Here is a 54805-nt window from a genome sequence, read left to right as displayed (position 1 = left end):
GGACGTCCAGAAGGTCGAGCAGATCCACCCGCGCGGCGCGCTCACCATCGCGGGGTCGGTCTCGGCCGCCCAGAACCTCATCCAGACGCTGAAGGCCGAGACGAACCTCTACGAGGCCCGCCGCGGCAAGGAGATGAGCATGCGCGCGCTCTCGACCCTGACGGGCAACCTGCTCCGCTCGGGCGCCTTCTACATCGTCCAGCCAATCCTCGGCGGCGTCGACGAGGAGGGTCCGCACGTCTTCTCCATCGACCCGGCCGGCGGCATGACCGAGGAGGAGTACACCGTCACCGGCTCCGGTTCCCAGTACGCGCTCGGCGTGCTCGAACAGGAGTACGACGAGGACCTCACGGTCGGGGACGCGAAGACCGTCGCCGCACGCGCTATCAAGTCCGCCGTGGAGCGCGACCTGGCCTCCGGTAACGGCATCAACGTCGCCGTCGTCACCGAGGAGGGGGTCGACATCACGCGCCACAAGGACATCGACGAGCTGCTCGGCGCCGAAGCGTAGAAGCCAAATCAGCACCCCAACGCGACGCGGTCGTCCCGCCGCTTCCCCGCCGAACGCGGAACTCCTTCGAACTCAGAAGTCCCCGAGCATCGCCTGTCCCTTCCGGAGCGCCGTCGCCTCGAACCCACGCCTGGTCAGCTCGATCGCCAGCTCGTCGGTGAACCCGTGGGTCGTGTACACCCGGTCGGGGTTCGCCGCCTCGACGAGTTCGCACAGCTCCCGGAAGTCGCAGTGGTCCGTGAGCGGGAACGTCGCGTCGTAGTCGCCGCGGTAGCGGAACGACTCGTCCACCGCCCAGCCCGAGAACCCGGCCGTGACGGCGTCGCGCTCGTCCCGCAGTCGCGCGACGAGGTCGCGGGTTCCCCGCCCCCTGGGGAGCACGAGCGCGTCGCCCGGGCCGAGGTCGACGTCCGGCCCGAACGTCGCGGAGCCGAAGGTGGCGTCGACGTGGGGCTCCACCGCCGCGTTCACCCCGGCGACGCCGTCCGTCACGAACACCCGGTCGCGGCCGGCCGCCTCGGCGAGTACCTGGAGCTTCTGGGCGCGGCCGAGCGAGTAGCCGAACAGCAGGACTGGGCAGTCCATCGTCTCGTCGAGCCAGTCGTTTATCTCCCCCTCCACCTCGGCCTGCGATGGGAGGACGTACTCCGGGCGCCCGTAGGTCGACTCGACGACGAGCACGTCGACGTCCGGCGGGTCGAAACCGTCGAGGTAGAGCCTGTCGCGCGTCGAGACGTCGCCGGTGTAGCAGTAGCGCGTGCCGTCGGGGTCGGTGACGACGGCGGCGGTGGAGCCGGCGACGTGGCCGGCGCTCACCAGTTCGACCCGCGGATCCGTGCCCGGTTCGACGATGGCGTTTGTCCGGCGATGGCGCGCGATGTCGGCGGTGGCCGGGGAGCAGACGACGGGGCCAGGGCTGGCGCGGAAGAGGTGGTCGCCGTGGGCGTGGGTAAGGACGTTCACGTCGCCGCTCGGCGAGGACGCGTCGGCCACGACGCGCGTCCCGTCGGAGAGGTCGATGTGGATGCCGTCCCGTAGCGAGACGCCGGTATCGGTCACGGATTGGCTAGGCGCTCGGGAAGCAAGACGCTTTCCACCGGCGAACGGCGGAGTCGGATGGAAGACCCAGGGGACGTAACTCGAGCGGTTACCGACCGGCTACCAGTCGGCGAAGCACCCGTCGAGCAGGGTGTCCGTCTGGCGCGCGATGTACTCGCGTTGCATCCCCGTGACCGCCTCGTCGAAGTCGTCGCCGTCCGCGAGTCGGTCGCGGACCTCCGCACGCTTCCAGCCGGCCGGCGTCACCCCGGTCTCGACGCGGTGCCGCAACGGTGCGAGGTGGCGCTTCGCCGTCTCCTCGTCGCACCCCGCGTCCTCGAGGCCGGCCTCGGCGTGCGCGAGCAGGTCCTCGAACACGGCCTCGCGAGAGGTCGTCTCCGCGCCGTCCGTCGTGACCCACGTCAGATCGGCGTCGATGCCGTCCTCGACTGCGGCGGAGAAGTTCGCCTCGGCGGTCGCCCAGTCCTGGTCGGCGACCGGATGGCGCCGGCGGGAGAGGCTCTCCATCAGGCCGGCGAACGCGGCCAGGAAGGCGACGGAGTCCCGGACCGTGGGCTGGGCGGGCAGGGGGCGGAACTCGATGCGGGCGTTCGCGTCCGAACGCGTCGCCCCGTCGAACACCGGCCGGACCCACCGCCAGTAGGTCCCGTGCTTGCGCCGGAGGGTCGCGAAGGCGTCGTCGAACCGGTCCCCGCCGCCGACGGGCATCGGGACGATCGTCGCGTCCGCGGCGATGCGGTCGACCGCATCCGCCACGGTGTCGAGGTCGTCCGGGAACCGGACCTTCTCGCCCGCGTCGCCGCCGTTCATCACGGACTCGAAGACGGGGATGCGGTTCTCGTGCCACCCGTCGTCCAGGATCTCCTCCGGCGACGCGTCGTCGGCGTACAGGTCCGGCGGGAAGAACGGGGAGTTGACGGCGAGCGCGAGCAGCGGTCCGGCCACCCTGAGCGCGATGTTGTGGTACGTCGGGACGTCCTCGGCGTTGGGCACCTGGTAGTGGGGCTGGATGGACGTGATGAGGCTCTCTGGCATCACGGTGTCGGCCTCCAGTTCCACGTGGGGGGCCTCGATGGCGAACGTCTCCGCGGTCGCCGGGCCGTTCGCCATCGCGTGGTACCTGACGGAGTCGCTCATGTTGGTCGCCACCCGGACGCCGTCGTCGACGACGGAGTCGGCGAGGTAGCCGCGCGCCGTCTCACCGGCCGGCGGGATCGTCCACATCCCGTCGCTCACGAGTCGCATCCCCTCCGCGGCCGTCGTCTCCTGGGCGGCCGAGAGCCGCGCGCGCACCTCGGCACCCTGCGCCCGGAGGCCGTGATCGTTCAGCGGCTGCGGGCTGGTCGTCATCTCCGCGTTGTGCAGTCCCAGTTCCTTCTCGAACCCGATGAGGTCGAGCAGGCGCCGGGGGACCCGCGTGAGCGAGTACGCCTCCACGGGCCCCTCGTCGCCGCGCCACCGCCCCTCGGAGACGGCGTAGAACTCGTACTCGAGCCCGACGATCGACTGGTGGTTGTCGAACGCCCCCTCCCGGAGCAGCGCCTTCACGGTCTCCGCGTCGACGGCGGCCTGGTGGCCGAACTCCTCGAGGTCCACGTCCAGCACGTCTTCCACCCGCCCGGCGAGACCGACGTCACCCTCTTCCATGCCCCCGATTCCGCTCCCGTCCCCCTTGAACGCGTTGGGTGATATGGCGGGCTGAGCAGGAACGCGATCGACGACCGTACTGGAAACTCGAGGACGTGAGCGGGACGCCGGGCGCGTGGCTGGTGTGGGAAGCGTTAAATCCCGCGACGGGCGAGATGGGGGGAATGCCGACGCTCGGACTCGTCCAGGCCGGTTCGGACGCGCCACGCGAGCCGACCCCCGCCGGGACGGCGTACGACACGGAGTTCTTCCGCCTGAAGCGCGAGTTCGCCCGGATCAGTTACGACGAGTGGCTCGTCGTATCGGGACCACACGGGCTGGTGGAGCCCGACGAGACGGTCGAGTGCGAGGGGGTCCGCTTCGCCGACATGGAGCCGGCCGGGCGCGCCCGGTGGGCGATGGGCGTCGTGACCGACCTCGCGGCGAGGGTCCGCCGGAACGAGTACGACGAGGTCGCCGTGCTCGCCGACCGCGACGTCCGCGAAACGCTGATCGAACGCGGCGGCCTCCGCACGCGTATCGGCGCCGCGGGGGCGACGACGGTCGAACCGCTCGCCGGCCTCGGCGGGGAGGAGCGGCAGCGAACCTGGCTCGCGGAGCAGCTGGCGATCCGGCGGCAGCGAGGGGAGTAGCCGGCCGGAGTCGGCGGGTTTATTCGCGACGGCCGGCGAACGACGGTATGGATTTCGCGGCCTTCGCCGACCGCGCGGACGCGCTCGAGGCCGAGGAGGCCGACCTCGCGACCGTCGGCCTCGCGGCGGCCGCGCTCGCGGACGCGGACGACGACCTCGCGGTCGTCGCACGGTTCCTCCAGGGGAAGGTGTTCCCGGGCTGGGACACCCGCAAGCTCGCCGTCGGCCCGTCGCTGTGTCACGAGGCGATCGCCCGCGCCGCCGGCACGAACGTCACCGCGGACGACGTCGAGGATCGGCTCGCCGAGACCGGCGAGATCGGCGCCGTCGCCGCGAGCTACGACTTCGGCGGGCAGACGGGGCTCGCCGCCTTCGGCAGCGACGCCGGCGGTGGCCCGGACGACGGCGGTTCGGGCGGCGACCTCACCGTCCGCGAGGTGTTCGAGGCGTTCGAGCGCGTCGCCGCCGCCGAGGGCGACGGGAGCGAGGACACCCGGCGGGACACCCTGTTCGGGCTGTTCAACCGCGCCTCGCCGGCCGAGGCGAAGTACCTCGCCCGGCTCGTCCTCGGGGAGATGCGGATCGGCGTCGGGGGCGGGACCGTCCGCGACGCGATCGCCGAGGCATTCCTCGGGGCGAACGTCACGACCCCGGTCGAGGAGCGCGACGAGGACGACGACACCGAGGAGCTGGTCGCCGCCGTCGAGGGAGCACTCCAGGTGACGAACGACTACGGCCGGGTCGCCGAACTCGCCCGCGACGAGGGGGTGTCGGGCCTCCGCGACGTCTCGCTGGCGGTCGGCCGCCCCGTCCGTGCGATGCTCGCGCAGGCCGGCGGCGTGACGGATGCGCTGGAGGAGTGGGACGCGGTGGCCGTCGAGACGAAGTACGACGGCGCCCGCGTCCAGCTGCACTACGACGGCGAGGAGACGAGCGTCTACTCGCGGAACATGGAGGACGTGACCGACGCCCTCCCGGAACTCGTCGAGCACGCGGACGAGCACCTCGCCGCGCCGGCCATCGTCGACGGCGAGGCGGTCGCGGTGGACGAGGACGGCGAGCCGCTGCCGTTCCAGGAGATCCTCCGCCGGTTCCGTCGGAAGTACGAGGTCGACCGACTGCGCGAGGAGGTGACGGTCGAACTCCGCGCGTTCGACTGCCTGCACGCGGACGGCGAGGACCTCCTCGACGCCCCCCTCACCGAACGGTACGCGCGGCTCTCGGACGTGCTCGCCGTGGGCGTCTCGGAGCTGCTCGTCACGGAGGACCCCGAGCGGATCGAGACGGTGGAGGCGAAGTCGCTGGCGGCGGGTCACGAGGGGATCATGCTGAAGAACCCGGACTCGACGTACTCGCCGGGCAAGCGCGGGCGGAACTGGCTCAAGCGCAAGCCCGACGTGGAGACGCTCGACCTGGTCGTCACCGGCGCGGAGTGGGGCGAGGGCCGCCGCGCGAACCTGCTCGGGACGTTCCTGCTGTCCGCGCGGGACGGCGACGGGTTCGAGACGATCGGCAAGGTAGCGACGGGCATCACCGACGAGGAGCTGGTCGAACTGACCGACCGCCTCGAACCCCACGTCGTGCGCGAGCGAGGGACGGACGTGGAGATCCGCCCGGCGATCGTCTTCGAGGTCGGCTACGAGGAGATCCAGCGATCCCCGACGTACTCCTCCGGCTACGCCCTCCGTTTCCCGCGGTTCGTCGAGGTGCGCGAGGACAAGGACCCCGACGACGCCGACTCGCTGGAGCGCGTGGAGCGACTCGCGGACGCGCAGTGAGCTGTTCTCCCGGTACGACTGCCCGAACAACCGCGGGCGACGTTGGCGACGATCGCTACGGGTGGGACTGAAAGGGGCCGCGGGGCTTTCGCGGTCGGGTCAACCCAGTACTCCGTACGGATGCCAAAAGGATCGAACGCGACAGAGACGGTAAGACACTTCAGCCGACCACGCACACAGCCATCATGAGCATCCGCGGCGTCGTCGCCGACAACCCGATGCCGGTGCTGTTCTCGGTCGCGTTCGTCGCCGTGCTGGTCGCCACCGTCGCCTCGGCCCTGACGACCGACGACGTCGTGACGACGCTCCGACTCGGCGCGCTCGCCGCCGTCCTGCTGTTCTTCGCGGCGGGGTTCTGGGCCGGCCCGGTCGGCGAACGGTACCTGTAAATCTCGCGGCCGAACACCCACACGCATGACCATCCGCCACGACTCGCTGTCGGTCGAGTGGCGCGGCTACGCCACGGTCCGCATCGAGACGACGTCCGGGTTCGTCGTCTACCTCGACCCCGGCCGGTACGGCGTGCTCGACGATTACCCGAAGGACGGCGACCTGGTCTGCGTCACGCACGACCACCACTACGACAGCGACGGAATCGAGCGCGTCGCCGCGCGGGACGCGACCGTCGTCGTCTACGAGGGGGTCGACGCCGACCGGATCGATCGCGACGTGGTCCCGGTCGCGAACCTCGACCGGGCGGTCGAGCGCGTCGGCGAGGAGGACCGCATCTCGGTCGGCGCCGTCGACGTCTGGACCGTCCCGGCGTACAACGACCCGGACGGCCCGCACGCCCGCGCGGACGGGACCGTCCCGCACCCGCTCGGCCTCGGCGTCGGCTATCGGCTGTCGATCGACGGCGTCTCCGTCTTCTGGCCCGGGGACGGCGACGCGCTCGACGCCTACGCTGAACTCGACGTCTCGCTGTTCCTCGCCAACATCGGCGGCGGGTCGGTCCCGGACCGGCACGAGAGCGCCGACCTCGCCGAGCGCATGGACCCGGACCTCGTGCTCCCGGTCCACTACGGGACGTCGGAGTCGCTGGCGGCCGACTCGGCCGCGTTCGCGGCCGACGTGGCCGGTCGCGGCGTTCCGGTCGTCCTCGACGAGCGCGGCGTCGAACTGTCGGAGGTGGACGCCCCCGCGTAAGGTTCTTCGCCCCCGGTGTCCGAGTCCAACGTAGCGTGCCCTCCGGCGATCGCTACTGCTCGGCCTGCGGCGCACGACTCACACCCGGTGACCGGTTCTGCTCGCAGTGCGGCAACGGGGTCGATACCGGCGGCTCCGCCGGCGGTTCGGCGAGTTCCGGGTCGTCCCTCGACGCCGACCGGGCGTGGCTCCGCCGCCGCGTCGAGGACTATCGGGTGCGCGGCTGGACGCTCGAACACGACCACGGCGACCGCGTGGTGCTCGTCGACAGGGGGTTCGGGTCGCTCCCGGTCCACTTCGTCCTGCTGCTGCTCACGGGCGGCGTCGGGAACGTCCTCTACGCATGGTACCGCCACACCTCCGGAGCGCCCCGCCGGGAGATCCGCGCCGACGGCTCCGAGCGCTCGTACCCCGACGACGCCCGCCTGGGCGTGGACCCCTGGATGGCCGCCGGCGCCGTACTCGGCTTCCTGTTCGTCGTCACCGCCGCACTCACGTTCGCGGCCGGCGCCGCCTCCGCCGCGTCCGGGCCGCTCGTGCTGGTCACCGGCGTGCTGTTCCTCGCGATCGCCCTCGGGGTGACCTACTTCCCGCTCGCCGCGCGGCAGGGCAACGTCCCGCTCTCGACGGTCGGGCGGAAACGGACGGTCTCGACCGACCGCGTCCGCAACCCTCCGGAGCCGTGTGCGGCCTGCGGCGACCGGGTCCGATCGGGGGTGCGTCGCGCCTACGCGGACCGGTGGTACCTCGCGGGGCTACCGCTCCGAACGTACGAGTCGGGCGAGAACGTGTACTGTCGCGAGTGTTTCGAGGGTGAGAGCGACACCGACGGTCCGGACGTGGAAGCCGAACTCGACGAGTCGACCGAGACCGAGCGCGCCTAGAGGACGCCCATCTCCTTCAGCCGGTCGGGGAGGTACGTGTCGGTCACGAAGTCGAGGCCGCGCGAGGCGAGCGCCTGCTGCTCGGACTTCTTCCCGATGTCGAGCTGGAGCTCGATCTGCTCCTCCCAGAAGTCGGTCTGGAAGCGCGGGTCGTCGAGTTCCGACTCGAGCGCGTTGACGTCCGAGTCCGACAGCGGGTCGGTCGGGAGGTCGTACTCCACGATGTCCTGCGGGCGGATGCCGACGTACTGGGCCTCGGGCGTCGCGAGGTACTCCGAGAGGTGCGCGGACTTGATGGAGCCGTACGCGACCGAGCCGAAGATGCGGTAGGACCACGGGTCACCGTCTGTGAACACCAGCACCGGGAGGTCGAGTTCGTCGTGGAGGCGCTTGGTGATGCGCCGGGTCGCTCGGGCTGGCTGGCCCTTCAGGTGGACGACGAGGCAGTTGTAGTCGTCGTCGAACCCGTTCTCGACGAGCCGGTCGCGCATCCCGCCGGTCTCGACGCACATGACGAAGTCGATGTCGTGGTCGAGGAACTCGATGGTGTCCGGGTTGTTGGGGATCTGGTAGCCCCCCTCGCCAACGTCCTCCTGGCAGTGGATCTCGCGCTCGCCGCGTCGGGTCTGCTCCCTGAGGAGGAGCGGCCCCATCAGCGTCGCGCCGGACTCCTCCGGGCGCATGTGGAAGTCCTCGCGGGTGACCTCGGAGACGATCTCGAGGTCCTCCACGAGCTGGTTCGACTCGTCCTGGTCGCTGAACTGGGCGTCCTCGGAGTCCCACGACTCGCTGAGGTAGTACAGCTCACGCAGGGTGGACGAGCGGTCCTCCTCCAGTTGCTGGGCGAGGAAGTCGACCGTGTAGATCGCCTTCAGGAGCTTCCGCGCCCCGCGGACGGAGTTGGCCGTCCGTGAGGAGGTGCGGTCGCCGTACACCCAGACGTCGCTGTCCTCGTCGAAGACGATGTTGCTCTTCGTCCGGGTCGGGAGCGTCATCCGCGGGACGTCTCCCTGGTCGAACTGGTCGTAGAACTCGGCGGCGAGCTCCACGAGCTGTTCGCGGGCCCGCTCCTCGTTCAGCTGTGCGTCCGTCTCTCCGTTCGAATCAGTGCTCATGTTACGCGTTCACCGTGAGTTTCTCCGCCTCGACGCCGTCGACGTTCACGTCGAACTCGGCGTCCTCGTCCACCGCGTACTCCAGGGTCGCCTCCTCCCCGCCGGGGATGCTCGGCGACCACTTCACGAACCACTCGCCGTCGAGGTCGACGACCGTCGCGTCGTCGGGGAGGTCGCTCGGCTCCGCCGACACGATGTCGGTCACGTCGGGCTCCTCGGTCCGGTCGGAGTGGTTCTCGATCACGAGTCGGACGAGGTCGCCGTCCCGCTCGCGCTCGATGCTGACGTTGTTCATGATGCGCGCCATCGCGCCGTCGATGTTCGGCCGGTCGCGGCCGGTGACCTCGGCGACCTTGTCGGCCATCTCGGGGAGGATGCGCCCGAGCACGTCCTGCTTCTGGCGGCGCTTCTGGAGCGACCGCCGCTTGTTGAGGTACGACTTCAGCTCGCGGGCGGCCTCCCGGACCGCGAGTTCGATCTCGTCCTCGATCGCCGGGATGTTCGCGAGCGCGTCCTTCGACTCGCTCGTGAACGGGACGTTCGTGGAGGCGACGTGGATCATGATCACGGCCGGCCCGTTCGGCATCCCCGAGCCGCCGGGCTGGTCGAGCCCGTAGTTCCGCCAGCCGATGGACTTCACCACGTCGGTCGTCGCGCAGGCGCCGCGCTGGTACACAAGCGGGACGCGGTTCGCGAACCGGAGTAGCTCGACCTGTCCCTCCGACCCCAGTTCGCCGCCGTAGGCGATGCCGGCCTCGACGATGAACGGGTCGCCGCCGTGGACGTCGGCGTCGCGGGTCGCCGCGGCGTAGAAGTCCGCGTCGAACTCCTTCTTCAGCCCGGCCTCGACGAGTTCGTCGGTGATGGGCGCGAGACAGTCGGTCGGCGGGGCGAGGATGTCCGTCTCGCGCATCCCCTCCAGCAGCGCGGAGGCCGAGTCCCGGTCGGCGGCGACCTCCCGCACCTTCGGGAGGTCGTCCGGGACGGTCCGCATCCGGGACCAGAGCACGTCGACGACGTTCTCACGTGCGGTCTCCCCGAACGTCGCGTCGTCGTACTCCTCGGTGTCGGCCGCGGCCTCGTCGACCCACGCCCGGAGGGTCCGTTGCGTCGCGCGGTGCCGCTCGTCGCCGGCGGCGACGCGGCGGGCCAGCCGTTCGGCGACCCCGTGCTTCGTCGCGTCGTCCTTCCGCGTGGACGTGGCCTCGTCGACGACGGCGTACAGATCCGACGAGAGCCGGTCGAGCTCCTCGTCGGGGTCGAAGCCGGTCAGCTCCGCCCAGGCGGCCTCCACCGCGTTCTCCCGGACGGTGGTGCCGAACGTCACGCCGTACTCGTCCTCGGTCGCGTCGGCGACGTTGTCGACGACCTCGACGAGTTCGTGGTGGGCCGTGAGGTCGCGTTCGGCGAGCGTCCCCGTCACCTCCTCGGCGAAAAAGCCCGTCGCGTCGGCGCCCTTGTTCGACACCGCCTCGGTGAGCGCCGCCTCGAGGTCGGCGTCGGGGCCGGCGCTCCAGCCCATCGCGCGCCCGAAGTGGCGGTCACGGAAGCCGGCACACACCTTGTCGGCCGTCTTCTTGCCGACGCGGGTGAACTCCTCCTGGAGGAACCCCGAGACGCTGTAGGACTCGGTCGCCTCGAGCATCTTGATGAGCGTGCCGAGCTCCACGCCGTGGGGGTGGGGTCGGATCTCCTCGGTCTCGGCCGGGAGCTGGTCGGTGCCGCGCTCGAACTTCAGCGGCTCGTCGCTTCCGGGCTCGCGGAGTTCGAGCCGCGCGTGGGGGTTGACGACCGCGGTGTGCTTGATGTAGTCGTGGAGCTGCGCCCTGGCGCGCATGTTCGCCTCCATCTCGATCTCGATACGCGTGCCGTGCGATCGGTCCCAGGAGGTCGGCTCGTCGGCCTTGATCTCGGGCTCGTTCGTGTCGGTGTCGATGATGAGCTCGAAGTACTGCGCCTGGGCGTCGCCCTTCGGCCGGCTGGTGATCTTCGCGGGCTTCCCGGAGGTGAGCTGGGAGTAGAGGACGGCCGCGGAGATGCCGATCCCCTGCTGACCCCGGGACTGTTCGCGGGCGTGGAAGCGGGACCCGTACAGCAGCTTCCCGAACACCTTCGGGAGCTGTTCCTTCGTGATGCCCGGCCCGTTGTCCTCGACGACGAGGCGGTAGTAGTCGCCTACCTCCCGGATCTCGACGTAGATGTCCGGCCGGATGCCGGCCTCCTCGCAGGCGTCGAGGGCGTTGTCGACCGCCTCCTTGACGGCGGTGACGAGCCCCCGGGCTCCCGAGTCGAAGCCGAGCATGTGCTTGTTCTTCTCGAAGAACTCGGCGATGGAGATCTCGCGCTGGCCCTCCGCCAACTCGTCGGCGATCCCCTCCTCCTCGCCGAGCTGCGACTGGAACGATGACATTCTCGTGGACACCCCTACCGGGCGGGGGCTTAAAACGGCTTCTCCAGCGGAGTGTAAGTGAAACCGCCGGGCGAAACGGCCGTGTTCGCCGCCTTCCGGTCGGCAGGTTAGCCCGGAACCTACCGGCGAGTCGGCGATCCGGAGCACCCGCGGTCGGCGGTGGCTAGAACTCGTCCGATCCGGGGATAGTTCGGCATTCTGCTCCCCGACCGGTCAGTCCCACCGACTGTTTTCTTCGCTCTCACGCGCGCGTGCGAGAACTTTAAGAGACGGGGCACACTACACCGGGTAAGGTTCCTATGTCAGGTTCAGGGGATAGTGAGTACGGCGCCGGGCAGATCCAGGTCCTGGAGGGGCTCCAGGCCGTTCGGAAGCGTCCGGCGATGTACATCGGCTCTACCGACGCTCGTGGCCTCCATCACCTCGTCTACGAGGTCGTCGACAACTCGATCGACGAGGCGCTCGCGGGCCACTGTAACGAGATCGAGGTAACGGTCCACGACGACGACTCCGTCTCGGTGCGCGACGACGGCCGGGGCATCCCGGTCGACGTCCACGAGAAGTACGACCGCCCCGCCCTGGAGGTCATCATGACCGTCCTCCACGCCGGCGGGAAGTTCGACAACAAGTCCTACCAGGTGTCGGGCGGCCTGCACGGCGTCGGCGTCTCCGTGGTGAACGCCCTCAGTTCGAAGCTCACCGTCGAGGTGAAACGCGACGGCGCGGTCTGGCGCCACGAGTTCGACCGCGGCGAACCCGACCAGAACGCCTTCGAGCGCGTCCGCGACATGGACGCCGACGAGGGGACGGGCACGCACATCCGGTTCTGGCCGGACGACGAGATCTTCGAGACGCGCGAGTTCAGCTTCGACACGCTGGGGAACCGCCTCCGCGAACTGGCGTTCCTGAACTCGGGCGTCCGGATCACGCTGACGGACGAGCGCGACGGGACCGCGGAGACGTTCCACTACGAGGGCGGCATCCGCGAGTTCGTCGGCTACCTCAACGAGACGCGCACGCCGCTCCACCCCGACGTCATCTACTTCGACGCCGAGGAGGTCGTCGAGGACGGGCCGGTGCAGGTCGAGGTGGCGATGCAGGCCACCGACGAGCTCCAGGGCTCGGTCCACGCGTTCGCCAACAACATCAACACCCGCGAGGGCGGGACCCACCTCACCGGGTTCAAGACCGCGCTCACCCGGGTCGTCAACGACTACGCGAACGAGAACGGACTCATCGGCGACATCGACGGCAACCTGAAGGGGGAGGACGTCCGCGAGGGGCTCACCGCCGTCATCTCCGTCAAGCACCCCGACCCGCAGTTCGAGGGGCAGACGAAGACGAAGCTCGGCAACTCGGAGGTCCGCGGCGTCGTCGAGTCCTCGGTCCACGAGCACCTCGGGACGTTCTTCGAGGAGCACCCCGACGTCGCCGAGGCGGTCGTCAGCAAGGCGGCAGAGGCCGCTCGCGCCCGCCAGGCGGCGAAGAAGGCCGAGGAGCTCACCCGCCGGAAGTCGGCGCTCGAGTCGACCGCGCTGCCCGGCAAACTCGCCGACTGCCAGTCGCGCGACCCGAGCGAGGCCGAACTGTTCATCGTGGAGGGCGACTCCGCGGGCGGGTCGACCAAGCAGGCCCGCAACCCGGACAACCAGGCTGTGCTCCCCATCCGCGGGAAGGTGCTGAACGTCGAGAAGCACCGCCTCGACCGCGTGCTGGAGAACGACCAGATCCGCAACATCGTCACCGCCGTCGGCACCGGCATCGGCGACGAGTTCGACATCGACGACGCGCGGTACCACAAGATCATCATGGCGACCGACGCAGACGTGGACGGCGCGCACATCCGGACGCTGCTGCTCACGTTCTTCTACCGCCACATGCGCCCGCTGCTCGAGGCCGGCTACCTGTACGCGACGAAGCCGCCGCTCTACCGCATCCGCTACCGCGGGAACACGTACGACGCCATGACCGAGGCGGACAGGGAGCGCATCATCGAGGAGAAGTGCGACGGCAACCCGACCCAGATCCAGCGGTTCAAGGGGCTCGGCGAGATGAACCCCGAACAGCTCTGGGACACGACGATGGACCCGGAGAAGCGCATCCTGAAGCAGATCACCGTCGACGACGCCGCCGCGGCGGACCGGATGTTCAACGTCCTGATGGGGGACGCCGTCGAACCGCGGAAGCAGTTCATCAAGGACCACGCTCCCGAGGCGGAGTGGGTCGACATCTGAGATGGGATCGACGATGATTCGCGTTCCATGGGAGCGACGATTCCGGGACGACCGCGGTGACGGGCGAACACCCACCGGCCCTCGGGTCGGGCGGGATTCCGTGACCGGTACCGGCAGTTCCGGTAGCGACGAATCGACGGACGGCCGAGTTTACGACGACGAAACCAGACACGAATGAGCTCAGAACCACCAGTCGACCCGGGCGACGTCAGAGCCGCGCAGGTCGAACACGTCCGTATCGAGGACGAGATGGAACAGTCGTACATCGACTACGCGATGTCCGTCATCGCCGGCCGGGCGCTCCCGGACGTGCGTGACGGCCTGAAGCCGGTCCACCGGCGCATCCTCTACGCGATGCACGAGATGGGCCTCAGCTCCAACACGGGCCACCGGAAGTCCTCCTCCATCGTCGGCGAGACGATGGGCGATTACCACCCGCACGGGGACGCGGCCATCTACGACACGCTCGTCGGAATGGCCCAGGACTTCTCCATGCGCTACCCGCTCATCGACGGGCAGGGGAACTTCGGCTCGATGGACGGCGACCCCGCCGCGGCGCCCCGGTACACGGAGGCCCGGATGGCCCCCATCGCCGAGGAGCTGCTCGAGGACATCGAGCGCGACACCGTCGACTTCTCCTCCAACTACGACGACCGCCTCCAGGAGCCCGACGTGCTCCCCGCGGCGTACCCGAACCTGCTCGTCAACGGCTCGACCGGCATCGCGGTCGGGATGTCGACGAAGGTCCCGCCGCACAACCTCGGCGAGGTGATCGACGCGACGATCGAACTCATCGACGACCCGGACGCGGGGCTCGCGGACCTGATGCAGCACGTCAAGGGTCCGGACTTCCCGACCGGCGCGAACATCGTCGGGCGCAACGCGGTCCAGAAGGCGTACGCGACCGGACGCGGCCGGGTCCGCGTCCGCGCCGAGTTCGAGACGGAGGAGTTCGACGGCGACCGCAAGCGCATCGTCGTCACGGAGATTCCCTACCAGGAGAACAAGGCGCGACTCGTCGAGCGCATCGCCGAGGACGTGAACGAGGGCGTCATCGAGGGCATCTCAGACCTCCGCGACGAGTCCGACCGCGACGGCGTCCGCGTCGTCGTCGAGCTGAAGCGCGGCGCCAACGTCGAGGTGGTGAAGAACCAGCTCGTCGAGCACCACCTCGAGACGACGTTCGGCGTCATCAACCTCGCGCTGGTCGACGGCCAGCCGCGCGTGCTCACCCTGAAGGAGACGCTCGAGGAGTACATCAAGCACCGCAAGGAGGTCGTCACCCGCCGGACCGAGCACGAACTCGGGGAGGCGGAGGACCGCGCCCACATCCTCGAGGGGCGGCTCAAGGCACTCGACAACGTCGAGGACGTCGTCGAGACGATCCGCGAGAGCGAGGACCGCGACGCCGCGAAGGCGGCGCTGCGCGAGACCTTCGACTTCTCGCAGGCGCAGGCGGAGCACATCGTCCGGATGCAGCTCGGCTCGCTCACCTCGCTCGAGGCGGCCGAGATCGAGGAGGAGTACGAGGAGGTGACCGCCCGCATCGAGCGGCTGGAGGAGATCCTCGGCTCCGAGTCCGAGCTCATGTCGGTCATCAAGACCGAGCTCCGCGAGATCAGGGAGGAGTACGACGACGACCGCCGGACGGGCTTCGTCGAGGACACCGGCTCGGTCACCCACGAGGACCTCATCCCCGAGGAGGAGTCCGTCGTCGTCGTCAGCGAGGACGACTACATCAAGCGGATGCCCGCGGCCGACTTCCGCGCGCAGAACCGCGGCGGCAAGGGCATCATCGGCGCGGACCTGAAGGAGGGCGACCGCGTCTCCTCGGTGTTCCTCGCCTCCACGCACGACTACCTGCTCTGTTTCACTACCCACGGACAGGTGTACCAGCTGAAGACGTACGAGGTGCCGGAGATGGGCCGCACCGCCCGCGGGAAGTCGGCGGTCAACGTCCTCGACCTCGACGACGGCGAGGAGATCACCGCCGTCGTCAACTGCGACGACCTGGGAGACGAGGAGGAGTACCTCACCATGGTCACCCGCGACGGCTACGTGAAACGGACCGCCGGCGGGGACTTCGGGAACATCCTCTCGACGGGCATCCGCGCCATCAGGCTCGAGGACGGCGACGAGCTCGCCGACGTCGAGGTCACGGACGGCACCCGCGACCTCGTCATCGGCACCCGCGGCGGGATGGCCATCCGGTTCGACGAGTCCGAGGTGCGCGCGATGGGTCGGTCGGCCCGCGGGGTCTGGGGCATCGACCTGGCCGAGGACGACGCCGTCGCCGGGCTGGCGGCCTTCGACCCGGACCAGCACGACTGGGTGCTCACGGTCACGAAGAACGGCTACGGCAAGCGGACCGACCTCGCCGAGTACCGCAGGCAGAGCCGGAACGGGAAGGGGCTCATCGACATCAAGACGAACGACCGCAACGGCCCCTCGTGTGCGGTTGAGGCGGTCTCGGCCGGCGACCACCTGTTCGCGCTGAGCGAGGGCGGACAGATCATGCGCACCCGCGTCGAGGACATCTCGACGATCGGGCGCAACACGATGGGCGTGAAGGTGATGGACCTCGACCCGGAGGACAAGGTCGCCGCGGTCGACGTGCTACCGTCGGCCCGCGTCGAGGTCGGATCGTCCGACGACTCGTAGCGGGCCCGTCGGGTCGCCCCGTTTTCTCTCAGGAGTCGCGTGCGGTCGCGTGTCGCTTCCGTCGTTCCGGTGCCGATCGCTCGGAACTGCCCCCGTCCGACATCCTGAACGAGATCTCGACGGACCAGTCTGGGACGTGCGGAGACGGGAACTCGAGGCGCCAGACGCCGACCGGGTCGGCCAGTTCGTCCTCGGCGTAGGCCGTGAGCAGTAGGTCCTGGAGCGCGGTCTCGAACGCCTCGAGTCGCCGTGCGGCCGCCTCGGACCCGTCGTGGGTACGGTCGTGCGCCTCGGGGTCGTCCGACCTGATGTCGACGGCGATGTCCGGAACCCCGGGGTCCTGATGCGTGAGGACGTGCAGCCCGACGACGGGTACGTCGTGGGCGAACGCCTCCAGTACTATCAGTCCCAGGTCGCCGCGGACGTCCTCGTCGTACATCGATTCAGACCTGCTGGGTAGACTCCGCGTCCGCGAGCGCCAGGAAGGGCTCCACGCTCCCGATACGGTCGGTCGGTTCGACGACGGATCGACTCCGTTCGAACGTGACGACGCCGAGATCCGCGAGCACAGGGAGATCGCTGTGGACGAGGCCCACGTACCGCTTCTGTACGGCCTCCTCCGAGGGATCCTCCCGGACGAGCGCCCGGGCGAGTTCATCGACGTCCGTCGGTTCGTCGCGTCGTCCGAGCAGGTACCGGAGCACCCGCCACCGGCGTCTGGTTCCGAGCGCGTCGAACAGCTCCTCGGTCGGGACGGGCTCCTCCGTCGGCGCCGTCCGAACCCCGTCGGAGTCAAGTTCGATCACCGCCCCGAACCGGGACCGTATCGCGGCGAGTGCTCTCACGTCCGGGGAGACGCGGAAGACGCCGACCCCGCCGTGTGCCGAGAGCACGGACGAGAGGCGGTCGATCAGCTCGATGTAGGACTTCGGGTCGAGCCAGTCGTCCAGCGAGTCGACGTACACGCCGAGCGCCACTTCGTCGGCCGCCCACTCCTGTAACTGGCCCTGGATGCGCTCGACCAGTTCGGTCACGGTGATCGACTCGTCGAGGGACTGGACGAGCCCGAGTGCCGACTGGGACGCCCCGTCGGCGGCGACCGACCGGTCAGCGCCGCCGACCGCGAGGACGGAGAGGTCGCGGAACCGACCGCGCCCGCTCCGCTGCCACCGATCCAGCAGCGCGGCGGAGTTGCGGCCGCTGGTGACGGCGACCGCTGCTGCCTCGCGAGTCGAATCCTTCAGGATGAAGTCGATGCAGAGTTCGCCGACGTCGTCGCTCTCGTCCGCTGCGACGAGGAGCCTGTCTTCCCGCTGGAGGAGCGACGGTACTCGTTCCGTACCCATACGATTCGTACTCTTGGCGGGGTAATAAAACGGGACGTACTAAAGTTCACTCCTACGGCGTCACACGTTGCCTCATTCTGCGAACGACGCTCGACGAACGTGTCTATCCGTGGGGTATTCCACTCCCTGTTCCGGGGGGTATCTCTGCGCTAGTCGGCCCCTACCGCCGCCGACGCTTACGGATTCGGCGGGCGCACTGGGGATACGTAATCCATAACGAAACACGTCGTCGCCAACTCCGAACCGTGTCGGGGTGACCGCCGCCCCGGCTATCCGAGGTGACCACGAATGTCCGACAACGTACTGACGGCGAAGGTCGCGGAGCATCCGAAACTGATCGGCGCGCTGTTCACGCTCGTCCTCCTCTCCTCGCAGGCGGGGATGGCGATGGCGGCCACATCGGGCTGTGGGGCGTATCACGGCCCTTGATCGTTTAGTTGGTCGACGACGTTCTTGAACAACAGGTTCCCGTCGACGATAGCAGGGGGAGCAAAGCGGTCGAAGAACTGACGCGTCTCCGTCTCCCGTAATTGGAACGATCCCGACGCACCTGGTGCGAGGTGGTGTCGATCATTCGAGGGAAGGAACGGATACGTAACTGTTCCCATCCCTCCTTCCGACGGAAGAAACGTGTGAGCAATCAACTCAATTGCCCCGTCGGTAGTTCGCTCTAGTTCACACGCTATCGGCGCTCCGTTCGAGTTCTGCGCGACGTCGATCGTCCCGTCCCCCACGACGAGGTAGTGACCGCCCAGCGCGTGCCCCGACCGTGCGAGCGCGAGCGCCGCCCGCAGGGGGAACCCGCGGTTGAGCAGTCTGGCTATCGTCCGGCCGACGTCGACGGCGCCGCTGTTGATGACCTCGCTCAGCGTGACGACGCCGCCGATGGCGCCCCGCTCGACGAGTGCGACCCCCTGCTCGTACGAGCGACACCCGTTGAGGAGGAACGCGTCGACGCCGACGGCGTCGAGGCTCTCGGCGTCGAGCAGCCCGTCCCGACAGCGGAACCCCCCGGGGTCGATGTGGCCCACGTAGTGGAGGAAGTCGGCATCCGCGGCCAAGGCCCGGCGGAGCTCCGACGTCGAGAGGTCGGTCTCGACGTGGACGTCGAACGGGAGGTCGATCCCCGAGCGGTAGGCGTCGGCGGCCGCGGTCGACTCCTCGTCCATCGCCGAGTCGTTGCGGACGACGGTGATGTCGATGGGCCCCGCGTTGGGCTCCCGGCCGAGTCCGTTGCGGTAGGCGTCCGGCACCCCCTTGCTCGCGTTCCAAGGGAGCCCCGGGCCGAACCACACCTGCTCGACGGCGTTCGACTCCGGGAGCGCGACGACCGACTCGAACGGGGGATTCTCGGTACCCCGCCCCCGGGTGAAGTGGATACCGTTCTCCGCGTCCAGATAGTCCGCGACCATTCGCTCGCGGAGGTCCGACGGCGGGATCGGATCCGGTTCCACGACGCGGACGGTCGCCAGTTCGTCGACCACGAACGGGAGCGCCTCGATGCCCTCTGGGTCCGGCGAAAAGCAGGCGACGAGGCTCCACGTGGGTATCTGCTCGGCGATTTCGTCGTACGGAACCGAGAGGTACGCCGCGAGCTGTTCGGCGAGCGGCTCGTCGTACAGTCGGTCGAACTCGAGATCCACCGCGTCCGCTACCGCGGCCCGCTCCGAGAGGTCGACGCCGGCGTACCCCTCCGTCCGGAGCAGGCAGTCGAGGAAGAACACCCGCTCGAGCACGCGCCGCACCGTGGATTCGAGACTCCCCGCGCTGGTGAGGTCGTAGTCGAGTCCCGCGTCGGTGAGCAGTCGCGGCTCCTCGCCGGCGACGAGTTCAGCGCCGAGATAGTAGGCGAGCGGCGCGGCCGCGAACAGCGCCTCGACGGTCGACGGGACCGCCATCCGGACGCCCGTCTCCGGTCTCGCGATCTCGTCGGGGACGGAGAGCCGCTCGCCGAGTTCGACGAGGGGCGGGTGCCCCCGGAGCGTCGGGTAGGACCGCTCGGGCCCGGTCGTCTTCAGCGCCGACGAGAGCGACGAGATCGCGGTCCGGAGGTCGGCCGGATCGGTCGTCGTCGTGATGGTGGCCGAGGGTCGGTGGTGATACGAGCGCGCCCCGACAGTCACCGGCGTGGACTCCGGGAACGCGAGGCGGATTCCGCCGGGTCCGACCACCAGTTCCAGCGCGGAGTCGACGGTGAGGTACACCTTGACCGGCGCGTTGACCTCGACGACGTACTCCTCGGCCGGGAGTGCCCGATACTGGAGGGAGTTCGCGTCGGCGATCGCGTCGCCCGAGGCGTCCCGCACGAACAGGTCGACGAACCGGGGGAGCACGATCTCGCGGGCGGCGACGCGGACGGCCGACCCCACGGGGACCCTGAGCGCCGACGGGTCGACCTCGGTCGGCGAGACGGCCCGGTCGGTCTCGAGGACGACCCGCCGACGCTCGATCGGGTCCCTGATCTCGAGCCCCCCGTCACCTCCCTCGATTATGGGGTCCATACTGCGATACGGGACCCAGGTCGCCGGGCGGGTTATAGACACCGACGGGGTACGTTCTGGCCGGTAAATATTCATGACAACACCGTGAATAAATCTGTACCGGAACACTCCGCCTTCTCAGTCTGCCCGCGTGTCCTCGAGTTCGTAGTACGCCCCGCAGCACGCCGTCGGCCTGACCCTGCTCGCCTGCTTAGACGGCGGGAGTTCGGCGAGGCGCGTGGTCTCGCACTCTCGACAGCGGTCGAACCGGACCTCGCGGCAGTCGCGGCACCGAACGAGGTAGCGCCCGCGGTGGAATGCGGGGCAGTGGTTCTCGGTATCGACCGACTCGGCACGCCTCCGGAACCACGCACCGTGGCCTGTCGCTCCGAACCGCTGGAACTGCTCGACGTGGACGAGCTCGTGTCTGAGCGTCCGGCGCCACTCGGCCTCGTCGTACGCGTCGACCGCCCGGCGCGAACACACGATTTCGCAGGCGTGGAGGTCCTCGAACCGCGACCGGTCGAGCGCGTCGGTGTGCTCTCGCCGGGCCCGGTCCCAGTCCATCGGCTCACCGACGGCGGCACCCGGGACCTTCGGGTGCTTCACGGCGGCCGCGCGGCGCTTCGCCCGTCCGGAGACCCGCCACCCGACGCTCCGATCCAGGTTCACGTCGAAGCCGAACTCCACGACCGCCACGCGGGCGTAGCGGCGGCTGTAGGCCACGATATCCGCGTCGGTCTCGACGGCGTCGAAGTCGATATCGACCGTGACGGGGGGACGATTATCGTTCTATCGATGGACACCGACCGTGGTCGCTCCGTCGACCGGTAACGGGGCGGAGGAACTAGCGTCTGTACTGCGAGCGAGGCCGTCGGCTTCGCTCGCAGGGTTTTGGCATTACGGGAAATCGAAGATTTCCCGTCAGCAGTGGGATTCCCTCGGAATCCCACAGCATCGACGGGTTTTGCGGGGGTTCGACGAGCGCGGGCGGTGAAGCCGCCCGCGCGAGGAGGACCCCCGTCAAAAGAGGTCGCGTTCTAGAGAATGCGCTTCCCGAACGCGCTCGCGACGAGTTCGGTCGCCAGTTCCGCCGTCTCGTTGTGGTCGTCGAGTACGGGATTCACCTCGACGACCTCCATCGAGCGCAGCACGTCGGCCTCGCAGACGCGCTCCATCGCGTAGTGGGCCTCCCGGTAGGTGACGCCGCCGCGGACCGGGGTGCCGACGCCGGGGGCGATGCCGGGGTCGAGCCAGTCGAGGTCGAGGCTCACGTGGACGCTGTCGACGCCGTCGCTCGCGACAGAGAGCGCCGCCTCGACCACCTCGGTGATGCCGCGCTCGTCGATGTCCGACATCGTGTAGGCGGTCATCTCGCTGTCCCGGATCGCCTCCCGTTCGACGTCGTCGAGCGACCGGAGTCCGACGTAGACGACGTTCTCCTCGCGCAGTCCGGGCGCGTTCGCCCACCCGACGTCCGCCCACTCCTGGTAGCCGAGCACGGCCGCCATGGGCATCCCGTGGACGTTGCCCGACGGCGAGGTGGTCGGCGTGTTGTAGTCGCCGTGGGCGTCGAACCAGATGGCGCCCACCTCCGCGTCGCGGGCGCTGCCACCGAGCGTCCCGATTGCGACGGAGTGGTCGCCGCCGAGGACGAGCGGCAGCTCGCCGTCGTCGATGGTGTCGGCGACTTCGTCGGCCAGTCTGGTGCAGACCTCCTCGGTTTCGCGGAGGAACTTCGCGTTCCCCTGGCTCGGCGAGCGGTAGTCGGGGTCGCGCTCCTCGGCGCGCGGGACGAGCAGGTCGCCGGCGTCCTCCACCTCGACCCCGGCGTCGGCGAGTCCATCGGCGAGGCCGGCGTAGCGGATGGCCGACGGGCCCATATCGACGCCGCGTCGGTCCTGTCCGTAGTCCGTCGGAACGCCGATGACGCGGACTGTGGTCATGTGTCGAGTGTTCGCCGACGCGGATAAAGTGGTGTCGGAGGGATCCGATCGATGTGGCTGGGTCGCATCGAGGTCCGGGGACGGACAGTGAGATGGATTAGAAATCCGGCAGGAAACCGTACTCCACGTCCCGCCAAATGATCGCCATCCGACGAGAGGACAGAAGGTATTTTGGCGGGCTTCCAGTCGCTCCCGTATGCGACTCGTGCAGCTCCGCGTTCCTGTCGAATCCCGGGAACCCGTCCTCGAAGTTCTCGACGAGGAAGGGGTCGACCACGTCGACACACCCGAGACGGACGGCGACGCGACGCTCGTGCACTTCCCGTTGCCTACGGAGGCGGTCGAGAGCGTCCTCGACGCCGTCCACGAAGTCGGCCTCGAGGACGACGGCTACGCCGTCGTCGCGAGTGCCGAGACGGCCCGGTCGCCGCGGTTCCAGGAACTGGAGGAGCAGTACGTCGCCGGCTCCGGCGCGGAGGACGCGCTCACCGACGCGGAACTCCGCTCGAAGACGCTGAACCTCACCCCGAGCCGTCTGGTCTACTACGCGATGACGCTCCTAAGTGTGCTCGTGGCCGTCGCGGGGCTCCTGCTCGACGCACCGTCGGTCGTGGTCGGCGCGATGGTGGTCGCCCCGCAGGTCGGCGCCTCGCTGACGACCGCGGTCGGCGCGACCCTCGACGACCGGCTGATGTTCTGGAACGGCCTCCGCCTGCAGTTCTACTCCCTCCTGGGGTCCGTCCTCGCGGCTGCGCTGTTCGGCTGGGCGATCCGGAACGCGGGGTTCGTCCCGCCGATGCTCGACATCTCGACTGTCAGCCAGATCAGCTCGCGGACTTCGCCCGGGCTGCTCACGCTGCTCGTGGGGCTGTGCGCCGGCGCGGCCGGCGGGTTCAGCCTGGCGTCGGACATCCCCGAGTCACTGGTGGGCGTCGCGGTCGCGGTCGCGCTCGTCCCGGCAGCGGCGGCGGCGGGGATCGGTATCGCCTGGGGGTACCCCAGCGTCACCGTCGGCGCGAGCCTCCTGCTCGTCGTCAACGCGATCTCCATCAACGTCGCCGCGGTCGCGGTCCTCTGGGGGCTCGGCTACCGACCCTGGGAGGAAGTGGACGGACCGCTGGCGGACCTCGCCCGCGCGGCCAGATTCCGCCGCGTGCTCGTCGCGGCGGCGGTGACGGCGATCCTGCTGCTCGCGCCGGGCGCGCTCATCGCCAACCAGGTCGTGTTCGAGAACGACGCGAACGACGCCATCGAGGAGACGCTCGAGCGTCCCGAGTACGACGAACTCGAACTCGTCTCCACCCACGTCGGCTTCGGCTCCGGGACGCCCGACTCCTCGTCGATCAGCGTCACCATCGCCCGACCGGCCGACGGCGCGTACCCCCAGCTCGCGGATGCGATCAGCCGGGCGGTGGAGGTCAGAACCGGGGAGACGTCGCTCGTCGAGATCGAGTTCGTCGAGCGGACGCGCTCGGGGTAACGCGCCGGGAAGTGGGCGGGGCGACGACGGAGGGTCGGTACTCAGTCGCGATACGGCTCGCAGACGCGCCGGACGCCCTCCTCGAAGTCGATCTCCGGTTCCCAGCCGGTCGCCTCGTGGACCTTCGAGATGTCGGCCATCGTGTCGTGGACGTAGCCGTCGAACGGCGTCTCGATGTACTCCGGTTCGACGTCGGTGCCGAGCGCGTCGTTGATCATCCGCACCATCTCGTTGAAGCTGTAGCTCTCGCCGGTCCCGAGGTTGAACACGCCGTTCAACCGGTGGTCGGCGACCGTCTCGATCCCGCGGACCACGTCGTCGACGTGGGTGAAATCGCGGGTCTGCGTCCCGTCGCCGAACAGTTCGGGCGACTCGCCGTTCGCGATCCGGTCGGCGAACTGCGCGACGGTGTTCGCGTACTCGCCCTTGTGCTCCTCGGCGCCGCCGAACCCCTGGTAGACGGAGAAGAATCGGAGGCCGGCGACGTCCATGTCGTGGTGGTTGCGGTAGTAGTCCCCGTAGTGCTCGCGCGCGAGCTTCGACGCCTCGTAGCCCGTCCGCGCCTCCACCTCCATGTCCTCCGGGGACGGCTCGGTCCGACTGCCGTAGATGGAGGACGTCGACGCGTACACGACGAGGTCACACCCCTCCCGTCGGGCCTGTTCGACGGTGTTGACGAACCCCTCGACGTTCACGCGCGCCCCCTGGGCCGGATCCTCCTCGTGCATGTTCCGGGAGGACATCGCCGCGAGGTGGAACACCGCGTCGACGTCGGCGGGGAGGTCGTCGTCCAGAACGGACGCCCGAACGAACTCCACCTCGTCGTCGAGGTTGTCGGGGGTACCGAGATACAGGTCGTCCAGCGCCACGACCTCGTTCCCCTCGGCCAGCCGGTTCGCGAGGTTCGAACCGATGAACCCCGCGCCACCGGTGACGAGAATCCGCTTGCCCTGCATACACGCAGACGCCACGGCCGGCGGCAAAGTGGTACCGGTCGTTCCCGGCCAACCGCCGCACCGCGTTCCGTGGTTTTATGCGCGTTCCGGAGCATACACCACTTAAATGTCGTCAATAGAGCTCACCGACAGTCAGCGGAAGATACTCAACGAACTCGTGAACATCTTCCGCGAGGAGGAGGACGCCGTAAAGGGTGAAACGATCGCGGAGGCGGTGGGGCGCAACCCCGGCACCATCCGCAACCAGATGCAGAGCCTGAAGGCGCTCCAGCTGGTCGAGGGCGTCCCCGGCCCGAAGGGCGGGTACAAGCCGACCGCGAACGCCTTCGAGGCGCTCGACCTCCAGAGCCTCGACGAACCGGCGGCGACGCCGCTGTTCCACGAGGGCGAGAAGCTGGAGAACGTCAACGTCCAGGAGATCAACCTCACGTCGGTCCACCACCCCGAGCTCTGCCGGGCCGAGGTCCACCTGCAGGGGTCGGTCCGTGACTTCCACGAGGGCGACTCGGTGATCGTCGGCCCGACGCCGCTCTCGAAGCTCCGCATCGAGGGGACCGTCGACGGGAAGGACGACTCCGCAAGCGTCCTCATCCTGAAGATCGACGGGATGCAGGCGCCCTCCGAGCCGCCGGCGCACTGAGCGGACGATATCGAACCGCAGCGAGAAGATCCGATCGACGACTGTCGGGGTTCCTTCCGGACGGCGCGAAAAGTGACGAGGTTCGGGTGACGCGGGCTCTCCGGCCCCCCCTCCGAGCACGGCGGAGGACGGCTCCCCCGGTAATCGACGAGTTTCGAATCGACGAACGGATCGGTGACTCCTCCCGCGTTACATGTCGTTCCAGGCGCTGAGCCCGCGGCTCAGCGAGGAGACGGAGACGATCCAGCGCGTGGCGATCCCCTTCTTCAGGAGCTTCGCGCCCGGACCGCCGAAGGTGTTCATCGGGACGCCCTGCACGTCGTGGGCAACTGCCTTCTCACCGACCGAGATGACCGTCCCCTTGTCCTCGTGTCGCCACGAGCGGAGCGGCGCGCCCCGGACGGCCCGTGCGAGGTTCTCGCCGGCGACCTCGGCGGCCTGCCAGGCGGCCTGCGCGGTCGGCGGCGCGACCTCGTCCTCGCCCTGGTCGACGAGCGCCGTGTCGCCGATGGCGAACACGCGGTCGTCGCTCGTCTCGAACGTGGACTCGGCGAACACGCGGTTGGAGCGCTCGTCCTTCTCGAGGTCGACCTCGGCGATCTCCTCCTGACCGGTGATGCCGCCGGTCCACAGCAGGATATCGTACTCCAGTTCCTCCGGCTCCTCGTCCTCGCCGCCGCCGAGGTAGACCGTCTCCTCGTCGACCTTCGAGATGAAGTCGCCGGTGAGGATCTCGATGTCCTTCTCGAGGAGGCGCTTGCGGAGCGCGCCCTGCACCTCGGGATCGTTTCCGGGGAAGACCTCCTCCAGCCCCTCGACGAGCGTGATGTCGATCGGGGCGCGGGAGTCGTCGCGGTACTCCGCGATCTCGCCGGCCGACTGGATGCCCGAGAGGCCGGCGCCGCCGACGAGCACCCTCGCGGGCTCCATCTCCGTGGCGTCCTCCGCGGCGTCCGCGAGTTCGCGGTGGATCTCGCGCGCGTCGTCGAGCCCCTTCAGGGTGAGCGAGTGCTCGCGGAGGCCCTCGATGCCGTAGAACGCCGTCGCGGAGCCGACAGCCACGAGGAGGTAGTCGTACGGCACCTCCTCGCCGTCCTCGGTGAGGACCGTCTGCTCGTCGGTGTCGACGTCGGTGACGCGACCCTTCACGAACGCGGTGTCGTCGTCCTTGATCTCGTCGACCGGGATGGCGACCTTCGACTCGACCCCCGGGTCGCGGATGCAGCGGTGGACCTCGTGGAGCACGAGGTGGTAGTCGTGCTCGGAGACCCACGTCAGGTTCGCCTCGCCGGGTTCGATCTCGTCCTCGAACGCTTTGACGGCGCCCGCGCCGGCGTAGCCGGACCCGATGACGACGACGTTCGTACTCATGTGGTGCGATTTCCCGGCCGGGAATAAAGGGGTATTGAAACGGGTTCCAACTCCCAAACTCGCCGGAACCGCTCCGGTCGTGCGGTTTCGCGCGTCCTGTGGGAGGGTCTCATACCGCAATAGTCGGGGTCTAGACCTCCGTCGGTGGCTCGCTCACTCCAGCGACAGCCCGGCGTGCCAGCGGTCGACGCCCGCCTCCGCCTTCACGCGGTCCATCCGTGCGAGAAGCGCCGCGGCGAGGCTCGCACACTCGACCGCGCGCGACTCTCCCTCCGTACGGAACTCGCCGGTGACCCGGTTGGCGTAGACGGCACACACCGCCCCGGCCCGGAGGCCGTAGACGGTCGCGATGGTCATGATGGCGGAGGCCTCCATCTCGATGTTCTTCACGTTCGCCTCCCGGAGTTCGTCGACGAGCTCTTCCGACCCCGCCGCGCGGAACCCCTCGAACCCCGGCCGACCCTGGCCGGCGTAGAAGGAGTCCGCCGACATCGTCAGCCCGACGTGGTAGTCGTAGCCGAGCCGTTCCGCGGCGGCGACGAGCGCCGAGACGACCTCGTGGTCCGCCGTCGCCGGGTAGTCCTCCCGGACGTACTCCTTGCTCGTCCCCTCCTGGCGGACGGCCCCCGACGAGATGACGAGGTCGCCGACGGCCATCCCCTCCTGGATGGCGCCACAGGATCCGACCCGGATGAACGTGTCCACGCCGACGCGGGCCAGTTCCTCGACGGCGATAGCCGCGGACGGGGAGCCGATGCCCGTGGAGGTGACCGAGAGTCGCTCGCCGTCGTAGCTCCCTGTCGCGGTCCGGTACTCGCGGTGCTGGCCGACCTCCTTGGACTCGTCCCACAGCGCGGTCACCTTGTCCACGCGCTCTGGGTTGCCGGGCAACAGCACCGTGTCGGCCACGTCGTCGGGCCCGACCTCGACGTGGTACCCCACGTCGTCGTTCGGGTCCTCGCTCGCGTCGGTCATGACGGCGAGGTTCGGCGACGCGCGTGTTAGTCCTTCCGCGTCGCGCGTCCCGACCCTCCCCCGCGCTCTCGCCAGTCGGGAACGCGGGAGTACCGTAGAAGTCACTGCGTTCCTCGATTCGAACGAGCAAGAAGGGAGGCCGTCGTCCGTCGGAGGGGGAGTTCACGAAGCCGCCCGAAGGCGGGCCGTCGTTCACGCCCGTCCGCTACTCCTCCCGCCCGCGTGCCGCGTCGGCCTCCTCCAGCGTCTCCAGGCTGATGGTGTTCGGTAGGAGTTCCCCGAGCGCGTAGCTGGCGACGTCGTCGCCCTCGTCGCAGACGACCTCGACCTCGCCGTCGCAGAACTCCGCGAGCGTCTGGCGGCACATCCCGCAGGGCGTGACTCCGTCCCGGACCCCGGACGAGACGGCGACGCGCTCGAACTCGTCGTGACCGTTCTTCACGGCCTCGGCGATGGCGACCTCCTCGGCGTGCAGGGAGTTGGAGTAGTTCGCGTTCTCGATGTTGCAGCCGACGAAGACGGAGCCGTCGGCGGTCCGGACGGCGGCGCCGACGGGGTACTCCGAGTACGGGACGTAGGCGTCCGCGAGGGCCTCGCGTGCCCGGACCAGCAGGGGGTCGTCGCTCGGGTCGGTCATGGTATCGAACCCATCCGGTCCGGACACATAAATCCCGACAGACCCTTGCGGGGGCCGGTCCAAGCCCGGAACGTGGCGAACCAGACCGACCGACACGACGGCGACGTGGGGACCGGCGTCGACGGCAGGCCGTACCTCCTCGGTGCTGCTGGGGTGGTGACGCTGTTCGCGGCCGCTGCGGGCTACGTGGTCGCCGCGAACAACGCCGTCGACGCGGTGACGGTGTTCGGACTCGTCCGGCTTCCCGGGGCGCCAGCGGCGATGGCGCTGTACGGCGCCGTCCTGTCGCTGATCGTCCTCGGCGTCCTCTTCGGCCTCGTCTCGGTCGTCTCCCGGTACGAGGAGGCGCCGTAGCGGACGCCTTTTGTGTCCCGGTGGCGGACGTCGGATATGGCCACGACGCCGGAGGAGGACGCCGACGTCAGGGCGGGCGAACCGGACGGGGAGGGGACCGCCCCCGACGACGTGCCGGGCGGCCGAAACCGGAAGCGCGGGGTGCTGGCGACGCTCCCGTTCCTCGGCATCGGCCTCGCCGACATCGTCCTCCTGCTCTTCTGGGGGATCGAGCCGCTGTGGGGCTTCGCCATCCTCCCGCCCATCCTGTTCTGCTCGGTGCTCGCGTACATCGTGTTCTCGACGGACTTCCTCCACGACCGAACGTGAGGTGACGGGACCACGACCGACCGCGGTCGTCCGCGGGAACGCGCGCTACCGTCCGGTGTCGTACTTGTAGGTCGCCTCGTCCGGATCGATCCCGAAGTCCTCGGGGGTATCCTCCGGCTCGGGCTCCGGCTCACCGGCCGCGGGCGACGCGTTCTTGAACTGCTCGCGGAGATGGTCGGGCATCTCGAAGGCCGACCGGTCCAGCGCGAGCGGGACGGCGTCGGGCTGGTCCTCCCGAACGCGGTCGAGCCGGTCGCGCATGGGTTCCGGCAGCGCGTCCTCGTCGACGCGTTCGAAGCCGAACCGCGTCAGGTAGTCCGGCGTCTCGGTGAAACAGAACAGGACGTCGAAGCCGTCGTCGCCCGCCTCGCCGACGAGGCGTTCGAGGACGTGCGCGCCGACGCCCTGCCCGCGCCACGCCTCCAGCACGCCGATGCTCGTCAGCTCGCAGAACTCGCCCTCGTCGGTCTTGTGGATCCTGAAGCGGCCGAAGCCGGCCCGCTCGTTGCTCCCCTCGTCGACCGCGATGACGTAGTCGCGGGACCGGAAGGAACCCTCGTCCAACCCCATCTCCTCGATGTGGTCGAGCAGCCAGACCTCGTCCCGGTTCCTGGCATCACGGACGTACATACACCCCTCTACGCCCCGGGGTGGAAAGTCGTTTTGGGGAACTGGGAGGTCGGCGGTGGGGGAGCCTGCGACGCAGGGCGGACTGCGACCCGAACGCGCCCGGGAGGTGGCGGGTAACGGGCGGGCGACTATCGGGCGGTCCAGCCGCCGTCGACCGAGAGGCAGGCCCCAGTGACGTACGAGGCGGCCCCGGAGGCGAGGAAGACGACCGGGGCGGCGACCTCCTCGGGCTCCGCGAACCGGCCGAGCGGCGTCCGCGCGAGGACCGAGTCGCGCAGGTCCTCGTCGTCCGCGATGCCCTGGGTCAACCCGGTAAGGACGTAGCCCGGCGCCACGGCGTTCACGCGGACGTCCGGCGCCCAGTCCAGCGCCATGCTCCTCGTCACCCCGACGAGTCCGTGCTTCGAGGCGACGTACGGGTGCTGGCGCGGGAGGCCGACCAGGCCGCCGACGCTGGCGACGTTCACGAGCGCGCCGCCGCCGTCCGCGCGGAGCGCCTCCGCTGCAGCGCGGGCGCACCTGAGGGCCCCTTCCAGGTTGACGTCGAGGGTCGTCCTGGTCCCCGCCTCCGTCGTCGCCTCCGGCGTTCCGAGCGCGTCGCGCGGGTTGACGCCGGCGTTGTTCACGACGACGTCCAGCCGTCCGAACTCGTCCTCGACGGCCCCCACCAGGTCCACCACGGCGTCGGGGTCGGTCACGTCGGTCGGCCGGGCCAGCGAGTCGGCGCCCGTCGACTCCACCGCCGAGACCGCGTCGTCGACGTCCTCGGCCGTCCGGGAGGTCGGGACCACGTCGGCGCCGGCGCGTGCCAGACCGAGGGAGATCGCCCGACCGATGCCCCGCGTCCCGCCGGTCACGACGGCGACGCGACCGGAGAGGTCGAGCGCCGTCGCGGGGTCGAACGCCGGTTCGCCGTCGGGGTCCGCTTCGGATCCGTCCATGTCGGCGGGTCGTGCGCCCGCGGCTTCGTTCTTGTCCACGGATACCCGTTCCTCGATCGAGCCCTGTCCGCCGGGCCGTCCTCGACGACGTGGTCGGTAGGTCGTCCCCGTGCTCCGATTCCGCGTTTCGCTTCGGGCAAGTTTTCCGAAAACCTACTTATCCCTCACCGGAGAACCCACAACCGAGATGGCGCCCACCGAGGTCGACACGGACGAAGTGGTCCACGAACCCGACGAGGCGTTCGCCGAGGCCACCAACGTCCGTCAGTTCATGCGGGAGTACGGCATCGAGGACTACGACGCCCTCATCGAGCGGACGTGCACGGGCGTCGAGGGCGTCGAGGAGTCCGGCGTCGACTGGTTCTGGGACGAACTGGTCGACTACCTCGGAATCGAGTTCTACGAGGAGTACGACGCGGTGCGGGACGACACCGACGGCCCGCAGTTCACCGACTGGTACCCCGGCGGGGAGCTCAACATCGCGCACAACGTCCTCGACCGCCACGCGGCCACGGACGCGGCGGCGCGGAACAGCGTGGCGTGCATCTGGGAGGGCGAACCCGGCGACGAGCGCCACGTCACCTACCACGACCTCCACCGGGGGGCCAACAGGGTCGCGAACTACCTCGAATCGGTCGGCGTGGAGACCGGCGACACGGTCGGGCTGTACATGGCGATGGTGCCCGAGGTCATCGCCATCCTCTACGGCTGTTTCAAGGTCGGAGCCATCGCGGTCCCCATCTTCTCCGGCTTCGGAACGGACGCGACCGCGACCCGCATCTCCGACTCAGAGTGCTCGGTGCTGTTCACCGGCGACGGCTTCTACCGCCGCGGGGGCGAGGTCCTCCTGAAGGACACCGCCGACGAGGCCATCGACGAGGCCGGTCACGTCGAGCACGCTGTGGTCTACGACCGGCTCGGGGCCCGCGATGGCGACGTGGAGATCCCCTGGAACGACGACCGCGACGAGTGGTGGGACGACGCGGTGGCGTCGCAGTCGAGCGCGTACGAGACGAAGTCGCTCCCCTCGGACCAGGAGTCGATGCTGCTGTACTCCTCCGGGACGACGGGGACGCCGAAGGGCATCGTCCACACCCACGCCGGCATCCAGATGCAGTGCGCGAAGGAGCTCCACTTCGGCTTCGACCACAAGCCGGAGGACCGCTTCTTCTGGGTGTCGGACATCGGCTGGATGATGGGGCCGTGGACGCTCGTCGGGAACCACACGTTCGGGGGGACGGTGTTCATGTACGAGGGCGCGCCCGACCACCCCGGTCCCGACCGCTTCTGGGACATGATCGAGCGCCACGGCCTCACCGCCTTCGGCATCTCCCCCACGGCCATCCGGGCGCTCCGAAAGCACGGCGACGCGAACGTCGACGAGTACGACCTCTCCAGCCTGCGCCTGCTCGGCTCGACCGGCGAGCCGTGGGACCCCGAGAGCTGGCAGTGGTTCTACGACAACGTCGGCGGCGGAAACTGCCCCATCATCAACATCTCCGGGGGCACCGAGATCTGCGGTTGCTTCCTGATGCCGATGCCCGACCGGCCGCTCAAGCCCTGCACGCTAGGCGGGCCGGGGCTCGGGATGGACATCGACATCGTCGACGCCGACGGGAACTCGATCGCCGACGGCCACGAGCGCGGCTACCTCGTCGCACGCGACTCCTGTCCGAGCATGACCAAGAGCCTCTGGTCGGGCGACGAGCGCTACCTGGCGGAGTACTGGTCGACGTTCGAGGACCCGCCGCTGTGGAACCACGGCGACTGGGCCCAGAAGGACGAGGACGGCTTCTGGTTCCTCCACGGGCGCGCCGACGACACGCTCAACGTCGCCGGACGGAAGATCGGCCCCGCCGAGATCGAGGGCGTGCTCATCGACCACGACGCGGTGAACCAGGCCGCGGCGGTCGGCGTCCCCGACGAGACGACTGGCACCGCGGTCGTCGCCTACGTCGTCGTGGAGGACGAAATCGAGCCGAGCGACGAGCTCCGCGACGAACTGGTCGCGCTCGTCGGCGAGGAGCACGGCAAGCCGTTCCGCCCGCGCGAACTCCTGTTCGTCGAGGAGTTCCCCAAGACGCAGTCGGGCAAGATCATCCGCCGGGCCATCTCGGCGGTCCACGAGGGCGAGGACCCCGGCGACCTCTCCTCAATGGAGAACCCCGGGTCGCTGGAGAAGTTGAGGGAGGCCTCCTGAGTCACGGCCGGAGCGAGTCGAGCTGGAGGACCCGGCGCTCGGAGGTAGGTCGGTCATCCGCGACCGGGCGGCCGTCCGTGATCGCAGCCGTCGCCGACGGTTCGTTCCCGTCCTCGTCCGGGAGACAGATGCACCCCCCGACGAGCAGCGGCGCGAGCACGCCGGCCGCGACTGCGTACGGGTCCGCGAGCGACGCGTGCAGCGCCAGGTTCGAGCCCCCGTCCAATTCTAGCCGTTCGACGGCGTCGCGAGCGACCACCAGGAGGTCCCGGTGGGAGAACTGTTCGACTCCGCCGTCGTCCTCGGCCGCGAGCACCGGGTCGGTGGGCTCGACGTCGGTCGGCGGGAACGCCGGGTTCTCGCTCCACACCTCGCCCTCCCAGTGAGTCGTCGTCGCGCGCTCGGGCGCCCCTCCGAAGGCGACCAGTCGCGACCCCGGCGGGAGGTCGAACTCGTCCTCGCGGTCGGCGTGGACGACGGCCGCGCGGGCGTCGGTACCCGGTTCCGCGCGGAACTCCGTCACGGCGCCCAGCATCGCCGCCCCGAGGAACGTCAGCACGGGTTCGGGGAGGGGGAGCGGTTCGACGGCGACGCGATCGCCCGCGCGGACGCCGTGGTGGCTGAGGACGTTTCCGACCTTGTACGCCGTCGTACAGAGGTCGCGGTAGCTGATCGTCCGGTCGGGGGCGGCGGCGTGCAGCGCGGGCGACCCGTCCCGCCGGTCGCGCGCGAGGAGGTCGCCGACGAGCGCAGCGTCGGCCTCCGGTTCGGGCATGCGACCCGGTTGGGTGGAGGGGGCAAAGAGTCGGTCGGACCAGGAACGGGGCCGTGCCGGACGGGGAGTCGATCGGTGGGTCGTCGCGGGAAGCGAGGAGGGGGCCTACGGGCCGCCCCCAGCGCCGTCCGGCGTCTCCGACAGGAGCGATTCCGCGTGCTCCCGCAGCGACCCCGTCAGGTCCCCGTCGTCGACGAGCGCCTCGAGCGTCGATTTGCACTGTGGATGGGCGAGGCCATCCAGCGCCTCCTCGCGGTACTGCTCCTCGAGGTCCTCCCTCGTGACGATTTCGGCCAGGCTGTCGCACTCGTTCGCGGTCTCGAGGACGCCGATCGCCTGCAGACGCGCCTCGCTGTCGCTGGACTCGTCGACCGCCGTCTCGAAGTTCTCCTCCGGCGTGCTCATGCAATCGTGACAATTCGGTCGCCACCGCATTATTCGCCGGGGCCACCTTCTGGTCCGCTGTCACCTCCGTGAACGTCTCTGACTCCTGCATCGAGTCACAGCGGGAAAGGCGAATCTGGGACGAGTCGGCCGGTTCACTCCCCGAACGGGTCCTCGTACTCGTTCCGGATGAAGTACCGGACCCAGTTCCCGTACGTCCGGTCCGCGGGGTGGTCGGCGACCTGCTCGTACCGAACGGTTCCCTCCTCGTCGACGACGTAGGTCGCGGCGACACCGGTGACCCCGTGGCTCGTCTGCTCGGTGCCGCTGTACCGTTCGGCGACCTCGCCGGCCGGGTCGGCGAGCAGCTGGAAGTCGAGGTCGAACCGGTCCCGCATCTCCCGGAGTTTCGGAACGGTGTCGGTCACGACGGGGAGCACGTCGACGTCGTCGTTGAACCAGAGGTCGTAGGCGACCCCGTCGAACGTTTCGAGCTGTTCGGCACAGAAACTGCACCAGTGACCCCGGTTTACCAGCACGATTGCCGGCCCCGATTCGAGCGTCTCCGAGAGCGTGACCGTTCCGCCCGCGGTGCTCTCGAGTGTGAACTCCGGTGCGGATTCGCCTTCGAGTGTCATCACATCGGACGTGTCGACGCGCCCGAAAAGCGGTTGGGCGGTATCGTAGGAGCGCCGCACTCCCGGTCCGCAGTCGATCGGGTCCGTTTAGTAGGGGACGAACGTGAGCGCGATCGCCAGGAAGGGGATGAGCAGCAGCAGCATCGCCATCCCGTAGCCGAAGATGTCCCGCGCGCGCATCCCGGTGATACCGAGCAGGGGGAGCGCCCAGAACGGCTGGAACAGGTTCGTGTGGGCGTCGCCGACGGCGTAGGCGACCGTCGCCTTGCCGACCGGGACGCCGAGTTCCTGCGCGGCCGCGAGGATGGTCGGGCCGACGACCGTCCACTCGCCGCCGCCGGAGGGGACGAACATGTTGATGACGCCGGCGGTGAGCCACGCGATGACGGGGAACGTCGTCGGCGTCGCCACGTTCACCAGCGCGTTAGCCAGCGTGTCGGTCAGCCCGGACCCGTTCATCATCCCGATGATTCCCGCGTAGAACGGGAACTGGAGGATGATGCCGCCCGTCGCGGTGACGGCGTCGTAGAACTGCTCCTGGTAGGCGCGCGGACGAGTGAACAGCAGCAGGCCGACGAACATGAACGCGAAGTTGACGACGTTGAGGTTGAGCGCGTTCAGCCCCTCCTGGGCGAACGTCCAGACGGAGAAGAGGACGCCGGTGAGCGCGATGAGCCCGCCGACGAGCCGGCTCTGGTCGATGGCGTCCGCGGGCGTCTCGATGGCCGGCCCCGTCTCGCCGGCGGTCTCGCCCAGTTCGTCCTCGTCGAGGTATTCCTCGATGCCCTCCGCGTGCTCGGGGCTGGGGGCGAGCAGGTACAGCACGAGCGAGGCGTAGACGATGGCGAGCACAGTCAGCGTGAGCGAGTACCCCGAGAACACCGTCTGCGAGATGGGGACGAGCGAGTCGAGCACGCCCTGCTCGATGAACACGTTGTTCGGCGTGTTGATGAGCAGCGGCGCGGAGCCGGCGAGCCCCCAGTGCCACGTCAGTCCGAGCCCCATGTAGCCCGCGATGCACAGCAGCGGGTAGTGGACGGAGATGTCGCGCCGGTACGCCTGTCGGCCGACCTCCCGGGCGACGACGGCGCCCACGATGAGCCCCATCCCCCACTGGATCCACGAGGCGACCATCGCCACGACGCCGACGAGGACGACCGCGCCGGCCCCCGAGTTCGGGATCCCGGCGAGCCGTCCGATGAGGCTCTGGACGCGCGGATGGTACGCGATGACGTACCCGGTCACGAGGATGAGCACCATCTGCATCCCGAAGGTGAGCAGCGCCCAGAAGCCGTCGTACCAGTGGCCGACCATCGCGACCGGCCCCTCGCCCTGCAGCAGGACGCCGGCGACGAAGACGATGTAGCTCAACAGGATCGCGAACAGGAACGGGCTCGGCATCCACCGCTCGACGGTCGCCGCGAGCCCGCGTCCGAACCGCTGTACGACAGTTCCTCCGTTACGTGTTGACATCCGCCGGGAAACTCGCAGGAGGTGTTATAAAAACACCGACGGACGGCGAGGCGGTCAGAAGGAGTTCTTGATCTTCTCGAAGAAGCCCTCGCTCACGTCGATCTCCTCGCCGCCGGCCTCCGCGAACGTCTTCAGCGCCTCGCGCTGTTCGTCGCTGAGTTCCTCGGGCGTGACGACCTGCACCTGGACGTAGAGGTCGCCGTTCCCCCGGCCGCGCAGGCGGGGCATCCCCTTCCCGCGCAGGCGGAACGTCTCGCCCGACTGGGTTCCGGCGGGCACCTCGAACTCTACGGCACCGTCGAGCGTCTCGAGTTCGACCGTGTCGCCGAACGTCGCCTGCGGGAACGAGATGGGCTGGGTGAGCTGCAGGTCGGCGCCGTCGCGGTCGAACCGTTCGTCCTCCTCGACCCGGATCTCGATGAGCAGGTCGCCGTCACGCGCGCCGGGTTCGCCGGGCGCGCCCTCGCCCTCCATCCGGAGGCTCTGGCCGTCGCGGATGCCCGCCGGCACGTCGATGGTGAGCGTGGATTCCTCGCGGACGACGCCGCCGCCGTCACACCGCGCGCAGTCCTCGGAGTACAGTTCGCCCTCGCCCTCGCAGCGCGGGCAGGCCGCGGTCTGCTGGACGCGCCCGAGCGGTGTCTGCTGGACCTGGGTCACCTGCCCCTGTCCGTTGCACTCGGGACACGTCTGCACGTCGGCCTCGGGCGGGTGGCCCGACCCGTCGCACTCGGGACACCGCTGGGGTCGCGCCGCGGTGAACTGCTTCGAGACGCCCTCGTACGCCTCCTCCAGCGTGATGTCGAGACTCGTCCGGAGGTCCTTGCCCGGCCGCGGGCCGCCCCGCCCCCGACCGCCGCCGCCGAAGAACTCCTCGAAGATGTCGCCGAGACCGCCCATGCCGCCGCCGCCCATTCCGCCACCCATGCCGCCGAACGGGTCGCCGCCCATGCCGCCTGCGCCGCCGCGGCCGCCGTCGAAGCCGCCGCGCTTCTCCGCCTGTTCGAAGCGGTCGTGGCCCATCTGGTCGTACGCCTGGCGCTTCTCGCCGTCGGCGAGCACCTCCTTGGCCTTCTTGACCTTCTTGAACTTCTCCTCGGCGTCCGGCTCGTCGCTCACGTCGGGGTGGTACTCCGTCGCCTTCTGGCGGTACGCCTGCTTGATCTCGTCCTCGGAGGCGTCGCGCGAGACCCCCAGAACCTCGTAGAAGTCCTCGCTCATGGTCGTGTTGTAGGTCCTATGTCCGTCGGCCTATTTGAAACGCGTGACTCGCGGTTTTCGTCGTTTGTTGGTTCGTCGGGCTTTCCCGCTCCGCAACTTGACTCGCCAAGCAGACCACTACTGCTTGGCGTGATGAGAGCCACGACCTCCCCAGCCGATTCGCTCGTCGCTACCGCTCCTCACTCATCCCTCGCGCGACGACGGCGGGCACTACCTGGGACCTTCGGTCCCATGAGTTCACCCTCGCTCACTGCGTTCGCTCGCGTGAACGCAGGCCCGCCGCCGCGCGCCACCGCATCGGCTATCGAATCGAGCGAAGCAGGGAGGAAAGCCGGGTGTGGCGGCGTTACTCGTCGTCGGAGTCGCCGTCCTCGTCTACGTCCTCGAAGTCGGCGTCGACGTACTCCTCGTCGTCGCCCTCGGCGCCGGCGGCGCCGCCGGGACCGGCCCCGCCGCCCATGCCGCCCGGACCGGTGCCCGCAGCGCCGCCGGCCCCGCCGGGTCCGGCCTGGGCCTGCTGGGCCTGCTGCTGGTACATCTGCTTGCCGATCTCCTGGAGCTCCGTCGAGAGCTCCTCGGTCGCGTCGCGGAGCTCCTCGGTCTCGGCGTCCTCGTCCGCGAGGACCTCCTCGAGGTCCTCGATGGCGTCCTCGATGTCGGCCCGGAGGTCGTCGTCGACCTGCTCCTCGTTCTCCTCGAGCAGGGAGTTCGCGCGCTGGACCGCGCTCTCGGCCTCGTTCCGCGCCTCGATGTGCTCGCGGCGCGCCTCGTCCTCCTCGGCGTGCTGCTCGGCCTCCTCCTGCATCTGCTCGATCTGCTCGTCGGAGAGGCCGGCGCCGCCCTCGATGGTGATCGACTCGGCGTTGCCCGAGCCCTGGTCCTCCGCCTCGACGTTGACGATGCCGTTCTCGTCGATGTTGAACGACACCTCGATCTGGGGCGTGCCGGCGGGCGCGGGCGGGATGCCCGACAGCTGGAACTCGCCGAGCAGTTCGTTCTCCTCGGCGATCTCGCGCTCGCCCTGGAACACGCGGACCTGGACCGACGTCTGGTTCGCGGCCGCCGTGGTGAACACCTTCGACTCCTCCGTCGGGATGGTGGTGTTCTTGTCGATGAGCCGCTCGAACAGCCCGCCCTTCACCTCGATGCCGAGCGAGAGCGGCGTCACGTCGAGCAGGACGAGGTCGTCGACGTCGCCCGAGAGCACGCCGCCCTGAATGGCCGCGCCGAGCGCGACGGCCTCGTCCGGGTTGACGTTCTTCCGGGGCTCGACGCCGAGCACGTCCTCGACCTTCTCCTGGACCTGCGGCATCCGGGTCGACCCGCCGACGAGGATGACCTCGTCGATGTCGTCGGCGTCGTAGCCCGCGTCCGAGAGTGCCTGCTCGGTCGGCCCGACGGTGCGCTCGACGAGGTCCGAGGTGATCGACTCGAACGTCGCGCGCGTCAGTTCGGTCTCGAGGTGGACCGGGCCCGAGTCGGTCGCGGTGATGAACGGGAGGTTGATGTTCGTCTGCTTGCGCGAGGAGAGCTCGATCTTCGCCTCCTCGGCGGCGTCCTTCAGCCGCTGGAGCGCCTGTCGGTCCTCGCGGAGGTCGATGCCGTGCTCGTTCTGGAACTCCTCGGCGAGGTGGTCGATGACCGCCTCGTCCCAGTCGTCGCCGCCGAGGTCGTTGTCACCGTTCGTGGCGACGACCTCGTACACGCCCCCGCCGAGATCGAGCACGGAGACGTCGAAGGTGCCCCCGCCCAGGTCGTAGACGAGAACCGTCTGGTCGGAGTCGTCGTCGAGCCCGTAGGCCATCGACGCGGCGGTCGGCTCGTTGACGATGCGCTCGACGTCGAAGCCGGCGATCTCGCCGGCGTCCTTCGTCGCCTGGCGCTGTTTGTCGTTGAAGTACGCGGGCACCGTGATGACGGCCTTCTCCACGTCGTCGCCGAGGTACTCCTCCGCGTCGCGCTTGATCTTCTGGAGGATCATCGCCGAGAGCTGCTCGGGCGTGTAGTCCTCGCCGTCGATCTCGACGGTGTAGCCGTCCTCGCCCATGTGTCGCTTGATGGACTGGATCGTCCGATCGGGGTTCTGGACGGCCTGGTTCTTCGCCGGCTTCCCGACGAGACGCTCGCCGTCCTCGGAGAACGCGACCACCGACGGCGTGGTTCTGTCGCCCTCGCCGTTCACGATTATCTCGGGGTCGCCACCCTCCATCACCGCGAACGCGGAGTTCGTCGTTCCGAGGTCGATCCCCAGAATCTTGTCACTCGCCATGTTGTCACCAACTACGCGGCCCGATTCCGTTAAAGGTTACTAGTCAGCGTGCCGGTCGTGCGAATCGCGGGTCGCTCACGTCTTGCGGTTTTCCCCCACTGCCGGGGCGCGAGTGACAAACCTTATCACGAACCGCGATTCGAGGCGACGGTCGCGACCGTCGCGGGCGGTGGGGCGTCCGGCGGGGCCGACGGGCCGCCCTCCGCGTCGGCTACTCGTCGTCCTCGCTCACGGTCACCTGCGCGGCCTCGATGACCTTCCCGGCCATCTCGTAACCGGGCTTGTACACGTCGGCGACGGTCCCCGCGGGCTGGTCGCTCTCGACGCGCATCATCACCTCGTGGCGCTCCGGGTCGACGTCCTCGCCGGGGTCCGGTTCGACGACGGTGACGTTCTCCTCGGCCAGCACGCGGTCGAACGTCTCCAGCGTCGACTCGACGCCCGGACGGATGTCGGCGTCCTCGTCCTGTTCGAGCGCGCGAACGAGGTTGTCCCGGACCTCGGTGAGCCGCGAGACCACGTCCTCGGTGGCCCGCTCCTTCTGCTGCTCCTGGCGCTTCTTCGCGCGCTTCTTGTAGTTCTGGAAGTCCGCCCTCGTCCGGGCCAGGCTGGACTCGAGTTCCTCCGCACGCTCCTCGGCTTCCTCCGCTCGCGTCTCCACTTCGTCCGCTCGCGTCTCGGCCGCCTCGACCCGCTCCTCCAGGTCGGCGACCGCCTCGGCGAGATCGTCGTCGTACTCGGCCACGTCGTCGGCGACGGATCGTCCCTCCGTCGCACGCTCTCCGTCGGCGTCGTCCGCCTCCGCGTCGGGGGCGCTCTCGGCGTCCCCCGACTCGGTCTCCGGCCCCGCTGCTTCCGATTCCTCCGGCTCGGTTCCGGCGTCCTCGCTCATACACGAGGGGAGTCGGTCGGCGGGGATAAGGGTTGTAGAATCCGGTCGGGCCGGGGGACGCGACCACGAACGAGCGACGCGTCCCCGGAGGGATCCGCCGCGAACGAGGGACTGATTCTTCCGTCCGGGGACCGTATCGGTTCCCATGACGAACGACCAGACGGGACCGTGGGTGCTCGCGCTGGGGGCGCTGGCCATCGGCGTCGGGGCGATAGCCGTCGAACTGCTGCGGCGGCGGGGCGACGACGGCGACGGTCGCGATGGAAGCGGTGAGGGCCCGTAGTCGGGCACGGCGACCTCTCGACCCTCGAACCCTCCCGCGCTCGACCTACTGGTACATCCGGAGCCGTTGCGCCTGCGAGGAGTTCTCGCCCTCCTCGTTCATCTGCCTCGCGAGCCGCTCTTTCGTCCGCTGAATCTGGCTCGCGTGGGCCTCCAGACCGTCCACGGGAACGTCGACGTCCGCGATGGGTGCCACGCCGTCCTCCAGCACCGCACGGGCCGCACGCGGGTCCGGGAACCGCGGGTCGCAGTCGGCGAAGAGCCCGACGGCGGTCAGGTCGGTGGCGAGCGCGTGGTTCAATAGCGCTCCGGTCGGCCCGGAGACGATGCCGGCGTCTGTCGGTTCGGGGACGTCCGTCCGGTCGAGCAACGCCGCCCCGTCGCCGGCGGCGACGCCGAACACCGCGGGGTCGTCCTCGGTCGGTCGTTCGCGCTTGAGCCCCGCGATGTACAGGGGCGTGACGGACTCCTCACGGAACCAGTCGTCGACGCACTCGGCGAACTCGGTCGCGGCGTCGGGCGACACCGGTACGTCGGACTGGAGGACGAGCAGGTCGTTCTCGGCGTCCGCGTACAGGCGGACCGGCGTACGGAGCCCGTCGTCGCCGGCACCGAAGGAGGCCGCCTTCGGGAGCGACTCGCAGTGAACGTCCGCGTGGTGGGTCATCTCGAGCACCGAGACGAGGTGGTCCGCGGCGATCTTCCCGACGAGGCCGACGCCGGGGAACCCCTCGACGAGCGTCGGCTCGCTGAGCGACACCTCGGTACGTACGTCGATGCGTGCCATGGCGGGTCTCCTCGTGGGAAGACCGTAAAGGTGCGCCGACGCGGGACGGAATCGGGTCCTCTCCACGTTTCTGCCCCGAGCGCGGCGTGGGTCCACCCGCACGTCACGACACCGCGATCGTGTCGAAACCGACAAACGCACCCCCGGCCAACCCCGGCGCATGAACCCGCTCGACCGCTACGCGCCCCTCGTCGAGGACGAGGCGGCGTTCCGGGCCGCCTGCGAGCGGCCGCTCCCATCGGTCGTCCGGACCAACCCCATCAGGGCCACCTCTGACCGGGTCGCCCGAGCGTTCGACGAGGAGGGGACCGGCTACGAGCGCGCCAGCTGGCACGACGGCCTCTTCCGACTCGACGAGCGCACGCCGGGGACGACGTGGCCGTACGCCCACGGCTGGGTCCACGGTCAGGAGGAGGTGTCCGCGCTCCCCGCGCTCGCGCTCGACCCGAAGCCGGGCGAGCGGGTCTGGGACGCCTGCGCCGCGCCGGGGAGCAAGACGAGCCAGCTCGCCGGGCTGATGGACGACCGCGGCGCCCTCGTCGGCAACGACTCGAACCTCGGGCGCATCTCGGCGCTCCGGCACAACGCCGAACGCCTCGGCGTGACGAACCTCGTCGTCGACCACCAGGACGCGCGGAACTACTCCACGAACGGCCTCGGCTTCGACGAGTTCGATCGCGCGCTCGTGGACGCGCCGTGCTCCTGTGAGGGGACGGTCCGCAAGAACCCCGACGCGCTCGACAAGTGGACGCTCCAGCACGTCCGCGAGGTCGCCGGCATCCAGAAGGGCATCCTCAAGCGCGCGGTACAGGCGACGAAGCCCGGGGGCACGGTCGTCTACTCCACCTGCACGTTCGCACCGGAGGAGAACGAGGCGGTCATCGACCACGTGCTCGGCGAGGAGGACTGCGAGGTCATCGACTGGGACTGTCCCCTCGACTCCCGACCCGGCGTGACCGAGTGGGAGGACGAGCGGTTCGACGAGGCGGTGACGCGGGCGACGCGGGTGTACCCGCACTTCAACGACACGGGCGGGTTCTTCCTCGCGAAACTCCGCGTCGGCGGCGGCGAGACGGAGGTCGACGTTGAGGGCACCGAGGAGGTGGACGCCTGATGGCGGACCACAGCAACCACGGCCAGCAGTTCGACCGACTCCCCGCCACCGCCGACGAGCGCGAGGTCGAGGGTCGCGCGTCGCGCGAGGAGGTACTGGAGTGGTGGGAGGACCGCTTCGCCGTCCCGCCCGAGACGTTCGACGGGTACACCTTCTGGGAGAAGGGCGCCGGGAAGATCTGGGCGTTCGCGGCCGACATCCCGACGCCGCAGCGGCGCGAGGGCGTCGGCATCACCTTCCTCCGAACGCGACAGGAGCACTGGAAGCCGACGACGACGGCGGCCATGCGGTGGGGGCGGCTGGCGACGAGGAACGTCATCGAGCTGTCGCCCGGACAGGCCCGTGCGTTCGCGGCCGGCCACGACCAGGACCTGCCCGAGTGGGACGGCGACTGGGGCTACCTGATCGCGACCCACGAGATCGCCGGCGAGCGCGAACCCATCGGGGTAGGACTGTACCTCTACGACGAACTCCGCTCGGTCGTGCCGAAGGGGTACCAGGAGGAGTTGCCGGAGCGGTAGCGGTCGGGAGCGGGGCTGTTCACCGATCGAACCGGGCCTCCTACCGGTTGCTCGATGTCGGTGAACCACGGAACGGTACAGAAGCGCGTCGGCCTCGCCGAATACGTCGTCCATTCGAGTCCCTCGACCGGACGCGCGAGGGGGACGATCCTCACCGCAGTCTGTGCGGCCGCACACCTCGTCGTCACGATACCGCTGTACGGGGAGGCCACCGTCGCTCCCTAACTCCGCCTCGACTCCCGTCAGTCCTTCTCCCGCAACGTCCCGCCGCCGAGCCCCTCCCAGGCGACCCGGTACCCGAGTTCAGAGAGCGCCGCGCTGGCGTCGGATATCCCGTGCTCGGCGAGGACCGACTCGGCGTCCGCGTAGGTCATCCCCGGTTCGAGTTCGTCGCCGACGACCGACAGCACGGCAGGGCGGACGAGCGCCCCGCCGACGCGCCCGTGCTCGGGGAACGCCACGTGGTCGAGCGCTTCGATCGGGACGGCGTGGTCGGCCGCGACCGCCTCCAGCGTGACCACGTCGGCGTCCGGGACGAACTCCGCAGGAAGCCCCGCCGTCACCTCGGCTTCGAGCTCCGATTCGTACTCCCGTAACGCGTCCACGACGTCCTTTACCCGGACGGTTCCGGAGTAGGGGATGGCACGGTGATCCCGAGCTTCGACCGCCTCGCCGGCACCGAGCGACTCGTCCACGGCGACGACGAGTTCCACGTCCTCGACGCCGGCGAGCTGGCCGAGTTTCTTCTCGACGTACTCGGGCGTCCAGAACCCCATCACCTCGAAGAAGACGCGGAAGTCGGCGTGGTCGTACTCGAAGGCGAAGTCGGGGATCATCACCCGGTAGCCGGTTTCGAGCGGCTCCGGCTCGCGCACCAGGTCCCAGTCGAGGTCGAGCGCGCGGAACCGGGCGGCGAAGTCCGCCTCGACGCCCGAGTCGAACGCCGGCTCCGCGAGCGGCTCGACCCCGGGAACCGACACGTCCGCGTCGGTGAGCCGGAGTTCGCGCTCGGTCCCCCGGTCGTCGATCGTCGCGGTCAGCTCCCAGTCGGTCGTGCTCCCGGCGACCGTCCGGAGGAGCCGGGCGAACGCCGTCCCGTAGCGCCTGCTCCGCCGGAACAGCGCGTCGGGGCCGGTGACGATCAGCTCGCGACCGCCGCCGTCCGTCTTCACGACCTCGTACAGCAGGCCGAGCCGCTTGGCAGCCGAGACGAGCGCCTTCGGGTCGGCGGATCGAATCCGGACCTCCGTCGCGTCGAACAGCGCCGTCTGGGCGAGCGAGAGGTCGTACTGCTCGCACAGCGTGTCGGGGGTCCACCTGGTGTCGAACTCGACGAGCACCCGGTTCGGCTCGCGGTCGGCGTACAGCGAGGCGTCGACGGCGTCGGGGTCTGTGCCGAGGCCGTCGGCGGCGTCGGCGAGCGCACGCGCGCGCTCGTCCTCGCTGGAGACGCCGACGCGTTCGGCGGCGTCGAAGGCGGCGCGCCGGGCGCGTTCGGGCGGGAGGGGCGCGCGCGTCTCGAAGGTCGCCTCGCGTTCAAGCAGCGAGGCGAACCCGCGGACGAGCTTGAAATCGGGGGCCTCGCGTTCGAGATCCTCGAGCGCGGTCTCCAGCGCTCGTCGCGGCTCGCCCACGTGCCCCTGGAACGTCCCGAGGGCACGGGCTGCGAGCGCGCGGGCGTCCGCGTCGCCGGCGACGAACTCGGGGCGGTAACCCCCGCCGCGCCGCGACACGCGCAGGAGATCCTTTCGCAGCACGCCCGACGGTACCCGTTCGGGGGGTTTAGTCGCCGCGGTGCCCGGAGGCCGCGGCGGAAGGGGAGTCGAATCCGGTCGGTGGCCCCCGCCGGGTTCCCTCGATTTGAGAAGGCTCATACCGGGCGGGACTGTGGCCCAGGTATGAAGCGCCGCGGACTGCTGATCGGGTTGGCCGGGCTCGCCGCGGGGGCCGGCTGCACGGAGACCGTCCGGCCCTCCGGCCCCCGTACGCCGCCGCGCTCGCCCGAACCCACCAGCACGCCCGCGTCGGGGCTCGTCGTCGTCGACCTGATCGACGAGCAGGACGACGCCGGCAACCTCCTCGTCCGCGTCACCGTGGAGAACCAGGGGGACGCGTCCCAGTCGGGGACCGTCGTCGTGGACGTCAGGGCGGGCGAGACGGAGACCACGGTCTCCCGGTCGGTCACGCTCGATTCGGGCGAGCGGAGGGAGGTGGCCCTCTCGACCGAGATCGGGTACGACGCGTTCGCGGGCGACGGATCCCTGCAGGTCGACGTCCAGTAACCTCACCGACGCCGGGCGGCCACGCGCTCCTCGGCCGTCTCGCTCGTCACCAGTTCGTAGAGGACGGCCCGCTTCTCGCCGTCGCTGCCGGGACGCAGCACCCGGCCGAGCCGCTGGGTGAACTGCCGTTCCGAGCCCGTCCCCGAGATGACGACTCCGACGCTCGCGTCCGGCACGTCGACGCCCTCGTCGAGGACGTTCGCGGCCACGACCCTGGTGTACTCGCCCTCGCGGAACCTCCGGAGGATCTCCCGGCGCTCCGCGGCGCCCGTCTCGCTGGTGATGGCCGGGACGAGGAACCGCTCGGAGAGCCGGTAGACGAGGTCGGTGTGGGCGGTGAAGACGATGATCCGCTCGCCGCGGTGTCGCTCGAAGATCCGCGCCAGTTCCTCGAGTTTCGCGTCGGCGTTCATCATCACCTCGCGTGCGCGCTGCTTGGCGAGCAACGCCTCGCGGGCGCGCGGGTCGCTCCCGGAGCGGTACACCAGCTCCTGGTAGTCGCTCCCGGAGGAGAACGTGATGCCCGCGTCGCGGACGTAGTCGACGAAGGTGCCCTGCTCGCGCTCGTACTCCTCGCGCTCCGATTCGGAGAGCCGTACCTCGATCTTCCGCACCTCGTACTCCGCGAGGTGCTCCCCGGCGAGGGCGTCCGCGTCGAGTTCGAACACCACGGGACCGACGAGTTCGGCGACGACCTCGTGGGCGCCGTCCGGCCGCTCGAACGTCGCGGTCAGGCCGAGACGGGCGGGGGCGGCGAACAGCCGCGCGATGTCGCGGTAGCCCTCGCCGCCGAGGTGGTGGACCTCGTCGAAGACGACCAGCCCGAAGTCGCCGCCGACGTCGTCGGCGCGGAGGTACGCCGAGTCGTACGTCGCCACCGTCAGCGCCTCGGCGCGCTGCTCGCCGCCGCCGAACTGGCCGACGGGGACGTCGAACTCGGACTCCAGTTCGCGGCGCCACTGCTCTAGCAGGTCGACGGTCGGCACCACCACCAGCGTCGGCACGCCGAGTTCGGCAATGGCGGCGAGCGCGAGCACCGTCTTCCCGCTCCCGGTCGGGAGTTCGACGACGCCGCGCTCGCCGTTGTCGTGCCAGGCGTCCAGCGCCTCCTCCTGGTAGTCGCGGAGGTCGTAGCGGAGCGAGAGGTCGAGGGGTGCAGCACGTTCGAGGCGGTCGTCGAGGTCGATTCCCCGTTCGTCGAGCGCCTCGCGGATCTCGCGGTACCGGTGGGCGGGTGCGCGGTGGCTCCCCGTCCGGTCGTCGCGTTCGACGCCGGGGAGCGTCGTCGGGTCGAGGTCGTCGGCGTCGACGACGACGGCCCCGTCCTCGAACCGGAGCGTGACGGTCACTGCCTGGGGTAGTCGGCGTCGGCGCTTATTCCCTCCGGGTGATTCTCGGTTGCGCTCCTCGAGCACAACGCCCACGTACCACCCGGTCGAACGCGGACCATGAGCAACGACGAAGCGGTCGAGGAGTTCCTGGCTGCGGCGGCCGACGTGCTCGGCGAGTACGAGCAGGGGTACATGGACGCGGACGCGGCGCTGTCGCGGCTCGAGGTGCAGATAGAGGACCTGCGGGAGGAGTACGACGCGTAGCCGCGACCGCCGGTAGTGCTCCGCTCCGGTCGGACGGAACGACTGCCCACGGTGACGGCGCCGAACACGGTGAGCCGAGAAGTGAAATCGAGAAACGAACAGTAAACTCGGGGAACGAGCCGTGAAACCGCGGCGCCGAACGTACACTCCGCTCGTTTTGCGACCGTGACGTGTATGGTCGCGGAGCCGGGAACCGTTCTCGGGCGATTCGTGGCTCACCTACCCCGAGCGCCACCGGGCGTCCGATCTCCCCCCGTCGCTCACCGGACGACGGGCTCCGGCCAGTCCTCCGGAAGCTCCTCCCGGTGTTCGCGCACGAGGGAGATGAACGGCCGCACCGTCTCGAAGTTCGGCCCCCGCGTGACGGTGCCAGAGCGCCGGTCCCACGAGACAAAGCCGGCGCGTTCGAGCGGTGCGAGGTCGCCGTCGGGCACCTCCAGGCCCCCGTCGTTCGGGTCCAGGGAGATCGACGCCTGCCCGTCCTCGCCGCGCGGACCGGACTCCGCGAGCGTCGTGAGGATCCGACGGCGGTTCGGGTGGCTCAGGCACGTGAAGAGCCGGTCGAGCTGGCTGACGCCGGTGCCCAGCAGGGTCTTGGTTCTGGTCATGGTTTCGGGTGGGGTGGGAACGCGTTGTACCGTCGACGTCGGCGTCCCCAGCATGGTCGTCGTTCCCCGGGCGGGGGAAGCAGTTCGAACCGAATAGCGACCCGGCCTAACGGGTTAGGTCCGGACGCGATTGAGGACCCGCCCGAGCCCGTGTGGCAACACCTATCCCGGTCCGGTCCGCTCACGTCGGTATGACGCAGTTCTCCGACAGGGTGGAGGCCATCTCCATCAGCGGCATCCGCGAGGTGTTCGAGGCGGCCGGCGAGGACGCGATCAACCTCGGCCTCGGCCAGCCCGACTTCCCGACCCCGGCCCACGCGAAGGAGGCCGCGATCGAGGCCATCCGCGACGGTCGGACCGACGGCTACACGTCGAACAAGGGGACGCTCGAACTCCGCGAGGCCATCGCCGCGAAACACGACCGCGACCAGGGCGTGACGGTCGACCCCACCGACGTCGTCGCCACCTCCGGCGGCTCCGAGGCGCTCCACCTCGCGCTGGAGGCGCACGTCCAGCCCGGCGACGAGGTGATCATCCCCGACCCCGGGTTCGTCTCCTACGACGCGCTGACGAAACTCGCGGGGGGAGAGCCCGTGCCGATTCCGCTCCGCGAGGACCTCACCATCGACCCCGCGACCGTCGAGGAGCACCTCACCGACGACACCGCCGCGTTCGTCGTCAACTCCCCCGCGAACCCGACGGGGACGGTCGCCAGCGAGGACGACGTGCGTGAGTTCGCCCGCATCGCCGACGAGCACGACGTGCTCTGCATCTCCGACGAGGTGTACGAGCACTTCGTCTTCGAGGGCGAGCACTACTCCCCCATCGAGTACGAGCGCGAGAACGTCGTCGTCGTCAACGCCTGCTCGAAGGCGTACTCGATGACGGGCTGGCGGCTCGGCTGGGTCACCGGGACGAACGAGCGGATCGAGCGCATGCTCCGCGTCCACCAGTACGCACAGGCCTGCGCGTCCGCGCCGGCCCAGTTCGCGGCTGAGGCCGCGCTCTCGGGGCCGCAGGACGTCGTCGACGAGATGCGCGAGTCGTTCGAGCGCCGCCGCGACGTCGTCCTCGACGGCCTCGCCGAGGCGGGCCTGGAGTGCCCGACGCCGCATGGCGCCTTCTACGCGATGCCGGAGGTCCCCGAGGGGTTCGTGGACGAATGCATCGAGCGTGGCGTCGTGATCGTACCGGGCGAGGCGTTCGGCGCTCACGGCGCAGGCTACGCCCGTATCTCCTACGCGACGGCGGAGGAGGACCTCCGCGAGGCGCTGGATATCATGCAGGACGCGGCGGCCGCTGTCAGGTAGGCGCCCGCGCCCCCGAACTACTGGAACATCCCGGTCGTCGACGCCCGGGACTGGTCCCCGTCGCTCGACTGCTGGATGCGCTCGGCGAGTTGCTTGCGCCCCTCCATGATCTCCTCGGCGCTCTCGACCAGCGGGTCGGTGTCGATCTCGACGCCGGCGAGCGGCGCGATCCCGTCGCGAACGAGCACGTGTGCGCCCTCGGGGTCCGGGAACTTCGGCGTCGTCTCGACGATCAGGCCGCAGGCGTCCCGGTCGCGGTCCTTGGCGACGCTCAACAGCGCGCCGGCCGGCCCCTGGACGAGGCCGTCCGCGACGGGCGGGGAGACGTCCACCTCGTCGAGCAGGGAGCCCGCGTCGCCGGTGGCGACGCCGTAGAGTTCCGGCACGTCGTCGGGCTCCCGCTGGGCCGGAAGGCCGCTCAGGTACAGCGGGGTCGCGCCGACCTCGTCCATCCAGTCCGAGAGGGCCGTCGCGAGGCCGTCGGCGTCGATGGCCTCCAGCGGGACGTCGCCCGAGAGCACGAGCAGGTCGTTCTCCTCGTCGACGAACAGCCTGATCGCCGAGTGGAGCGTTCGGTCGTTCTCGGCGAAGACGGCGGCCGAGGGGAGGTCCTCGCCGGTCAGTTCGCCGTAGTACCGCGCGTCGAGCTGGTCGCGGACGTGGTCCGCGGCGATCTTGCCGGCCAGCCCGACGCCTGGGAGTCCTTCGACGAGCACCGGGTCGGTGAGGGAGGCGTCACCCTCGGTTACGACCTCGACCATACCGGAACGTCGTCCGCCGACCGAAAAGGAGTGGTGGCCGCCCCGGTGGCCCCGGTCACGATCCGCGTTCCCTCAGCTCGCGGTGCTTACCACCTTGATTACGTCGCCCTCCTCGAGCTCGTAGTCCTCGCCGATGCGCCGGTCCGTCCGGGCGTTCACCGCGTGGAGGTAGCCCTCCCCGATGTCGGTGTGGACCGCGTACGCGAGGTCGCGAGGGCCGCTCCCGCGCGGGAGGAGGAACGCGTCCGGGAGGACGTTCCCGCGGGCGTCGGTCCAGCGCGTCTCGTTCTGGACGGGGAACGCCGTGATCCGATCGAGCAGGTTGTACACCGCCCTGTCCAGGGCGGTCTGGACGCCGGTGCCGCCGAACTCGGCCATCACCTCGCGGATGCGTTCGAGCCCCTCCGCCTGGGCGTCGCTCACCTCGCCCACCACCTCAAAGTCCGCGTCGCCGGGGTCGTAGTCGACGACGCCCGCCTCGGCCGCCTTCCGCAGCGCGAGTTCGCCGTCGGCGGTGGCCGGGATGACGGGCTTGTCGGTCTCGCGGAGGCGTTCGACGTTCCCCTCGGGGGCGATGTCCGCCTTGTTCGCGACGAGCACGATTGGCTTCGTGCGGGCGCGCAGGTCGCGGGCGAGGCGGTCGCGGTGCTCGTCGGTCCACTGGATGGGGTCCTCCGGGTAGTCGATGTCGCGCAGGACCTCGGTCACGTCGCGTTCCGTCGCGCCGAAGCCGGTCAGCAGGTCCGTCAGCGCCTCGTCGATGTCGAAGTCGGGCGACCGGGACTTCCGCTCGACGGACTCCCAGTTGCGCTCGACGATGCCCGCGAGCCACTGGTCCATCTCCTCCTCGACGAAGTCGACCTCGTCGACGGGGTCGTACTCGCCGACCTCGACCGGTTCGCCCTCGGCGTTCGTCGCCCCGGCGGCGTCGACCACCTGGAGTATGACGTCGGCGTCGGTGAGCGCGTCGAGGAACTGGTTGCCTAGCCCACGCCCCTCGTGGGCGCCGGGGACCAGTCCCGCGACGTCGAGCAGTTCGACCGGCACGTACCGCTTGCCGTCGCTGCAGTTCTCGTTGCCGCAGCGTTCCTCGCGGTCGAGGCAGGGGCACTCGGTCCGGACGTGGGTCACGCCCCGGTTCGGGTCGATGGTGGTGAACGGGTAGTTGCCCACGTCCACGTCGGCCATCGTGGCGGCCTTGTAGAAGGTGGACTTGCCGGCGTTCGGCTTGCCCGCGAGCGCGACCGAAAGCATACCCGGAGTAGGCCCGCCACGCGAAAAGCCCCTTTCGGTCCGACGACGCCCGGCGGCCGATCCGTCGCCGTCCGAACCGCAACCCCCACGAGCGTCGCAGCCGAAGGCCGGATATGTCCTCGAACGGCGGCGACGGTTCGCCCCTCCGGTCGACTGCGCGGTCCCTCACCGCGCTCGCGACGACCCTGTCCCTCGGTCTCGTCGTCTCGGCTGGTCGGGCGCTCGCCCACCCGGGCCACGAGGGCGCCGCCTCGGAACCGGGGACGTGGCTCGTGTACGGTCCGGTGATCGCTGGCGCGCTGGCGACCGTGACCGCCGCGGGACTGCGTAACGACGGCGTCGTCTCCGGCAGGACGGCGCTCGTCGTCGCCGCCGGCGGAATCGCGCTGCTCGGAACCGGTCTGGTGCGCTGGCTCGGGTGAGCAGTTCTCCTAGCGTCCCCTGAACAGTCGCTCGACCGCCTCGGCGGTGTCGCCCGCGCGGGCGTACTCGATGGCGAGTTCGTGGACGGAGAAGGCGGTTCCCTCGAAGCCCGGGAGGCCCCTGGCGGTCGCGTACGCCCGGAGCCAGTCGTTGAGAGCGCCCTCCAGCAGGGAGCGTTCGACGGCCGACAGGCGGATCCCGTCGCGACAGCAGCGGACGTACTCCCCGAGGAGCGGGTCGACGCCGTTCGCGACGGCGTCGGCCGGCGACGCCTCCTCGGGGTCGAACGACCGGCAGTCGTGACGGGAGGACTCCGCGAGCGTCGTCACCGCTCGCCAGCGTACCGAGCGGCCGCCGTTCGCGTCGCCCTTCATACCCGCGAGTGGGTGGGTTCCACCCGTATAACTGTAGGTGAAACGACGCTGACGGGTTCGGTCGGACGAGTGTTCGGGCTTTTAGGCGGCGACCACGTACGACGGCCCATGACCGTGCTGTCGTTCGACGAGACCGGCGTCGACGTCGTCTACGAGGGGACCGAGTTCCGGCTGGAGAAGTCGCTCGTCGAGGAGGCCATCGGGAAGTCGTACGTTGACGTGACCGACCACGAGGTCCTCAAGATCGTCGAGGAGGACCCGTCGTTGTCTGGTGAGCCGCGCCGGGTCGGCGATATCCTGTAACCGAGCCTGCCGGGGTTCCCCCCGGGTCTTCTGCCCAGGAGCGACGACGCCGGTGCCTAGCCGAGGCCGCGCTTGTCGGGTTCCTCCTCGAGCGTCTCCGCGCGCTCGACGAGGTGATCGACGAGTCTGATCGCGGTCTCCTCGACGGTCGACAGGCCGTCGTCGCCGCGTCCCCTGACGCGAACCGACACCTGGTACAGCGACAGCTCCACCTCGGGGACGGTGTCGGCTCCCGCGTCCGGGTGCCCGTTCTCCGTATCCTCGTCGCCACTGTCACTCCCGTCTCGTTCGTCGGCGTCCTCGTCGGTCACACCCGCTTCGCTCACGCCGGGTGCAAAAGCGTGACGGGGGCTACTCGTCGGCGTCGGGGAACGTGTCGCGGTGGAGGCGGTCGGCGATCTCGTCGGCGAGCGTCCGCAGGTTCACCGTGTCGTCGCGGTTGTACGAGATGAGCGTCTCCAGCGCCCCCTCGTCGCCGTCCTCGTACTCGTACCAGAGGCGGACGGCGTCGCGACCGGTCAGTTCGGGGCCATCGCGGGCGATGCCAATCTCCCGCTCGATGGGCTTGAGGCCGCCGGTGAGGTCCAGTCGCTTACACGGGTACATGAGGTCGAGGTGCGGCGTGTCCACCGTCAGGTCGAAGGACGCCTCGAGGAAGGGCGCGTCGAACCGCTTGCCGTTGAACGACACGAGGAGGTCGGCCGCGTCCAGTTGCTCGCGGATCGCCTCGTCGGTCAGGTCCTGCCCTCGGACGAGCGTCGTCGTCTCGTCCGCCGTGTGGAACGACACCGTCGTCACGCGGTCGCGGTGCTGGGAGAGGCCCGTCGTCTCGATGTCGAAGAAGCACGCCGACTCCCGGAAGTTCTCGTACAGCCGCCACCGCTCGCCGCTCGGGAAGGCGGCGTCGAAGTAGCTCGCGTCGCCGTCGTCGAGCCGCTCGGTCGCCTCGTCGATGAACGACTCGATGCGGCCGGCCGTCGTGGCGCCGACGCCGCGAACCGTCCCGCCCGAGAACTCGCCCCACTCCGTGACGCCGCTCTCCCACAGTCGCCGCTCGGTCGCCTCGCCGACACCCTTCACCGGTATGAAACTGTTCTCGATTCGCATCTGGTGGTACCTCTCTCGCGCGCGGGATGCACGCCTGTCGATGCACTCTCCGTCCCTCTGGTTTCTAAACGTTCGGAACCGGTACGCGATTCGGACGTCGACGGCGCGGAACCGTTATGCGAACTGGAGCCGAACTGTCCGTGATCACCATGTGCGGCCGCTTCTCGCTGTCCGTGCCATCCGAAGACCTCGAAGCGCGCTTCGAGGCGACGCCGCCCGCGGACTTCCGGCCACGGTACAACTGCGCGCCCGGTCAGGCCCTCCCGGTCGTCCCGAACGACGAGCAGGGCCGGATGCGGCGCATGACCTGGGGGTTCACGCCGTCGTGGGCGGACGAGTCGTTCGACCTCATCAACGCGAGGGCGGAGACCGTCCGCGAGAAGCGGACGTTCGCCGACGCGTACGAGTCGAGGCGGTGTCTCGTTCCGGCGGACGGCTTCTACGAGTGGACGGAGGTGGGCGGTGCCAAACAGCCGTACAGGGTCGCGTTCGACGACGACCGCGCCTTCGCGATGGCCGGGCTGTACGAGACGTGGGAGCCGTCGGAACGCCAGTCGGGGCTGGGTGAGTTCGGAGGGGCGTCCGGAACCACCAGCGGGGGCGACGGAGCCGAGAACGGCGGTCCGGAGGGCGACGAGGCGGAGCGGATCGAGGTGTTCACGGTGATCACCACCCGGCCGAACGACCTCGTGTCGGAACTCCACGACAGGATGGCGGTCGTGCTCGATCCGGACGACGAGTCGGCCTGGCTGTCGGGGGGTCTCGATCACGAATCGTTGCTCACCCCGTACCCCGACCGCGACCTCCGTGCGTACCCGGTGTCGACCCGGGTGAACTCGCCCGCCAACGACGACCCGTCGCTCGTCGAACCGGTCGAGCTCGGTACCTGACGGACTGTCCATCACGCCGGCCGACTCGACGTCGCGACACCTCTCGGTCATCGAGCCGTACCGGCCTGTCCCCGTCCCGTTCCCGTTCAGTCCGTCAGCGTATCGAGTCGCTCGCCGAGGACGGTTCGGGCCGAGGACACCTCGTCGCCGACCCGGAGGAGCCGGTATCCCTCGTCCAGTTTCGTCCGGGCGTCGTCGGTGTCGTCGGTCACGCCGCCGACCGGGACGTCGGCGTCGAGGCACGCCTCCCGGACGGTGTCTATCGCGTCCCGAACCTCGGGGTGGTCCCGGTCGAAGGGGTGGCCGTATGAGATGGAGAGGTCCGACGGGCCGATTACGACGAAGCCCAGTCCCGGCACGGAGAGTATCTCCTCGACGTTCTCGACCGCCGTGCGCGTCTCGATCATGCAGCCGACGGCGATCTCCGAATCCACCTCGTCGACGTCGTCCGGAATCTCGGCGGTCCAGACGTTGTCCCGGCCGATGCCGCTCCCCCGCGTCCCGGGTGCGCCGTCGTAGGTGAACCTCGAGGCCTCGATCGCGGGTCGGATGTCCCCCGGACGTTCGACCTGCGGGACGAGCAGGGTACGGACGCCCGTGTCCAGCACCTTGCGGACGAGCGACGGGTCCCCCTGGGGGAGTCGGACGAGGAGGTCTACGTCGGCGACGTCGGCGGCGCGCGTGTACCGCTCGAGGAGGTCGCTGTCCGACGGGCTTCCGCCGCAGTGCTCGAAGTCGAGCCACGTGAAGTCGAGTCCGAGGTGGCCGTACACCTCGACCATCGACGGGCTCATCGTCACCGTTCGCGCGCCGAGCACGTCGGCGCCGGTCTCCAGTCGTTCGGCGATGGTCGTTCGTTTCACGGTCGAGTGGACACGTCCCTGCTAATGAAAGATACCGCCGCTCAGCCCCATCGAACCGGCGGCTCTGGGTGTTCCACTCCCTCGGAAGCCTCCCGCGTTCCCCGGACCTCTACTCGTCGCCTGCGACTGGTACGCATCGAACCAAAACGCGTGTTGCGAGCGTCGCCCGACGAATCTCGGTCGAAACGGGGCTTCGTGATCACCCGGGTCGGACCTCCGGCCATTTGTAGTGGTTATCGATCAACCGGGGAAAGCCAGATTCGCGGATTCGATGGCACGCGCCCCGTTCGCCGAGACGCAGGCGCGGTCGATTGTCCCGAGAGCGCCATCGCTGGTG

The 54805-nt window shown here is 69.6% G+C and carries 56 protein-coding genes (1 of these 56 running past the window's edge); 24 read left to right on the top strand and 32 right to left on the bottom strand.

What is annotated here, in order from left to right:
• Positions 1 to 511 carry the 3' portion of an archaeal proteasome endopeptidase complex subunit beta gene (psmB, locus tag HUG10_RS05510; protein ID WP_179168607.1) on the top strand. It extends 224 nt beyond the left edge of the window, so 511 of the gene's 735 nt are visible here — the last part of the coding sequence; its start codon lies beyond the left edge, outside the window; its stop codon occupies positions 509 to 511.
• A 72-nt stretch (positions 512 to 583) separates the two neighbouring features.
• On the opposite strand, the gene HUG10_RS05505 is transcribed toward psmB, so the two are convergent.
• Positions 584 to 1570 (bottom strand): MBL fold metallo-hydrolase, encoded by a 987-nt coding sequence (locus HUG10_RS05505; RefSeq protein WP_179168606.1) that lies wholly within the window; start codon positions 1568 to 1570, stop codon positions 584 to 586.
• 99 nt (positions 1571 to 1669) lie between these two features.
• A complete protein-coding gene (locus HUG10_RS05500) occupies positions 1670 to 3217 on the bottom strand; it encodes a glutamate--cysteine ligase family protein (protein ID WP_179168605.1) in 1548 nt (515 codons plus the stop codon).
• 164 nt (positions 3218 to 3381) lie between these two features.
• Between HUG10_RS05500 and HUG10_RS05495 the strand changes: the two genes are divergently transcribed.
• The 5 genes from HUG10_RS05495 to HUG10_RS05475 all read left to right on the top strand — a co-directional run bounded on the left by HUG10_RS05495 (position 3382) and on the right by HUG10_RS05475 (position 7657).
• Positions 3382 to 3849: a DUF6884 domain-containing protein gene (locus HUG10_RS05495; RefSeq protein ID WP_179168604.1), complete on the top strand. Its 468-nt coding sequence runs from the start codon at positions 3382 to 3384 to the stop codon at positions 3847 to 3849.
• Between the two features lie 47 nt (positions 3850 to 3896).
• Positions 3897 to 5627 (top strand): ATP-dependent DNA ligase LigA, encoded by a 1731-nt coding sequence (gene ligA, locus HUG10_RS05490; protein WP_179168603.1) that lies wholly within the window; start codon positions 3897 to 3899, stop codon positions 5625 to 5627.
• Between the two features lie 185 nt (positions 5628 to 5812).
• A complete protein-coding gene (locus tag HUG10_RS05485) occupies positions 5813 to 6016 on the top strand; it encodes a hypothetical protein (RefSeq protein ID WP_179168602.1) in 204 nt (67 codons plus the stop codon).
• A 25-nt stretch (positions 6017 to 6041) separates the two neighbouring features.
• The gene (locus tag HUG10_RS05480; protein ID WP_179168601.1) at positions 6042 to 6773 is read left to right on the top strand and encodes an MBL fold metallo-hydrolase; all 732 of its coding nucleotides are present in this window, start codon (positions 6042 to 6044) and stop codon (positions 6771 to 6773) included.
• A 35-nt stretch (positions 6774 to 6808) separates the two neighbouring features.
• Positions 6809 to 7657, top strand: coding sequence for a zinc ribbon domain-containing protein (locus HUG10_RS05475; RefSeq protein WP_179168600.1), 849 nt, complete (start codon positions 6809 to 6811; stop codon positions 7655 to 7657).
• Here HUG10_RS05475 and HUG10_RS05470 read toward each other — a convergent pair.
• Positions 7654 to 8772: a DNA topoisomerase IV subunit A gene (locus HUG10_RS05470; protein WP_179168599.1), complete on the bottom strand. Its 1119-nt coding sequence runs from the start codon at positions 8770 to 8772 to the stop codon at positions 7654 to 7656. The genes HUG10_RS05475 and HUG10_RS05470 overlap by 4 nt on opposite strands.
• Before the next feature lies 1 nt (position 8773).
• Positions 8774 to 11182 carry a DNA topoisomerase VI subunit B gene (locus HUG10_RS05465; protein ID WP_179168598.1) on the bottom strand — a complete coding sequence of 803 codons (2409 nt, stop codon included), beginning with the start codon at positions 11180 to 11182 and terminating at the stop codon, positions 8774 to 8776.
• A 299-nt stretch (positions 11183 to 11481) separates the two neighbouring features.
• Here HUG10_RS05465 and gyrB point away from each other — a divergent pair, with 299 nt between their 5' ends.
• On the top strand, positions 11482 to 13416 hold the full coding sequence (gene gyrB, locus HUG10_RS05460; protein WP_179168597.1) for a DNA topoisomerase (ATP-hydrolyzing) subunit B: 1935 nt from the start codon (positions 11482 to 11484) through the stop codon (positions 13414 to 13416).
• Between the two features lie 174 nt (positions 13417 to 13590).
• Complete coding sequence (gene gyrA, locus HUG10_RS05455) at positions 13591 to 16077, top strand: DNA gyrase subunit A (protein ID WP_179168596.1); 2487 nt, start codon at positions 13591 to 13593, stop codon at positions 16075 to 16077.
• Positions 16078 to 16105: 28 nt separating this feature from the next.
• Here gyrA and HUG10_RS05450 read toward each other — a convergent pair whose 3' ends face one another.
• Entirely contained in the window at positions 16106 to 16516 is a 411-nt protein-coding gene (locus HUG10_RS05450; protein WP_179168595.1) for a hypothetical protein, read from the bottom strand.
• Between the two features lie 4 nt (positions 16517 to 16520).
• On the bottom strand, positions 16521 to 17423 hold the full coding sequence (locus tag HUG10_RS05445; RefSeq protein WP_179168594.1) for a DUF7504 family protein: 903 nt from the start codon (positions 17421 to 17423) through the stop codon (positions 16521 to 16523).
• 288 nt (positions 17424 to 17711) lie between these two features.
• Between HUG10_RS05445 and HUG10_RS05440 the strand changes: the two genes are divergently transcribed.
• Positions 17712 to 17852, top strand: a complete 141-nt coding sequence (locus HUG10_RS05440; protein WP_179168593.1) for a DUF7503 family protein — start codon at positions 17712 to 17714, stop codon at positions 17850 to 17852.
• Here HUG10_RS05440 and HUG10_RS05435 read toward each other — a convergent pair.
• The 3 genes from HUG10_RS05435 to rocF all read right to left on the bottom strand — a co-directional run bounded on the left by HUG10_RS05435 (position 17840) and on the right by rocF (position 21849).
• A complete protein-coding gene (locus tag HUG10_RS05435; protein WP_179168592.1) occupies positions 17840 to 19924 on the bottom strand; it encodes a hypothetical protein in 2085 nt (694 codons plus the stop codon). The two genes, HUG10_RS05440 and HUG10_RS05435, sit on opposite strands and share 13 nt — an antisense overlap.
• Positions 19925 to 20041: 117 nt before the next feature.
• Entirely contained in the window at positions 20042 to 20629 is a 588-nt protein-coding gene (locus HUG10_RS05430) for a SprT-like domain-containing protein (protein WP_179168591.1), read from the bottom strand.
• A gap of 314 nt (positions 20630 to 20943) precedes the next feature.
• Positions 20944 to 21849 carry an arginase gene (rocF, locus tag HUG10_RS05425; protein WP_179168590.1) on the bottom strand — a complete coding sequence of 302 codons (906 nt, stop codon included), beginning with the start codon at positions 21847 to 21849 and terminating at the stop codon, positions 20944 to 20946.
• A gap of 196 nt (positions 21850 to 22045) precedes the next feature.
• Between rocF and HUG10_RS05420 the strand changes: the two genes are divergently transcribed.
• Positions 22046 to 23329 carry a TIGR00341 family protein gene (locus tag HUG10_RS05420; protein ID WP_179168589.1) on the top strand — a complete coding sequence of 428 codons (1284 nt, stop codon included), beginning with the start codon at positions 22046 to 22048 and terminating at the stop codon, positions 23327 to 23329.
• 41 nt (positions 23330 to 23370) lie between these two features.
• Here HUG10_RS05420 and HUG10_RS05415 read toward each other — a convergent pair whose 3' ends face one another.
• Positions 23371 to 24285 (bottom strand): NAD-dependent epimerase/dehydratase family protein, encoded by a 915-nt coding sequence (locus tag HUG10_RS05415; RefSeq protein ID WP_179168588.1) that lies wholly within the window; start codon positions 24283 to 24285, stop codon positions 23371 to 23373.
• 106 nt (positions 24286 to 24391) lie between these two features.
• On the opposite strand from HUG10_RS05415, the gene HUG10_RS05410 reads away from it, so the two are divergent.
• A complete protein-coding gene (locus HUG10_RS05410; RefSeq protein ID WP_179168587.1) occupies positions 24392 to 24925 on the top strand; it encodes an HTH domain-containing protein in 534 nt (177 codons plus the stop codon).
• A gap of 189 nt (positions 24926 to 25114) precedes the next feature.
• On the opposite strand, the gene HUG10_RS05405 is transcribed toward HUG10_RS05410, so the two are convergent.
• The 3 genes from HUG10_RS05405 to cdd all read right to left on the bottom strand — a co-directional run bounded on the left by HUG10_RS05405 (position 25115) and on the right by cdd (position 27908).
• Complete coding sequence (locus HUG10_RS05405) at positions 25115 to 26296, bottom strand: NAD(P)/FAD-dependent oxidoreductase (RefSeq protein ID WP_179168586.1); 1182 nt, start codon at positions 26294 to 26296, stop codon at positions 25115 to 25117.
• A gap of 153 nt (positions 26297 to 26449) precedes the next feature.
• A complete protein-coding gene (locus tag HUG10_RS05400) occupies positions 26450 to 27271 on the bottom strand; it encodes a nucleoside phosphorylase (protein WP_179168585.1) in 822 nt (273 codons plus the stop codon).
• Positions 27272 to 27476: 205 nt separating this feature from the next.
• Positions 27477 to 27908 carry a cytidine deaminase gene (gene cdd, locus HUG10_RS05395; protein WP_179168584.1) on the bottom strand — a complete coding sequence of 144 codons (432 nt, stop codon included), beginning with the start codon at positions 27906 to 27908 and terminating at the stop codon, positions 27477 to 27479.
• A gap of 72 nt (positions 27909 to 27980) precedes the next feature.
• On the opposite strand from cdd, the gene HUG10_RS05390 reads away from it, so the two are divergent.
• Together HUG10_RS05390 and HUG10_RS05385 are read left to right on the top strand one after the other, a co-directional pair.
• Positions 27981 to 28262: a DUF7520 family protein gene (locus HUG10_RS05390; protein ID WP_179168583.1), complete on the top strand. Its 282-nt coding sequence runs from the start codon at positions 27981 to 27983 to the stop codon at positions 28260 to 28262.
• 36 nt (positions 28263 to 28298) lie between these two features.
• Entirely contained in the window at positions 28299 to 28571 is a 273-nt protein-coding gene (locus tag HUG10_RS05385) for a hypothetical protein (protein WP_179168582.1), read from the top strand.
• Between the two features lie 45 nt (positions 28572 to 28616).
• Here the strand turns inward: HUG10_RS05385 and HUG10_RS05380 are convergent, their stop codons facing one another.
• Entirely contained in the window at positions 28617 to 29201 is a 585-nt protein-coding gene (locus HUG10_RS05380; RefSeq protein ID WP_179168581.1) for a GNAT family N-acetyltransferase, read from the bottom strand.
• 128 nt (positions 29202 to 29329) lie between these two features.
• Positions 29330 to 30142: an SDR family NAD(P)-dependent oxidoreductase gene (locus tag HUG10_RS05375; protein ID WP_179168580.1), complete on the bottom strand. Its 813-nt coding sequence runs from the start codon at positions 30140 to 30142 to the stop codon at positions 29330 to 29332.
• 187 nt (positions 30143 to 30329) lie between these two features.
• Between HUG10_RS05375 and HUG10_RS05370 the strand changes: the two genes are divergently transcribed.
• A complete protein-coding gene (locus HUG10_RS05370; protein ID WP_179168579.1) occupies positions 30330 to 32342 on the top strand; it encodes an AMP-binding protein in 2013 nt (670 codons plus the stop codon).
• Position 32343: 1 nt separating this feature from the next.
• Here the strand turns inward: HUG10_RS05370 and HUG10_RS05365 are convergent, their stop codons facing one another.
• From HUG10_RS05365 to HUG10_RS05335, 7 genes are all read right to left on the bottom strand, one after another.
• Positions 32344 to 33117 (bottom strand): AMP-binding protein, encoded by a 774-nt coding sequence (locus HUG10_RS05365; RefSeq protein ID WP_179168578.1) that lies wholly within the window; start codon positions 33115 to 33117, stop codon positions 32344 to 32346.
• A gap of 105 nt (positions 33118 to 33222) precedes the next feature.
• Positions 33223 to 33522: a hypothetical protein gene (locus HUG10_RS05360; protein ID WP_179168577.1), complete on the bottom strand. Its 300-nt coding sequence runs from the start codon at positions 33520 to 33522 to the stop codon at positions 33223 to 33225.
• A gap of 134 nt (positions 33523 to 33656) precedes the next feature.
• Positions 33657 to 34139 (bottom strand): peroxiredoxin family protein, encoded by a 483-nt coding sequence (locus HUG10_RS05355; RefSeq protein WP_179168576.1) that lies wholly within the window; start codon positions 34137 to 34139, stop codon positions 33657 to 33659.
• An 87-nt stretch (positions 34140 to 34226) separates the two neighbouring features.
• Positions 34227 to 35612: a short-chain fatty acid transporter gene (locus HUG10_RS05350; protein ID WP_179168575.1), complete on the bottom strand. Its 1386-nt coding sequence runs from the start codon at positions 35610 to 35612 to the stop codon at positions 34227 to 34229.
• A gap of 54 nt (positions 35613 to 35666) precedes the next feature.
• Positions 35667 to 36833: a molecular chaperone DnaJ gene (gene dnaJ, locus HUG10_RS05345; RefSeq protein WP_179168574.1), complete on the bottom strand. Its 1167-nt coding sequence runs from the start codon at positions 36831 to 36833 to the stop codon at positions 35667 to 35669.
• A gap of 346 nt (positions 36834 to 37179) precedes the next feature.
• Entirely contained in the window at positions 37180 to 39102 is a 1923-nt protein-coding gene (gene dnaK / locus HUG10_RS05340) for a molecular chaperone DnaK (RefSeq protein WP_179168573.1), read from the bottom strand.
• Between the two features lie 211 nt (positions 39103 to 39313).
• Positions 39314 to 39994, bottom strand: coding sequence for a nucleotide exchange factor GrpE (locus HUG10_RS05335; protein ID WP_179168572.1), 681 nt, complete (start codon positions 39992 to 39994; stop codon positions 39314 to 39316).
• Between the two features lie 145 nt (positions 39995 to 40139).
• Between HUG10_RS05335 and HUG10_RS05330 the strand changes: the two genes are divergently transcribed.
• Positions 40140 to 40277 (top strand): hypothetical protein, encoded by a 138-nt coding sequence (locus tag HUG10_RS05330; RefSeq protein WP_179168571.1) that lies wholly within the window; start codon positions 40140 to 40142, stop codon positions 40275 to 40277.
• 45 nt (positions 40278 to 40322) lie between these two features.
• On the opposite strand, the gene HUG10_RS05325 is transcribed toward HUG10_RS05330, so the two are convergent.
• The gene (locus HUG10_RS05325; RefSeq protein WP_179168570.1) at positions 40323 to 41063 is read right to left on the bottom strand and encodes a proteasome assembly chaperone family protein; all 741 of its coding nucleotides are present in this window, start codon (positions 41061 to 41063) and stop codon (positions 40323 to 40325) included.
• A gap of 160 nt (positions 41064 to 41223) precedes the next feature.
• Here HUG10_RS05325 and HUG10_RS05320 point away from each other — a divergent pair, with 160 nt between their 5' ends.
• From HUG10_RS05320 to HUG10_RS05310, 3 genes are read left to right on the top strand one after another with little or no spacing between them, the layout of a single operon-like run.
• The gene (locus HUG10_RS05320) at positions 41224 to 42177 is read left to right on the top strand and encodes an RsmB/NOP family class I SAM-dependent RNA methyltransferase (RefSeq protein WP_179168569.1); all 954 of its coding nucleotides are present in this window, start codon (positions 41224 to 41226) and stop codon (positions 42175 to 42177) included.
• On the top strand, positions 42177 to 42698 hold the full coding sequence (locus HUG10_RS05315) for a DUF7122 family protein (protein WP_179168568.1): 522 nt from the start codon (positions 42177 to 42179) through the stop codon (positions 42696 to 42698). The genes HUG10_RS05320 and HUG10_RS05315 overlap by 1 nt, the downstream gene beginning before the upstream one ends.
• A gap of 54 nt (positions 42699 to 42752) precedes the next feature.
• Complete coding sequence (locus HUG10_RS05310; RefSeq protein ID WP_179168567.1) at positions 42753 to 42923, top strand: hypothetical protein; 171 nt, start codon at positions 42753 to 42755, stop codon at positions 42921 to 42923.
• 17 nt (positions 42924 to 42940) lie between these two features.
• Here the strand turns inward: HUG10_RS05310 and HUG10_RS05305 are convergent, their stop codons facing one another.
• The gene (locus tag HUG10_RS05305) at positions 42941 to 44455 is read right to left on the bottom strand and encodes a DUF790 family protein (protein ID WP_179168566.1); all 1515 of its coding nucleotides are present in this window, start codon (positions 44453 to 44455) and stop codon (positions 42941 to 42943) included.
• A gap of 141 nt (positions 44456 to 44596) precedes the next feature.
• Between HUG10_RS05305 and HUG10_RS05300 the strand changes: the two genes are divergently transcribed.
• A complete protein-coding gene (locus HUG10_RS05300; protein WP_179168565.1) occupies positions 44597 to 44980 on the top strand; it encodes a hypothetical protein in 384 nt (127 codons plus the stop codon).
• 2 nt (positions 44981 to 44982) lie between these two features.
• On the opposite strand, the gene HUG10_RS05295 is transcribed toward HUG10_RS05300, so the two are convergent.
• Positions 44983 to 46329 (bottom strand): DEAD/DEAH box helicase family protein, encoded by a 1347-nt coding sequence (locus HUG10_RS05295; protein WP_179168564.1) that lies wholly within the window; start codon positions 46327 to 46329, stop codon positions 44983 to 44985.
• Between the two features lie 99 nt (positions 46330 to 46428).
• On the opposite strand from HUG10_RS05295, the gene HUG10_RS05290 reads away from it, so the two are divergent.
• Positions 46429 to 46575, top strand: coding sequence for a hypothetical protein (locus tag HUG10_RS05290; RefSeq protein WP_179168563.1), 147 nt, complete (start codon positions 46429 to 46431; stop codon positions 46573 to 46575).
• 260 nt (positions 46576 to 46835) lie between these two features.
• Here HUG10_RS05290 and HUG10_RS05285 read toward each other — a convergent pair whose 3' ends face one another.
• Entirely contained in the window at positions 46836 to 47183 is a 348-nt protein-coding gene (locus HUG10_RS05285; protein WP_179168562.1) for an ArsR/SmtB family transcription factor, read from the bottom strand.
• 191 nt (positions 47184 to 47374) lie between these two features.
• Between HUG10_RS05285 and HUG10_RS05280 the strand changes: the two genes are divergently transcribed.
• The gene (locus HUG10_RS05280; RefSeq protein ID WP_179168561.1) at positions 47375 to 48493 is read left to right on the top strand and encodes a pyridoxal phosphate-dependent aminotransferase; all 1119 of its coding nucleotides are present in this window, start codon (positions 47375 to 47377) and stop codon (positions 48491 to 48493) included.
• A gap of 17 nt (positions 48494 to 48510) precedes the next feature.
• Here HUG10_RS05280 and HUG10_RS05275 read toward each other — a convergent pair whose 3' ends face one another.
• Together HUG10_RS05275 and HUG10_RS05270 are read right to left on the bottom strand one after the other, a co-directional pair.
• Positions 48511 to 49254: a proteasome assembly chaperone family protein gene (locus tag HUG10_RS05275; RefSeq protein WP_179168560.1), complete on the bottom strand. Its 744-nt coding sequence runs from the start codon at positions 49252 to 49254 to the stop codon at positions 48511 to 48513.
• A gap of 72 nt (positions 49255 to 49326) precedes the next feature.
• Positions 49327 to 50508, bottom strand: coding sequence for a redox-regulated ATPase YchF (locus HUG10_RS05270; protein WP_179168559.1), 1182 nt, complete (start codon positions 50506 to 50508; stop codon positions 49327 to 49329).
• A gap of 113 nt (positions 50509 to 50621) precedes the next feature.
• Here HUG10_RS05270 and HUG10_RS05265 point away from each other — a divergent pair, with 113 nt between their 5' ends.
• Positions 50622 to 50930 (top strand): hypothetical protein, encoded by a 309-nt coding sequence (locus HUG10_RS05265; RefSeq protein WP_179168558.1) that lies wholly within the window; start codon positions 50622 to 50624, stop codon positions 50928 to 50930.
• Positions 50931 to 50939: 9 nt separating this feature from the next.
• Here the strand turns inward: HUG10_RS05265 and HUG10_RS05260 are convergent, their stop codons facing one another.
• A complete protein-coding gene (locus tag HUG10_RS05260; protein ID WP_179168557.1) occupies positions 50940 to 51305 on the bottom strand; it encodes a hypothetical protein in 366 nt (121 codons plus the stop codon).
• Between the two features lie 108 nt (positions 51306 to 51413).
• Between HUG10_RS05260 and HUG10_RS05255 the strand changes: the two genes are divergently transcribed.
• Positions 51414 to 51608 (top strand): DUF5800 family protein, encoded by a 195-nt coding sequence (locus HUG10_RS05255; protein ID WP_179168556.1) that lies wholly within the window; start codon positions 51414 to 51416, stop codon positions 51606 to 51608.
• A 56-nt stretch (positions 51609 to 51664) separates the two neighbouring features.
• Here HUG10_RS05255 and HUG10_RS05250 read toward each other — a convergent pair whose 3' ends face one another.
• Positions 51665 to 51919 (bottom strand): hypothetical protein, encoded by a 255-nt coding sequence (locus HUG10_RS05250; RefSeq protein ID WP_179168555.1) that lies wholly within the window; start codon positions 51917 to 51919, stop codon positions 51665 to 51667.
• A gap of 40 nt (positions 51920 to 51959) precedes the next feature.
• Positions 51960 to 52715: a ribonuclease H-like domain-containing protein gene (locus tag HUG10_RS05245; RefSeq protein WP_179168554.1), complete on the bottom strand. Its 756-nt coding sequence runs from the start codon at positions 52713 to 52715 to the stop codon at positions 51960 to 51962.
• Between the two features lie 149 nt (positions 52716 to 52864).
• Between HUG10_RS05245 and HUG10_RS05240 the strand changes: the two genes are divergently transcribed.
• The gene (locus tag HUG10_RS05240) at positions 52865 to 53605 is read left to right on the top strand and encodes an SOS response-associated peptidase (RefSeq protein WP_179171002.1); all 741 of its coding nucleotides are present in this window, start codon (positions 52865 to 52867) and stop codon (positions 53603 to 53605) included.
• Positions 53606 to 53691: 86 nt separating this feature from the next.
• On the opposite strand, the gene HUG10_RS05235 is transcribed toward HUG10_RS05240, so the two are convergent.
• Positions 53692 to 54468: an HpcH/HpaI aldolase family protein gene (locus HUG10_RS05235; RefSeq protein ID WP_218780648.1), complete on the bottom strand. Its 777-nt coding sequence runs from the start codon at positions 54466 to 54468 to the stop codon at positions 53692 to 53694.
• Positions 54469 to 54805 lie beyond the last annotated feature (337 nt).

Source organism: Halorarum halophilum (genome assembly GCF_013401515.1).
In the GTDB taxonomy this organism is placed as follows: domain Archaea; phylum Halobacteriota; class Halobacteria; order Halobacteriales; family Haloferacaceae; genus Halorarum; species Halorarum halophilum.
Note: the sequence above shows the minus strand (reverse complement) of the source record. Positions and strands in the feature narration are given on the sequence as shown.

What these genes read in the sequence shown, in the direction of transcription:
- HUG10_RS05500 (WP_179168605.1), bottom strand. Translation starts at nt 3,217, where the DNA reads ATGGAAGAGGGTGACGTCGGTCTCGCCGGGCGGGTGGAAGACGTGCTG.
- HUG10_RS05495 (WP_179168604.1), top strand. Translation starts at nt 3,382, where the DNA reads ATGCCGACGCTCGGACTCGTCCAGGCCGGTTCGGACGCGCCACGCGAG.
- ligA (WP_179168603.1), top strand. Translation starts at nt 3,897, where the DNA reads ATGGATTTCGCGGCCTTCGCCGACCGCGCGGACGCGCTCGAGGCCGAG.
- HUG10_RS05485 (WP_179168602.1), top strand. Translation starts at nt 5,813, where the DNA reads ATGAGCATCCGCGGCGTCGTCGCCGACAACCCGATGCCGGTGCTGTTC.
- HUG10_RS05480 (WP_179168601.1), top strand. Translation starts at nt 6,042, where the DNA reads ATGACCATCCGCCACGACTCGCTGTCGGTCGAGTGGCGCGGCTACGCC.
- HUG10_RS05470 (WP_179168599.1), bottom strand. Translation starts at nt 8,772, where the DNA reads ATGAGCACTGATTCGAACGGAGAGACGGACGCACAGCTGAACGAGGAG.
- HUG10_RS05465 (WP_179168598.1), bottom strand. Translation starts at nt 11,182, where the DNA reads ATGTCATCGTTCCAGTCGCAGCTCGGCGAGGAGGAGGGGATCGCCGAC.
- gyrB (WP_179168597.1), top strand. Translation starts at nt 11,482, where the DNA reads ATGTCAGGTTCAGGGGATAGTGAGTACGGCGCCGGGCAGATCCAGGTC.
- gyrA (WP_179168596.1), top strand. Translation starts at nt 13,591, where the DNA reads ATGAGCTCAGAACCACCAGTCGACCCGGGCGACGTCAGAGCCGCGCAG.
- HUG10_RS05450 (WP_179168595.1), bottom strand. Translation starts at nt 16,516, where the DNA reads ATGTACGACGAGGACGTCCGCGGCGACCTGGGACTGATAGTACTGGAG.
- HUG10_RS05445 (WP_179168594.1), bottom strand. Translation starts at nt 17,423, where the DNA reads ATGGGTACGGAACGAGTACCGTCGCTCCTCCAGCGGGAAGACAGGCTC.
- HUG10_RS05440 (WP_179168593.1), top strand. Translation starts at nt 17,712, where the DNA reads ATGTCCGACAACGTACTGACGGCGAAGGTCGCGGAGCATCCGAAACTG.
- HUG10_RS05435 (WP_179168592.1), bottom strand. Translation starts at nt 19,924, where the DNA reads ATGGACCCCATAATCGAGGGAGGTGACGGGGGGCTCGAGATCAGGGAC.
- rocF (WP_179168590.1), bottom strand. Translation starts at nt 21,849, where the DNA reads ATGACCACAGTCCGCGTCATCGGCGTTCCGACGGACTACGGACAGGAC.
- HUG10_RS05420 (WP_179168589.1), top strand. Translation starts at nt 22,046, where the DNA reads ATGCGACTCGTGCAGCTCCGCGTTCCTGTCGAATCCCGGGAACCCGTC.
- HUG10_RS05415 (WP_179168588.1), bottom strand. Translation starts at nt 24,285, where the DNA reads ATGCAGGGCAAGCGGATTCTCGTCACCGGTGGCGCGGGGTTCATCGGT.
- HUG10_RS05410 (WP_179168587.1), top strand. Translation starts at nt 24,392, where the DNA reads ATGTCGTCAATAGAGCTCACCGACAGTCAGCGGAAGATACTCAACGAA.
- HUG10_RS05405 (WP_179168586.1), bottom strand. Translation starts at nt 26,296, where the DNA reads ATGAGTACGAACGTCGTCGTCATCGGGTCCGGCTACGCCGGCGCGGGC.
- HUG10_RS05400 (WP_179168585.1), bottom strand. Translation starts at nt 27,271, where the DNA reads ATGACCGACGCGAGCGAGGACCCGAACGACGACGTGGGGTACCACGTC.
- cdd (WP_179168584.1), bottom strand. Translation starts at nt 27,908, where the DNA reads ATGACCGACCCGAGCGACGACCCCCTGCTGGTCCGGGCACGCGAGGCC.
- HUG10_RS05385 (WP_179168582.1), top strand. Translation starts at nt 28,299, where the DNA reads ATGGCCACGACGCCGGAGGAGGACGCCGACGTCAGGGCGGGCGAACCG.
- HUG10_RS05380 (WP_179168581.1), bottom strand. Translation starts at nt 29,201, where the DNA reads ATGTACGTCCGTGATGCCAGGAACCGGGACGAGGTCTGGCTGCTCGAC.
- HUG10_RS05375 (WP_179168580.1), bottom strand. Translation starts at nt 30,142, where the DNA reads ATGGACGGATCCGAAGCGGACCCCGACGGCGAACCGGCGTTCGACCCC.
- HUG10_RS05370 (WP_179168579.1), top strand. Translation starts at nt 30,330, where the DNA reads ATGGCGCCCACCGAGGTCGACACGGACGAAGTGGTCCACGAACCCGAC.
- HUG10_RS05365 (WP_179168578.1), bottom strand. Translation starts at nt 33,117, where the DNA reads ATGCCCGAACCGGAGGCCGACGCTGCGCTCGTCGGCGACCTCCTCGCG.
- HUG10_RS05360 (WP_179168577.1), bottom strand. Translation starts at nt 33,522, where the DNA reads ATGAGCACGCCGGAGGAGAACTTCGAGACGGCGGTCGACGAGTCCAGC.
- HUG10_RS05355 (WP_179168576.1), bottom strand. Translation starts at nt 34,139, where the DNA reads ATGACACTCGAAGGCGAATCCGCACCGGAGTTCACACTCGAGAGCACC.
- HUG10_RS05350 (WP_179168575.1), bottom strand. Translation starts at nt 35,612, where the DNA reads ATGTCAACACGTAACGGAGGAACTGTCGTACAGCGGTTCGGACGCGGG.
- dnaJ (WP_179168574.1), bottom strand. Translation starts at nt 36,833, where the DNA reads ATGAGCGAGGACTTCTACGAGGTTCTGGGGGTCTCGCGCGACGCCTCC.
- dnaK (WP_179168573.1), bottom strand. Translation starts at nt 39,102, where the DNA reads ATGGCGAGTGACAAGATTCTGGGGATCGACCTCGGAACGACGAACTCC.
- HUG10_RS05335 (WP_179168572.1), bottom strand. Translation starts at nt 39,994, where the DNA reads ATGAGCGAGGACGCCGGAACCGAGCCGGAGGAATCGGAAGCAGCGGGG.
- HUG10_RS05330 (WP_179168571.1), top strand. Translation starts at nt 40,140, where the DNA reads ATGACGAACGACCAGACGGGACCGTGGGTGCTCGCGCTGGGGGCGCTG.
- HUG10_RS05325 (WP_179168570.1), bottom strand. Translation starts at nt 41,063, where the DNA reads ATGGCACGCATCGACGTACGTACCGAGGTGTCGCTCAGCGAGCCGACG.
- HUG10_RS05320 (WP_179168569.1), top strand. Translation starts at nt 41,224, where the DNA reads ATGAACCCGCTCGACCGCTACGCGCCCCTCGTCGAGGACGAGGCGGCG.
- HUG10_RS05315 (WP_179168568.1), top strand. Translation starts at nt 42,177, where the DNA reads ATGGCGGACCACAGCAACCACGGCCAGCAGTTCGACCGACTCCCCGCC.
- HUG10_RS05310 (WP_179168567.1), top strand. Translation starts at nt 42,753, where the DNA reads ATGTCGGTGAACCACGGAACGGTACAGAAGCGCGTCGGCCTCGCCGAA.
- HUG10_RS05300 (WP_179168565.1), top strand. Translation starts at nt 44,597, where the DNA reads ATGAAGCGCCGCGGACTGCTGATCGGGTTGGCCGGGCTCGCCGCGGGG.
- HUG10_RS05290 (WP_179168563.1), top strand. Translation starts at nt 46,429, where the DNA reads ATGAGCAACGACGAAGCGGTCGAGGAGTTCCTGGCTGCGGCGGCCGAC.
- HUG10_RS05285 (WP_179168562.1), bottom strand. Translation starts at nt 47,183, where the DNA reads ATGACCAGAACCAAGACCCTGCTGGGCACCGGCGTCAGCCAGCTCGAC.
- HUG10_RS05280 (WP_179168561.1), top strand. Translation starts at nt 47,375, where the DNA reads ATGACGCAGTTCTCCGACAGGGTGGAGGCCATCTCCATCAGCGGCATC.
- HUG10_RS05275 (WP_179168560.1), bottom strand. Translation starts at nt 49,254, where the DNA reads ATGGTCGAGGTCGTAACCGAGGGTGACGCCTCCCTCACCGACCCGGTG.
- HUG10_RS05270 (WP_179168559.1), bottom strand. Translation starts at nt 50,508, where the DNA reads ATGCTTTCGGTCGCGCTCGCGGGCAAGCCGAACGCCGGCAAGTCCACC.
- HUG10_RS05265 (WP_179168558.1), top strand. Translation starts at nt 50,622, where the DNA reads ATGTCCTCGAACGGCGGCGACGGTTCGCCCCTCCGGTCGACTGCGCGG.
- HUG10_RS05260 (WP_179168557.1), bottom strand. Translation starts at nt 51,305, where the DNA reads ATGAAGGGCGACGCGAACGGCGGCCGCTCGGTACGCTGGCGAGCGGTG.
- HUG10_RS05255 (WP_179168556.1), top strand. Translation starts at nt 51,414, where the DNA reads ATGACCGTGCTGTCGTTCGACGAGACCGGCGTCGACGTCGTCTACGAG.
- HUG10_RS05245 (WP_179168554.1), bottom strand. Translation starts at nt 52,715, where the DNA reads ATGCGAATCGAGAACAGTTTCATACCGGTGAAGGGTGTCGGCGAGGCG.
- HUG10_RS05240 (WP_179171002.1), top strand. Translation starts at nt 52,865, where the DNA reads ATGTGCGGCCGCTTCTCGCTGTCCGTGCCATCCGAAGACCTCGAAGCG.